Raw genomic sequence first — 45,244 nt, forward strand, 5'->3', positions numbered from 1 at the left:
GTCACAGGGGCGTGTGCGCGTCAGGCGGCCACCGGCGTCCGCTTCGACGCCGTCTCGTCCTCGCGCTCGCCGCGCGAGGCGAAGAGGCGGTCGAGACCGAGCGCGCCCGAGCCGGTGAAGACGAACAGGAGCATGGCCCAGCAGAAGATCGCGGAGGCCTCTCCGCCGTTCTGCAGCGGCCACAGGGCCTCCGGCTGGTGCACCTTGAAGTAGGCGTACGCCATCGAGCCCGACGAGATGAACGCCGCGGCGCGGGTGCCGAGGCCGAGGGCGACCAGGGCGCCGCCGACCAGCTGGATGACGGCCGCGTACCAGCCGGGCCAGGTGCCCGCGTCGATCGTGCCGCCGCCCATCGCGCCGCCGAGCACTCCGAAGAGCGATGCGGCGCCGTGGCAGGCGAAGAGCAGTCCTATGACGATGCGGAAAAGCCCGAGGGCGTAGGGCTGGGCGCTGTTGAGACGTCCAGTCATGGGGGGTCTCCTTCGGTTTTCGGGGACGGTAACCGAGCGGAGGCCCAAGGTTAGGGGTACCTAATCAATGCTTGCAAGTTCAACATCTGGCCATTCGGGCGATTCCGCTTCCCTCGCGGACGGGATCACTCCCGCCGGGGAGGGGATCTCCGCTGTCCCTGCCGCCGTCCGCAGCACGGCCCGCGCCACCGCGTCCGCGTCCGACAGAGTCACCGAGTCGACGCCCGGCCTGGCCCCCGCTGCTGTCACCCAGTGCACACCTTCCGTCGGCACTCCGAACGCGAACCTCCTTGAGTGGAAACGACCTTGACGGTCAATCAGGTGATAGGGGCGGGGCGTGACGTCGACGCCTCCGGTCTCGTAGCCGTCGACGACATGGGCGCGGCACTGGCCGGTCTCGAGGAGCCGCCCGAGCAGCTCGTCCGCGGTGCGCCGCACGTCCGGTTCGGGGAGCCGGGCCTCGATGACTGTGGTGACGGACACAGTCGACCCCGGCACGTCGGGGGAGTGCGCGAGATACGCCCCGTCCGCGGGCCGCACGTCGAGACGCGGGCCGAGCACCTCGACGACGCCCGCCTCGATCAGCGCAGTCATCTCCTCGATGCGGCGCCGGGGCGGGCCGATCGAGAGGAAGGCGTTGAGGGGCGTGTACCAGCGGTCCAGGTGCTCGCGGCGGGACGCCCCGGCCAGGCCGCCGTGGTCGAGGATGAGGCGGAGTTCGTTGCGCAGATCGCGCAGTACGTCCAGGGCGGACTTCAGCGGGCTCGCGACGTTGCCGAGCGCGGCCTGCGCCGTGTCCTCGCGCAGATACGCGAGCAGCCAGGCGCGGAAGTCGTCCGGGGAGCGGAAAATATGGCCGAAGTAGGGCTGTGCAAGCCGGTCCCAGGACCACCGTGCGGCCTCGGGTATCCCGAACTCGTCCAGCACCAGGTCCTCTTGAGGGCTGTGGTGCGGCGCCGCGAGGAAGGCGTCCCGGAAGTCCGTGGCCCGCTCGGCGGGTCGGGCGAGGGCGGTGTAGTAGACCGTCTCCACTTCCTTGGCGACGAGCGGCCATATCTCGTCCAGGAAGTCCGGGGCGTCACCGCTGTCCGCGCGCTTGCGGAAGCGGGCTATGACGTCGGAGGTCAGGACGAGCGGCTCGTGCCGTCCGTACGCGCCCTTCGCGTTGTCGCCGCGCGCCTGGTAGGGGATGCCGCGGCGCGACCCCGCGTACAGCTTCGGCTCGTGCCCCGATGGCTGATAGTGCAGACCGCCCCCCGGCGCGGGGGAGAAGCGTCCGCCGCGGCCCCGCGTCAGGAGCGCCATGTGATCGAAGAAGTTCAGGCCGAGGCCGCGCAGCAGGACGCGTTCACCGGGGGCCACGGCCGACAGGTCGATGTCGGCGGGGTTGGCCGGAGGTATGTGGCGCAGGCCGTGCCGTGCGGCGTGCGCGGCGAGGTGCTCCTGCCGCTCGTCGCTGACCGCGGGGAGGTGGCCCTGCGCGAGGACGACGGCGTTGAGCCCTGACAGTTCACGGCCGTTGTCGAGTACGAGGGTCTGGGCGCCGTCGCCCGAGCCGTCCGCGGAGTCGAGGCGTACGGCGCGTGCCGCGTGCACCTCGACCCGGACCGTTCCGGGTGCGCCACGCAGTGTCTCGGCGAAGACCCACTCCAGATAGCGGCCGTAACAGGCGCGCGTCGGATAGTCGTCAGGGCCGAGCCCCGGCGCGTGACCGGCGGCGGCCCACGCGTACAGGCTCGGACCCGGCCGGATCGGCCCGGCGCAGTCGACGCTCTCGTCGGTGAAGAGGGTCACCTGCGAGGCGACCGTGTTCATGAGCAGCTCGGCCGGCTGGGCGGTCCGCCAGACGCGTCCAGGGCCCGGGGGCGAGGGGTCGACGACGTGGACCGTCAGCCGTGCCCCCGGCGGCAGGAGTTCGGCTGCGGAGGCACAGAGGCGTTCCAGGACGCTCGTGCCACGGGGCCCCGCGCCGACGACGGCGACAGCGATGTCATGTGCCGGTGCGGCCGCTGCGGATGGTGCGGACAAGGGCGTGACTCCCGGGCGTACGAGGGGGTGGTGGGGGGCGTGGGGGTAATGGGACTGATGGGGCTGATGTGAGTGTGGGGTGTTGGGGAAAGGCGTGGGGCGATGGAAGCGGACGGTCCGCCTCATCATGCCGCCGGAAGTCCCGAAGTCGAACCCCGAAGCGGAGGATCGTCAGACGGGTGTGGCCCGTGTCACGTGACTCTTGCGGGGGCCCGGTCGCCTTTGCGTGGCTATGTGAACCAGCGGGGCTATGGGGACTAAAGGGAGTACAGGCTCACGAAAGCCGGGATTCCTGCGTCGTCGCGAGCCGTACGCCCGCGCCCTTCACCGCCTGCGCCTGATCGAGCCGCACCTCCGCCGAACGGCCCCGCAGCGTCAGTGTCATGAGCTGGTTGCCGAACCAAGGTCCGCCCGTCTTGCGCCACTTGATGGCGGCACGGGCTATTCGTCCGTGCCGTACGAAGCGGCGGCCCAGGGCGCGGCCCACCCTGCTCCAGCCGAAGTGGAAGCCCAGCTTTATCGACGCGGGGATGGAGTTGTGGACGGGGGAGCACGTCAGCTGCAGGACACGGGCGTCGGGACCGCCGCCGTCCGGCCAGGTCGGTTCCGCGATGTACGCGTGGTGGACGTCGCCGGAGAGCACGCACACCGTCGCCGGGGCGCCCGGCCCCGTGCCCGCCTCGGCGATCAGGTCCGTCAGCGCGTCGAAGGACGAGGGGAACGCCGCCCAGTGCTCCAGGTCCGAACGCCTGCGCAGGTTCTCGCCGAAGCGGGCCCAGCGCGCGCCCCGTTCGCCACGGCACAGCGCGGCGTTCCAGCCCTCGGCGTCATGGATGAGATGCGGAAGGAGCCAGGGCAGCGACGTACCGATCAGGAGGTGGTCGTAGCCACGGGTTCCATCTGAGCTGCCACCCGCGCCACCCGTGCCGTCGAGGACCTGTTCGCGCAGCCAGCGGGCCTCGTCCGGATCGATCATCGCGCGGTTCTGCTCGTCCAGGACGCGCGCCGCCCGTGTGTCGACCATGAGCAGGCGTACGCGGCCGAAGTCCCTGCGGTAGCTCCACCGGGTCGCCGCGGCGTCGGCGTCGGAGGCGGAGGCGAAGGCCCGCAGCGCGTCCGTGCCGTCCGGCGCCGTGCGCAACTCGGCATACAGCTCGTCCCGCTCGAGCTCGGCGGGCGGCAGATTGCCGAGGTGCTGGTAGACCCAGTACGACATCAGGCCGCTCAGCACACGCTCGCGCCACCAGGGCGTCGCACGCATCTCGGCGAGCCAGGCCGCACTGGTGTTCCAGTCGTCGATGACGTCGTGGTCGTCGAAGATCATGCAGCTGGGCACGGTGGAGAGCAGCCACCGGACCTCGGGGTCGAGCCACGATTCGTAGTAGAGGTGGGTGTACTCCTCATAGTCCGCGACCTGGTCGCCCGGCGGGTCGTTCAGGTTCCGCCGTGCCGCGAGCCAGCGGCGGGTCGCCTCAGACGTGTTGTCCGCGTACACCTGGTCACCCAGGAGCAGCAGGACGTCCGGTCGGTCGGCGTCCGTGCCGTTGGCGATACGGGCGGCCAGGGTGTCCAAGGCGTCGGGTCCGACGGGGTCGTGCTCCCCGCTCGGCGGGGCCGCCCAGCGGCAGGAGCCGAAGGTGACACGGAGCGCCTCGTCGTCGCCCTCGCCCGGCGTGCGGATGGTGCTCGGCGGAAAGGGAGAGTTCGGCAGTGGCCACACGGGGGCGTCGCTGTCGCCGAGCCGCACCTCGTACGCGGTCTCCGCGCCCGGGCGCAGCCCCGTGACCGGGATGAGCGCGTAGTGGTGGCCCGCGATCTGGAACGTGTTCGCCGTGCCCTTGGCGCCGTCCTCGCACCGCACCTCGGCGGTGCAGGGACGGTCGGTCTCGACCCAGACCGTCGCCGTCGAACCGTCGACGTACCTCAGCAGCGGACCCAGGCGCAGCCGTGCCACGATGATCACTCTCCTCCGTCGCCCCGTAGGGTACGGAACGACGGAGGCCGGTGGCGAGGTTCCGGGGATTCCCGCTGGTTACAGGCCCGTGACGTGACTGCCTGCGGGCCGGTGACCTCAGCAGCCGTTGAGGATCGAGGACAGCTTGCTCTTCTCCTCCGCGTTCACCGTGAGGCTGTAGTGGTGCTTCACGTCCACCCACATCCGCGCGTAGTAGCAGTGGTACGACGTGGTGGGCGGCAGCCACTCGGCCGGGTCCTTGTCGCCCTTGGCCTGGTTGACGTTGTCGGTGACGGCGATCAGCTGCGGGCGGGTGAGGTCGTTGGCGAAACCTTCCCTCTGGGTGTTGGTCCAGCTGCTCGCGCCGGACTTCCAGGCCTCGGAGAGCGGGACGACGTGGTCGATGTCGACGTCGCCCGCCGCGGTCCAGGTACCGCCGTCGTAGGGGGACTTCCAGGTACCCGATGTGGCCGCGCAGCTGGAGTCCTGCTGGACGTTCGTGCCGTCGCGCTTGAGGACGACCTCGCGGGTGTTGCAGGCGCCGGACTGGGTGCTCCAGTGCGGGAACTTCTCGCGGCTGTAGCCGTCGGAGGAGCCCTCGGCCTTCTCCGTCAGCTGGCCCAGGTAGGTGCGGGCGGTGGCGGCGGAGACAGGTGCCGGGGGAGCGGCCTGGGCGGGCGCGCCGGTGAGCAGGGCCGCGCCGGAGGCGAGCGCGGTCAGGGCGGTGAGGGTGGCGAGGCGTCGACGCGCGTAGACAGCGGACATACGAACTCCCTGGATGTGGGGGGATGTTGGCCGTTGGGGTGGCCATGCTGACGCGGTGGGGTTTCCGGTGGATGTGCGTCAAGTGACAGGGTCGCGTCAATCGGGTGGTCAGTTCAAGAGTTCTGGCGCCGTGTCATGTCCATTCATCTGTACGGGAGTTGACGAACGGGTGTCCGAGAGCCCGGAAAATGTGGCCCGGGTCACTTCTCCGGGGGTCGAAAGGCCCTGGTCCGGGGTGCGCGGACGTCCCGTACGATGGATGGCGCAGAAGGGGAGTAGCTCTTCGCCGGACCGTCGACATACTGCTCAGCTCGTCTGAGCCGGCGCCCGGAGGCAGACCCCGTCATCGACGTGGTCGGCCAGCGAGACCTTCGGCAAGCAGTGCCCGACGTACATGACCGTGTACGTCCGTGTGTGCTGCCGTGCCGAGGTGTCGTACGTGATGTACAGATTGCTCTCGGTGGGGCAGCCCCGACCGATTGAGGAACCTTGATCAGCATCAGCGTGATGGCGCTCGTCTTCGGCGTCGTCTTCCTTGCCGAACTCCCGGACAAGACAGCGCTGGCCGGGCTCGTCCTCGGGACGCGCTACCGCGCCTCGTACGTCTTCGTCGGGGTCGCGGCCGCCTTCGTCGTCCATGTCGTGCTCGCCGTGGCGGCGGGCAGTGTCCTTACGCTCCTGCCGCAGCAACTCCTTCACGCGCTCACCGGCGTCCTCTTCCTCGGCGGGGCGGCGATGCTGCTCCTGAAGGGCGGCGAGGACGAGGAGGAGGTCCGCGAGCCCAAGGACCAGAGCTTCTGGAAGGTCTCCGGGGCGGGCTTCATGCTCATCCTGGTCGCGGAGTTCGGTGATCTGACGCAGATCATGACCGCGAACCTCGCCGCCCGGTACGACGACCCGCTCTCCGTGGGCCTGGGTGCGGTGCTCGCGCTGTGGGCGGTCGCCGGACTCGGGATCGTCGGCGGAAAGGCCCTGATGAAGCGCGTGCCGCTCTCGCTCATCACCAAGATCGCCGCGCTCCTTATGCTGGGGCTCGGGCTGTGGAGCCTGTACGAGGCGATTGCCTGAGGCGCCTGATCGGCGCCTGTAAGGGGTGTGACCTGCGGTGCTGGCGTCCGGAGGCCCCTTTTTGTATCCTGGCGGAACAAAGTGGCTCCGCCCGTGTTCCCTGACCGGCGGGCGGGGCTGCCTTGATTCTTTCGCGACCCTTCCGCGATCTTTCCTCCGCGGAAGCTCTCTCTGTGCTCTGGAGTGCGCCGATGACGGCTGAGACCGCCCCTGTTCTGACCACCCGGGCCCTCCTCCTGGACATGGACGGAACCCTCGTCAACTCCGACGCGGTGGTCGAGCGCTGCTGGCGGCGCTGGGCCGAGCGGTACGGACTCGACTTCGACGAGGTCATCAAGGTCGTCCACGGGCGCCAGGGGTACGCCTCGATGGCGGTGCTGCTTCCGGAGCGGCCCATGGAGGAGAACTACGCGGAGAACCGCGAGATGCTGGCCGCCGAGACCGCGGACATGGAGGGTGTCGTTCCGGTCCCGGGCGCCGCAGCCTTCCTGGCGTCGCTCGACGGGCTGCCGCACGCGCTCGTGACGTCCGCCGATGTGCCGCTGTCCACCGGGCGGATGGCCGCGGCCGGTCTTTCGCTTCCCGCTGTGCGCGTTACCGCGGAGAGCGTGGGAGCGAGCAAGCCCGACCCTGAGGGGTTCCTCAAGGGGGCCGCCGAGCTGGGGTTCGACCCTGCTGACTGCGTCGTCTTCGAGGACTCCGGGGCGGGGATCGCCGCGGGGCTCGCGGCAGGTATGCGGGTCGTGGGGATCGGTCCGCGGGCCGGGGAGTTCGGGCCCACCGTGCATGTTGACGACTTGACCCAGGTCCGGGTCACCGCTGCTGAGGGCGGGGCGCTTCAGCTGACGTTCGGCTGAGGCTCGACGCAGGCTCGGCCGACGTCCGGATCAGGCTTCTTGGCGCCTGGCACCTACGCGGTGCCGGGCGCCTTGCTGTTCGGCGCCCGGCACCGGAGGTGGGTCCGTGGGGCGGCTACCGCGGCTCCCGATGCTGTCGCGGTTCCGACGTCTCCGCCTCGAGTGCCGCCCGCGTCTCCTCCCCGTAGACCCCCTTCTCGTCCTTCTGCGTTCCCCGGGCGAACTGGAAGCGGGCCACCGCGTCCGTGACCGGGGCGTTGTAGGTGCCGTCGGCCTCGCCCATGTACAGGTACAGCTGTTGCAGGCGGAGCTGGAGTTCCTCGACCTCCGGGCCTTTGTCGCCCTGGCTCAGGACTGTGCCGCCCGACGGCGCGTCCGACTTCACCGAATCCGTTGCCCGCTCTGTCGAGCGGCTCGGCGGCCGGGTGGGCCTCGCCTTGTCCGAGGCGGTGTGCGACGGGGACAGGGACGGGCTCGCCTTGGGCGACGTGGACGGGGACGTGGCCGAGGGCGAGGACGCACGCGCTGAGGACTGCGCGGAATCCGTCGTCGGCGTCGACTCACCGGCGGAATCGGACGGAGCGTTCACCGCACGTGTCGCCACGTCCGGCAGCGCCTGATCGTCCCGCTGCGGCTTGTCGGGCGGGAGCAGCACCGCCGCGAGCACCGCGACGGTCACCACGGCCACCGCGCCCACACCCGCGTACAGGCCGATACGGACGCGCCGCGGCTCCGGTTCCTCGTCGTACGGCAGAGGTGGCGAGGGCGGTGACGAGGACGGGGACAGGTGCGGGCCGTCCTCCGCCGCGCCGCCCTCCGACTCGCTACCCGCCGACTCACCACCCGCCACGAACAGCCCCACATCCGCCGACTGCGGTGAAGCCACCGTCTCCGGCGGCAGAGGGAGCGAGGGGGCAGGTTCAGGTTCAGTCCCGTCCGCCGGGCCGGGCTCCGACAGCGTCACATAGGGACGTATCCGCAGCGGATCGAAGTCCTCCGCCGCGGCGGCGTCCGCGGACCTCGCGTCCCGCGCCGCGTCGGCGGCCCGCTCCGTACAGCCGCAGGCAGGCGCGCCGCCCTGCTCCCGCGACGTACCGCATTCGGGGCATAACCGGCCGCCCCGTTCGTCATCGGCGCCGTTCGGACGCCTTTCCGCGCTGCTCACCTTGCGCACCCCACCCCTAGAGAACACCAGCGATTATGCAGATCCCCGCCTCAACAGGCCATAAGGGGTCCAACGGACGAGGATGGAGGAGGATGGGGAGGGAGAGGTCCCCGCGGGCACGCAGGAGGCACGCAGGAGCTCTCAGGACACGCAGGAGCCCTCAGGAGGTGTGTGTCCATGACGCAGGACGCCAGCGCCCGCCCCGAGGAGCCGGAGCCGGATCCCGAGCCGGAACCGAAGCCGGAGGCGGAGCCGGATACCGTCCCCGCCCCGTCGGACGGGCACGCGCACGGCGGCGTACTGGTCTCCATCGGCGCGCTGCTGCTCGGCATGCTGCTCGCCGCCCTCGACCAGACCATCGTCTCGACCGCGCTTCCCACCATCGTCAGCGAGCTCGGCGGCATGGAGCACCTGTCCTGGGTCGTCACCGCGTACCTGCTCGCCGCGACGGCGGCGACGCCGCTCTGGGGCAAACTCGGCGACCAGTACGGCCGCAAGAAGCTGTTCCAGCTGGCCATCGTGATCTTCCTGATCAGCTCGGCCCTCTGCGGCATGGCGCAGAACATGCCGCAGCTCATCGGCTTCCGCGCGCTGCAAGGCATCGGCGGCGGCGGTCTGATGGTCCTGTCGATGGCGATCGTCGGCGACATCGTCCCGCCGCGCGAACGAGGCAAGTACCAGGGTCTGTTCGGCGCCGTCTTCGGCGCCACGAGCGTCCTCGGTCCGCTGCTCGGCGGCCTCTTCACTGAGCACCTCAGCTGGCGCTGGGTCTTCTACGTCAACCTGCCCATCGGCGTCGTCGCGCTCGTCGTCATCGCCGCCGCCCTGCACATCCCGGTGCGCTCGACGAAGCACACCATCGACTACCTCGGCACCTTCCTGATCGCGGCCGTCGCCACCTGCCTCGTCCTGGTCGCCTCGCTCGGCGGCACCACCTGGGGCTGGGGTTCGCCGCAGATCATCGGCCTCGCGGTGCTCGGCGTCGTGCTCGCCGTGGCCTTCGTGTCCATCGAGCGCAGGGCCGCCGAACCGGTCATTCCGCTGAAGCTGTTCCGGGTCAGGACGTTCACGCTCTCCGCGATCATCAGCTTCGTGGTCGGCTTCGCGATGTTCGGCGCGATGACCTACCTGCCGACGTTCCTCCAGGTCGTCCAGGGCGTCTCGCCGACGATGTCGGGCGTGCACATGCTGCCGATGGTGCTCGGCATGCTGATCTCGTCGACCGCGTCCGGCCAGATCGTCAGCCGCACGGGCCGCTGGAAGGTGTTCCCGGTCGCGGGCACCGGCATCACGGCGATCGGCCTGCTCCTCCTCCACCAGCTCAGCGAGAACAGCGGCACGGGCGAGATGAGCGCCTACTTCTTCGTCTTCGGCTTCGGGCTCGGCCTGGTCATGCAGGTCCTGGTGCTCATCGTGCAGAACGCGGTCCCGTACGGGGATCTGGGCGTCGCCACCTCAGGCGCGACGTTCTTCCGCTCCATCGGAGCCTCGTTCGGTGTCGCCATCTTCGGCACGATCTTCGCCAACCGGCTCGTCACCAAACTCTCCGACGCCGTCGCGGGACAGCAGTTGCCGCCCGGCGTCAGCGCCGACTCCCTGAAGGCCGACCCGCGCGGCATCGCCGATCTCCCGGCGACGCTGCGCCCCGGCATCCTGCACGCGTACGCGTCGTCCATCACGGACGTCTTCCTGTACGCGGCGCCGGTGGCCCTGGTCGCCTTCGTCCTCGCCTGGTTCCTGCGCGAGGACAAGCTGCGCGGCTCGGTCACGGCGCCCGATCCGACGCAGACGCTCGCCAGCAACCCCGTCGAGCGTTCCTCGTACGACGAGGTGGCGCGGGCGCTCTCGGTCCTCGGCACGCGGGAGGGCCGCCGCGAGATCTACGTGCGCATCACCGAGCGCGCGGGCTACGACCTGCTGCCCGCCGCCAGCTGGCTCCTGCTGAGGATCAGCCGCCACGGCCACGTCGAACCGGCGGCGCTCGCCGATCGCAGCACCGTGCCGCTTTCCGTGATCACGGCGGCATCCCGCCAGGTCGAGGAACGCCGCCTCGCCCGGCGCGAGGGAATGGGCCTGACCTTGACCGACGAGGGGCGGACAGCGGTAGCTGCCCTGGCCAAGGCCCGTGAGGAGTCCCTCGCCGAGCTGCTCGGCGACTGGTGGGGCCCCGACCGGCCCACCGACCTGGTCAAGCTCGTCGAGGAGCTCGGCGCCGAGATGTGCGGCTCGGACGCCGAACGGCCCTATGAGAGCGGGTCGCCGGAGCGCGGCCTCGCGGCCTGAGCGGCGCCCCTCCCGGCTTCTGCTGCTCTCAACCGGCTTTCGGGGCCAGCTTCTTGGCGTACCAGCACTCGGCGTACATCCGCTCGGTGAGCGGCTCGCTCTCCTCGTAACCGTGCCGCGCGTAGAGCGCCCTGGCCTCGACCAGATCGAGGCGCGTGTCGAGGATGACGCGCTCTGCCCCGAGCGCGCGGGCCGCGTCCTCCGCGGCGGCGAGGAGAAGCGCGGCGCCGCCCTTGCCGCGCATGTCCTCGCGGAGGAAGACGCGCTTGAGCTCGGCGGTACTGACCCCCTTCATGTCGCCCATGAGCCGCACTCCGGCCGTCCCTGCGGGCTCGCCCTCGTAACGGGCGACAAGGAGTAGGCCGGTAGGCGGACGGAGATCGTCGCCGGTCTCCGCCGCGACCTCGCGCTCCAGCTCTTCGGGCGCCGTCTTTCGCCCCTCGTGGAGGAGGTAGTACCGGTCGCTGACCTCCGTGTAGTACGAGCGCCAGAGCGCCGCGGCGACAGGGGAGCCGACGGCTTCGGGGGCGACGGTCCAGGAGGTGGGGGCTGCTCTGGTGCTGGGATCGATATGGCTCATGGGGGCCATTCTCAGGAGGCGACTGCCGTACTCCGCAAACGAATTACGGCGCCCAATACTTACTGATGCCTTCTTGGGGTGTGCGAGGCGTCAGATGTGCGAGGCGTCAGTCCTTGCGCCCCGTCGCGGCGACGCTCACGCCGAGCCCGATCATGGTGAGCCCGCCGACCCCGCCGATCATCGAGAGCCGCCGCGGCGAGTGCGCGAACCAGCCGCGCGCGGTGGCGGCGGCCAGGCCCCACACACTGTCGGACGCCACGGCGATGGCATTGAAGACGAGGCCGAGCACCAGCATCTGCAGCATGACGTGCCCCTGCCCGCGGTCGACGAACTGCGGAAGCACGGCGGCGAAGAAGACGATGGTCTTGGGGTTGGCCACACCGACCGCGAACCCTTCCCACAACGTACGCAGACCGCTGTGCGCGGGTCCTTCACCGGTGAACGCGGCGTGCAGCGAGGCACGTTGACGCACCGCCTTGACCCCCAGATACACCAGGTAGGCGGCGCCGAGCAGCTTGAGCGCCGTGAACACGACGACTGAGCGCTCCACGACGGACCCGACCCCGAGCGCGACGGCCACGACGAGTACGTACGCGCCGATCGTGTTCCCCACCACTGTGGTCAGCGCGGCACGGCGCCCCTGCGCCAGCGCCCGCCCGATCACGAACAGGACGCTGGGCCCGGGAATCACGATCAGCAGGAACGACATGGCGGCGAAGGCGAGTATCCGGTCGGTGGACATCATGGGTCCCATCGCACCATGGGGGCGGTGCGCGCCGGTATCGCTTTTCCCGCTCCTGGCCGCCTGGCCGCTCCCGCTCGTTCCTGGAGGCCTTCCCGCCCGCTTCTAGCTCTTGGGCGCGGCCTGCTGCACGACCTCGAACGACCACACGGCGGAACTGGTCGAGGCAGGCTTGGGCCGCTCCCCGCCGGCTGCGCCGCCGCCCTGGTGGGCCGACTTCATGGGGCCTTCCATCCACGCCTTGAACGACTCCTCGTCACGCCACCGCGTGTACACCAGGTAGTCGTCGGTGCCCTCGATGGGGCGCAGCAGCTCGAACCACTCGAAGCCGTCGGAGTTCTCCACGGCGCTGGCGCGGGACGCGAAGCGCTGCTCGAGGGTCTCCCGCTGTTCCGCGGGAACGGTCAGCACGTTGATCTTTACGATGCTCATGCGCCCATCCTCGCGCATGCCCCCGACGCGCTCGGTCCGGGTGGCCTGCGTTCGGTCATAGGTTCATTGCCCCGAGGGCCCGTGCTTTCGCGCGGGAGGCGACTTAGGATGCGGCGGCGCGGTGCGGAGCGCCTTGAGGTGCGCTCCGGGGGTGCGCGTCCGGTTCGGCGAGAGTGGGGGAGCGTACGTGCTGGAGTTGACCATGGCCTCATTGGCCGGGGCGGACGAGGGGGCGACCGCGGGCATGCTCATGGCGGACGCGCCGAGCGCACCAGGTGCCGTGTTGCGGGTGGGGCGCGACGGCGGTGTGTGCCGTCTAGTGCCACCCGATGACTGGCTGTTCGTGTCGCGTACGCATCTGGAGTTCCGCTGCGGGCCCGACGGGTCCTGGACCGTCACCTGGCTGCGCGGATCACATCCCGAGCCCGCGTCGGAGGTACGGCTCACGGTGGGCGGGGTCCCGTCGCCTCTTGAGTACGGAGGGACGGCGCCGCTGCCCCGGGGCGGGGTCGGCGATGTCGTCATCCGCGATCGTGCCGGGCCGCGCAGCGTGAACGTCGGCTTTTATCACGAGGGTTGAGGGCGGTGGGTTGAGGGCGGTGGGGGAGGAGTGAAGGGGGCTGAGGGGTTGTCGGGCTCGGAGGGTCAGTCCAGTACGCGGGCCAGGGCCAGGCCGTCGTAGCCCTTCGTGCCCACCGTCTGCAGTGCCGTGCCGCTCAGCCTGGGGTGTCGGGCGATGAGTTCGAGCGCCTTGCGCGTGCCCTGCACGCTGGGGTCGGTGCTGTCGGCGTCGGCCACCTCGCCGCCACGTACGACGTTGTCGACGATGATCAGGCTGCCGGGGCGGGTCAGCTTGAGCGACCACTCCACGTAGTGTGGGTTGTTCGCCTTGTCCGCGTCGATGAAGACCAGGTCGAAGGGTGCCGTGTCCTCGGCCACCAGCGCGGCGAGCGAGTCGACGGCCGGGCCCACCCGGACCTCGGTGAGCTTGTCGAGGCCGGCGCGGGCGAGGTTGCCGCGGGCCACGTCGGCGTGGACCGGGGAGTACTCCAGGGTGATCAGGCGGCCGTCCGCGGGCAGGGCGCGGGCCAGCCAGATCGTGCTGTAGCCGCCGAGCGTGCCGATCTCGAGGATGCGGTGCGCGCCCTGGATCTGGGCGAGGAGCTGGAGCAGCTTGCCCTGGTTCGGGGCGACGCTGATCTGCGGGAGACCGGCGGCGTCGCTGTCGTGCAGGGCCGCGGTCAGTGCCTCGTCGGCGGGGGTGAGCAGGCCGGTGAAGTAGGTGTCCACCGCGGTCCATTGCTGCTGGGTCATGAGGGCCTTTCCGGGTGTTCGTTAGGTTCGCTAACGATGTTAGTGGGGTGAGGGTCGATTGTCAGTGGCGACTCGCATACTGGGGTCGTCGGGCCGGGCCGGCCGGACATGGGCCTTGGGAAGCGGGGGGCTGGCATGACGTACGGAACCGGGCAGGTGTTGCCCGCGGTGGCGATCAGGGGGCTTGCCGATCGATGGCTGCCGCTGTTGGCTTCGCCGGGCAAGGAACAGGGGAGCGACGCGGGTGCGGGGGACTTCGTGTGCTCGCCCGCCGGGCTGTGGCTCGCGCTTGCCGCCGTCGCGGTGGGGGCGCGGGAGGAGACCGCCGGGGAGCTGCGGGAGTTGCTCGGCGTCGCGGGTGAGGAGGCCGCCGGTGTGGTCTCGGGAGCCGCGCGGGTGCTGGCCGGCACGGACGCGATGGCCGTCGCCACCCGGGTGTGGAGCAGGGTTCCGGTGTACCGCGCCTATCGGGAAGCGCTGCCGGACGTGGGATTCGGGCCGATGGATCCGGACGGCATCGACGCGTGGGTGCGGGAGGCGACGGACGGTCTGATCGAGCGGCTGCCGGTGGTGATCACTCCGGATGTGCTGCTTGTTCTCGTCAACGCGCTTGCGCTCAAGGCGCGTTGGGAGATCCCCTTCGAAGGGGCGGGCACACGCGATCAGGACTTCACGGACGCGCTCGGCCTGCGGCACCGGGTGCCCACCATGCATCGGCCCGTTCCGCTGAACTGCGCCTGGACGGTGGGCGGCGCGAGCGTCGTCGAGCTGAAGTGCCGCGCGCAGGGCGGCCGGGAGCCCGCTCGGGTGCGTTTCGTGCTCGGTGAGCCGGGTGCCGGGGCCGCCGAGGTGCTGCCGCTCGCGTGGGCGCCGGAGGGGCGGTGGACCGGGATCGACGCCGAGCAGATCAACATGGCGTTGCCGCGGCTTTCCTTGCGGACGCGGATCGATGCGACGGAGCAGTTGGCCGAGCTCGGCGTGCGGTGGGCCATGAGCGAGGGGGCCGACTTCTCCGGGATGTCGCCGGAGCGGCTCGCGATATCGCAGGTGGTGCAGGAGGCGGTGGTGAAGGTTGCGGAGGAGGGGGTTGAGGCTGCGGCGGTTACGGCTGTGCCTATGGCGCCGGGCGGGGCGTATGTCCCTCGACGGATCGAGTGGATCGCCTTTAACCGGCCCTTTGGGGTTGTGGTGCTTGACGGGGCGGGGGAGGTGCCTTTGTTTGCGGCTTGGCAGGCCGGGGTGCCGGGGTGAGGGCGGGCCCTGCGGGGCTTTCCCCAACCCCGCCCCATCCCGGCTGTGACATTTGCGGCTCCGCCGCGGGCCGCTGCGCGGGGGCCTTGGTTGCCGTCATCACCGGCTTCGCCGAGTTCGTCCTCAAACGCCGGACGGGCTACTTCTCCACCGCCGGTGGCGAGCCTGGCAGCGGCCTGCCCGCGCTCTCCGTCATGAACCACACCGCGATGCCGCCCACCACGGCCGCGGCCATCATGTAGTACGCGGGCATCATCATGTTCCCCGTCGCCCCGATCAGCGCCGTCACGACCAGCGGTGTCGTGCCTCCGAAGATCGACACGGAGATGTTGAAGCCGATGGAGAGCGAGCCGTAGCGGACCTTGGTCGGGAAGAGGGCGGGGAGTGTCGACGGCATCGAGGCCGTGAAGCAGACCAGGAGCAGGCCCAGCGCCGCCATGCCGAGGGCGATCGCCCAGAGCGAGCCCTGGCGGATCAGGAGCAGGGCGGGGACGGAGAGGAGCAGGAAGCCCACGCAGCCCGCCGCGATCACCGGGCGGCGGCCGACGCGGTCGGTCAGCGCGCCCGCGAACGGCTGGACGCACATCATCAGCGCCATCACGGCGAGCACGACCAGGAGCCCGTGCGTCTCGTCGTACTTCAGCTCGCTCGTCAGATAGCTCGGCATGTATGACAGCAGCATGTAGTCCGTGACGTTGAAGACCAGGACCAGGCCCATGCACAGGAGCAGCGCCTTCCACTGGCCCGTGACCATGTCACGCAGGCGCACCTTCGGGCGGGACTGCTCGTCCTTGTGCGACTTGGCGAGCTCCGACGCGAACGCGGGGGTCTCCTCGAGGCGCATCCGCAGGTACAGGCCGATCAGGCCCATCGGGCCCGCGATCAGGAACGGGATGCGCCAGCCCCAGGTGAGGAGGTCCTCGGTGGACAGGAGCGCCGTCATCAGGGTCACAAGACCCGCTCCGCCGATGTAACCGGCGAGGGTGCCGAACTCCAGCCAGCTGCCGAAGAAGCCCCGCTTCTTGTCGGGGGCGTACTCGGCGATGAAGGTGGACGCGCCCGCGTACTCGCCGCCGGTCGAGAAGCCCTGCACCAGGCGGGCGATCAGCAGGAGGATCGGGGCTCCCACGCCGATGGACGCGTAGGAGGGGATCAGGCCGATCGCGAAGGTTCCCGCGGCCATCATGATCATGGTGAGGGCGAGGATCTTCTGGCGGCCGATGCGGTCGCCGAGCGGCCCGAAGACCATGCCGCCGAGCGGGCGGATCAGGAACGCCGCCGCGAAGGCGCCGAAGGTGGAGAGCAGCTGGGCCGTGGGGTTGCCCGACGGGAAGAAGACCTTGCCGAGCGTCACGGCGATGTAGCTGTAGACGCCGAAGTCGAACCACTCCATCGCGTTGCCGAGAGCGGCCGCCTTCACCGCCCGCTTGACCAGTGCCGGGTCGACGACCGTGACCTCCGCCGACGAAGGCGTGGACGGCGCGGACGGCGGGGCCTGTGTCTGCGGAGCTACGGGCGCGACGGGTGTGGCTGCCGGCAAGGGTTCGCTCGCCTGCCTCTCGGTTGACGACAAGGACAGAGCCGCCCAGCTGGGGGCGGCTCGAAAACGACCATAGGTGTAGACAGCATCATTACGTTGGGTACCCGGTCGGACGCGCACTGTCCGGAAAGTGCTGCTATCCAGGGCGAATGGTTCCGCTTGTGGAGGCGGCGAGAAGGCGTCCTTGTGATCTATGTCGCGGCTTGTACGGGGAACCGCGCCCCTGGGGCCCGGCAGTCATCTCATGTGCAGGGGGTGGACGGTTCATGGAGATCCGGCGGCAGTCGGGCGAAACCGGCCAGTTAGGAAGTCCGTACGAAAGCCGGTAGAAAGCGGTGTGGCCGCCAGGTGAAATGAGGGTTGCGCGCGTCTCTCCTGAGGGCGCGAGCCTTACGAAGCCGGCTGCACACCCTGCAGTCGACCGGCACATCTCGGGGCCGACGGAGAACTCCCGGAGCCGACCGGACGTTGGGACCGAGCAGAGGATCACGAGCGGGGCGGGAGGGCAGACGACGCGTGGCGAATGTTGAGCACGGAGGACCGGGAAATGCCTTTGGGGCCGGAGGGCCCGGTACGCCAAGGGCACGGATCGGGGTGGTCCGTGTCGCCCTCTGGCTGATGGCCGCCGTACTGGCGCTGCGGCAGCTGATCGTCGTGCTGCGTACGCCGGAAGGGGAGCGGCTCACCGATCTGGAGACCTGGATCGGCCCGGAGGGCGTCCTCCATGTGAACGGCTCCTTCTACGACACGGACAAGTTCACCGGCACCCCCTTCGCAGGCCTCGTGCTCAAGCCGTTCTCCCGCGCGGCCGAGCAGGCGCTCGGCTGGGGCTGGACGTTCGGCACGCTGGCCCTGGTCGTGGTCCTCGGCATGGTCGCGGCGCGCGCCCTTCCACAGCCCGTGGCCCGGCGCACCTCGCTGCTCGCCGCGCCCGTCGCGATCTGCCTCCTGATGCTGTCGCTCCCGGTGCGCAACACCCTGTACCTGGGCCAGACCAGCATCATCCCCGTACTCCTCGTCCTGCTCGGGTGCTTCGCGGTCCGCGGGGAACGGGCCAGCGGCATCCTCATCGGCATAGCGGCCGCGCTCCAGCCCACCGTGCTGCTCTTCGCCGCCCTGTTCTGGTTCACAGGACGCAGGCGCGCATCGCTCTCCACCGGCGCCACCTTCCTCGCCTGCACGGCGCTCGCCTGGGCCGCGATGCCGCACGACTCCTGGACGTACTGGGTGCACCACCTGGCGGGAGCGGGCCTGGGCGCGAGCCCCGGCAGTCTCGCCAACCAGTCGCTGCACGGCGCGCTGCTCCGGTTCGGCCTCGAAGGGCCGCTGGAGATCGGCCTCTTCGTCGCCCTGGGCGTGGCCGTCATCGGGTTGGGCCTGCGCCGCGCCGTCCGTTACGCCAAGGACGGACAGCTCCTCCTTGCCGTCGCGATCACCGGCTGCGTCGCGGTCGCGGTCTCGCCCACGACCTGGCAGCACCAGCTCCTCTGGGTGCTGCTCGCGGTGGTCGGCAGGGTCGGCAAGAAGCAGTCCGACCGGTACATGTGGCCCGTGGCCGTCGTCCTCGTCTCGACGCTGCCCGCGAAGATGATGCTGCCGAACATGCCGGTCGTGGAGCCCATCCGCGACAACATCGTGCTGATCGCCGCGCTCGCCGCGGCCACCGTCGTGCCGTTCCTGTCCCGTACGGCCCCGCAGTACCAGGCGCCCATCCCCACCGACTACGCCAAGCCCGCCCCCGCGCGCTGGAGTTGGGTGCCGCTGCTCCCGTTCTGGCGCCGGGTCACCACCCGGCCGAACCTGCTGCTCGAACTGCTCCTGATCCGCGTCGGCTACTCCGCCTACCAGCAGGCGCGGCTCGCCGCGACGGGCGGCACCAACTCCGGCGGGCGGGCCACCGCCGAGCAGCACGGCGCTCAGATCCACTCGATCGAGCAGTTCCTGCGGATCGACATCGAGCACTGGGTCAACCACGCGGTGACGAAGGTCAGTTGGCTCGAGGAGTTCTTTAACTTCTACTACACGTCGTTCCACTTCGTGGTGCCGCTGACCGTCCTCGGCGTGCTCTACGCCCGGCGCCCCGCCGACTACCGCTGGGCACGCTCCGCCCTCGGCTTCGCGACGGTCCTCGCGCTCGTCGGGTTCTGGCTCTACCCGCTGGCCCCGCCGCGCCTGATGCCCGGCCTCGGCTTCATCGACACGGTCCACGGCGTGCAGGACTTCAGCAAGCCGGAGTACGGCACGCTGACCGCGCTCACCAACCAGTACGCGGCGATGCCCTCGCTGCACTTCGGCTGGTCGCTGTGGTGCGGTGTGGTGATCGTGGCCCTCGCACCGAAGTGGTGGATGAAGGCCCTCGGCCTGCTGCACCCGCTGTTCACGGTCTCCGCGATCGTCGCCACCGGAAACCACTGGGTCCTCGACGCCGTGGGCGGCGCGACCGTCGTGGGCGCCGGCTTCGGCCTCGGCTATCTCCTCGCCGGGCCCCGGGTGGGCAGGAGCAGGACCCTGAAGGTGGCGACGGGAGCGGAGCCGGTCACGGGCGCGAGGCCCGTCATCGACATGTCGAAGGACTCGGCGAAGGACCGTACCCCGAGCTGATCTTGTACGTCCCCGGCGTGGACACCGTGAGCCGGGTGAAGTCGCCGTGCCGCTTCAGGCAGGCTCCCTCTGCCCGAAGCCACGGCGAGTACACCAGGCGCAGCGTCACGGGCTCGCGGGTGGGAACGCGGACCACCATGGCCGAGCCGGTCGACTGCACGACGGACGCGGGCTTCGACACCATCGGAACCGGGTCCTTCACCCGGAACACCCGCCAGTGCGCGTCCCGCCACACCGGCTCCAGCCACTTGGGGCCACTGGCGACAAGGGCGGCCTCGTCCTCGGCGAACCCGTCCGGCTTGCCCGACGGCAGCACCACGTAGCCGACCGCCCACTTGTCCAGCCACGCCCGATAGGTCGTGGCCGAGAAGGACCCGTCGTAGAAGAGGCGGCCACGCTCGATGTCGAGCTGCCGGTTCCAGCCGCGCGCCATGTTCACGTACGGGGCCAGGGCCGTGGCCTCGCGGTGATTGCGGGCCGGGACCACCTCCACGCGCCCCCGGTCGGCGCCGAGGCGCTCCAGTTCCTCCACCACGCCCTTGGTGTCGGCGGCCCACTCGGGCACGGTCGTCGACACCGTCAGATCGTCCGCCGTCTTCTGTCCCACCCAGGCCGTGGACAGGGCGAGCGCGATGATGAGCACGGCCCGGCGTACGCGGGACAGCGAGGGCATCAGGAGCGCGGCAAGCAGCACGGCGGGCGCGAGCAGTTCGGCGAGGCGCTCCACGTTCGTGCCGATCGGGGACGGGATGAGATACGTCAGGACCGTCCCGGCCGCGTACACCGCGGCTCCCCACCGCAGCACCCGCCACTCGCGCGGCGCCGCCACGATGAGCGCGAGGCTGAACGCCACGGGCGGGAAGATCCGGTCGAACGGCATCAACTGCTCGCCGTTGAAGGGGAAGAGGACGGTCGTCGCCCCCACGACCACCACCGGCGGCACGATGAGCGCCGCGGCCCGCCCCCAGTCACGTACGAGGAAGTAGGCGGCGCCCGCCACCACGAGGAAGAGGCCCGCCACCGGGCTGGACATGGTGGCGAGGGCCGCGCACACCACGGCGGCTCCCACGCGCCGCTCCCGCACGAGCACCAGACACGCGGCGAACCCGAAAGCGATACCGAGCGCGAACGTGGTGCGCCCCGACGCGACGTTGCACCACACCGCGAGCGAGGCGAGCACCGCGGGCCACAGCGGGCGCCGTATCCCGGTGCGTTCGATCAGCGCGGCGACCAGCCAGGCCCCGGCGACGCCCGACACCACCGTCACCGTCTTCACGCCCAGGGCGGCCATCAAGTAGGGGGAGATCAGGCTGTAGTTGGCGGTGTGCATGCCGCCGTACCAGAACAGGCCGTACGCGGACGCCCCGTGCTCGGAGGCGAAACGCGCCCAGGCCTCCTGCGCCGCGAGGTCGCCGCCGCCGGTGGCGAGGAACGCCGCCCACACCGCGTACAGCGGAAGCGTGGGCAGGGTGGCGAGGAGCGGTATCCGGTAGCGGCGGCGGAATTCGCGGAGGGAGGTCTTCCGCTCCTTGGGCGCGCTGCCCGACGGCGCGAGAGAGAGATCGGCGGAGACCACGGCGACCGTTTCCGTTCGAAGTCTTGGAGAGACAAAAGGAGGCAAGAAGAGGCAAGGTTTGCTTCTCAAGACGCGTAACGCAACGGAAACGTTGGCTGCGGGCGGCACCTGGCCGGATATGCCCCTGGCTGTGGCCGACGGCCGGGGGCGGCAGGGGAGAGCGGGTGGTGGCCAGGGGGAGGCAGGGGCGGGGGCGTAGGGAAGAGTCGCTCCTGCCTCCCTGGCGGCAGGTCAGCCGGTGTTGACCTGCAGTTCCTTGACGCCGTTCAGCCAGGCCGAGCGGAGTCTGCGGGGGTCGGAGACCAGACGGAGATTGGGCAGGGCGTCCGCGATCGCGTTGAAGATGAGGTTGATCTCCAGGACCGCGAGTGACTTGCCGAGGCAGAAGTGCGGGCCACCGCCGCCGAACCCCAGGTGCGGGTTCGGGTCACGGGAGATGTCGAACTTCTCCGGCTCGTCGAACACTTCGGGGTCGTTGTTGGCCGAGGAGTAGAAGATGCCGACGCGGTCGCCCTTCTTGATCGTCACGTCGCCGAGCTCGGTGTCCTGGGTCGCGGTGCGCTGGAAGGAGACGACGGGGGTCGCCCAGCGCACGATCTCCTCGGCGGTGGTCTCCGGGCGCTCGCGCTTGAAGAGTTCCCACTGCTCGGGGTGCGTGAGGAAGGCGTGCATGCCGTGGGTGATGGCGTTACGGGTCGTCTCGTTTCCGGCCACCGCGAGCAGGATGACGAAGAAGCCGAACTCGTCCGATGAGAGGTTGCCTTCGTCCTCGGCCGCCACCAGCTGGCTGACGATGTCCTTGGCGGGGCACTCCTTGCGGGCGGCGGCGAGGTTCATCGCGTACGAGACGATCTCCATGGCCGCCTCGGCGCCGACCTCCTCGGTGATCGCGTACTCCGGATCGTCGTAGGCCGCCATCTTGTTGGACCAGTCGAAGATCTTCGTCCGGTCGTCCTGGGGTACGCCGATGAGCTCGGCGATGGCCTGGAGGGGGAGTTCGACGGCGACGTTCGTGACGAAGTCGAAGGAGCCGTCGGACTTGGCGTTGGCCAGGGCCGCCTCGACGATGGAGCCCGCGCGGTTGCGCAGGGCGTCTTCGAGCGAGCGTATGGCGCGGGGCGTGAAGCCGCGCTGCACGATCTGGCGGACCCGCGTGTGCTCGGGCGGGTCCATGTTCAACATGATCATCTTCTGGACCTCGATCTGGTCCCGGCTGATCGTCTCGTTGAAGCGGATGACCGCGGTGTTGAGGTTGGAGGAGAACAACTCCGGGTGCGTGGAGATGTACTTGACGTCCTCGTGCCGCGTGACGGCCCAGTAGCCCGCGTCGTCGAAGCCGGAGATGCGCGGCGGCTGGGCGATCCAGCGCACCGGTTCCGTCTGCCGCAGCTGGGCGAACTCCGGCAGGGGCACGCGCTCTTGGAGCAGGTCGGGGTCGGTGAAGTCGAACCCGTCGGGCAGCGCTGGACAGGGCATCGGCAACTCCAGTAGTTCAGGTCCGGCAGCTTCGGAGTACTTCTGACGGGCTTCTGGCGGGTGTCTGACGGGTGTCTGACGGTCCATCAGGAGATGCCCGCAAGGTAGTAACGGGTTCTACAAGAGGCAAGGCCCGCGACGAGCCGTCTTTCGTGCAGGTACTGCGCAAGGTGCGTGCAAGCCCCTTGCGGTGCCGGGCTCCGGCTCAGCAGACTGCATACAGAACTAGAACGCGTACTAGTTCTCCGTGTGGGTGCCGGGACGCCCCCGCGGGATGTGGATGGAGAGGACGCCCATGGCCGCGGAACCTGTCATCGTCGAAGCCGTACGCACCCCCATAGGTAAGCGCGGCGGCGCGCTCGCCAATCTCCACCCCGCCTATCTGCTCGGCGAGACCTACCGGGAGCTCCTCGGCCGCACGGGCATCCACGCCGACTGTGTCGAGCAGATCGTGGGCGGCACCGTGACCCACGCCGGTGAGCAGTCCATGAATCCGGCGCGCACGGCCTGGCTCACGATGGGCCTTCCGTACGAGACCGCCGCGACGACGGTGGACTGTCAGTGCGGCTCGTCGCAGCAGGCGAGCCACATGGTCGCGAACATGGTCGCGGCCGGTGTCATCGACGTGGGGATCAGCTGCGGCGTCGAGGCGATGTCACGGGTGCCGCTGGGGTCGGGCTCCAAGCACGGTCCTGGCAAGCCGTTCCCCGAGGAGTGGAACGTAGACCTGCCCAATCAGTTCGAGGCGGCCGAGCGGATCGCCCGCAACCGGGGTCTCACGCGGGAGAACGTCGACTCGCTCGGCCTCATCTCGCAGGAGCGGGCCGGCACCGCATGGGCGGAGGAGCGCTTCAAACGCGAGACGTTCGCCGTCCAGGTCCCCACGACGGAGGAGGAGCAGACCGCCGGGCAGGGCATGTGGCGGCTCGTCGACCGGGACGAGGGGCTGCGGGACACGTCGATGGAGGGCCTTGAGCGGCTCAAGCCGGTGATGCCGACCGCCGTGCACACCGCGGGCAACTCCTCGCAGATCTCGGACGGCGCGGCGGCGATCATGTGGGCGTCGAAGCGGATGGCGCGTGCGCTCAAGCTGAAGCCGCGGGCGCGGATCGTGGCGCAGGCGCTCGTCGGAGCCGATCCGCACTTCCATCTGGACGGGCCGATCGACGCGACGCGGGCGGTCCTCGGCAAGGCGGGGATGTCCCTGAAGGACATCGACATCGTGGAGATCAACGAGGCGTTCGCCTCGGTGGTCCTGAGCTGGGCGCAGGTCTTCGAGCAGGACCTGGAGAAGGTGAACGTGAACGGGGGCGCGATCGCCCTCGGGCACCCGGTCGGGGCGACCGGGGCGCGCCTGATCGCCACCGCTCTGCATGAGCTGGAGCGCCGCGACAAGGAGTTCGCGCTGATCACGATGTGCGCGGGCGGGGCCGTGGCTACGGGGACGATCATTCAGCGGCTCTGAGCGGGTCGAGTCCTCGCGTACGACGAAGGCGGCCGCCCCCTCTCCGGGGGTGGCCGCCTTCGTGTGGTTCAGGGGGTCCCTGAGGCTCAGTAAGAGCCGTTGGCCTGCCAGTGGTTCCACGCGCCGACCGGGCTGCCGTAGCGGTCGTTCATGTAGTCGAGGCCCCACTTGATCTGGGTCTCGGGGTTGGTCTTCCAGTCCGAGCCCGCCGACGACATCTTCGAGGCGGGCAGGGCCTGGACCAGGCCGTAGGCGCCGGAGGAGGAGTTCGTGGCCTTGTGGTTCCAGCCGCTCTCGTGCTCCACGATCTTGCTGAACGCCTTGTACTGAGCGGGGTCCTTGATCATCTTCTTCGCGATCGCCTGCGAAGAGGAAGGCGCCGCGGCGGGGGCGGCGGCCGGAGCCGCGGCCTTCGCCTCGGTCGGGGCGGCGGCCTGGGCCGCGCCCGCGCTGAACACCATGCCGGTCGTGGCGACGGCCACGGCGGCACCGGCGAGGGCCTTCTTCGGAGTGGCGATACGGCGGAAAAGCGTGGCGGACAAAGCGTGACCTTCCGTGGGGAACATGGTGTCGCGGGCATGCCGTGGGCCACGGGGGTGTGGCTGGGGGAATGCGTCGGCGCCTGGGGCCTGAGCCGGTGGCGCTGTGCGACTCGATCCAGAGAAACAGGGCTGAGGCGTCTCCGCAATGACCCCTTTTACTAGTGGATGTCGCATGCAGGAAGAAGGTCCTTCGTGTGACGTGGCTCTCAATCCCCAGGTCAGGGCAGATATTGACGCGTCCGCGACAAGAGGGATCCGCTACGAGCCCCCTTCGTAGAGGACCAAAGACCTGTGGGCCGCCTCACCCCGAAGGGCGCTCCGTGTGACGGAGAGCGGGCGGCCGCCTACGCCTTGGGCCCCTCGAATGTGACCTGGGCCTCGAAGGCGGCCCTGCGCGTGGCCCGGCGCAGTGCCTTCAGGACCGCGGGTCCCAGGGCGAGGCTCAGCAGGACGGTGACGACGGCGCGGGGCAGGTCCCAGCCGAGGGAGGTCGCAAGGCAGTAGGCGATGAAGCGGCCGAGGTTGTCGCCGACGGGGTCGCCCGGCACGAAGGAGACGCCGGTCGCGAGGCCGCCGATGTAGGGCCAGCCCTGGAGGTTCATGACGGTGCCGTACAGGACGGACGAGACGGCTCCATAGGCGGCGAGCAGCCACAGCTCGCGCCGCCCGCGCAGACGATCGGCGCCCGGCAGCAGCCCCGCGCCCATGCAGACCCACCCCATGGACAGCATCTGGAACGGCATCCACGGCCCGACGCCCCCGGTGAGCAGCGCGGAGGCGAACATGGACACGGAGCCGAGCACGAACCCGAAACCGGGCCCGAGCACGCGCCCGCTGAGCACCATGAGGAAGAACATCGGCTCGATCCCGGCCGTCCCCGCCCCCAGCGGACGCAGCGCGGCCCCCGCGGCGGCGAGCACCCCGAGCATCGCGATGGCCTTCGCGTCGAGGCCGACATCGGCGATGGTCGCCACGACGACGGCGAGGAGAAGCGGCAGCAGGGCCGCGAACAGCCAGGGCGCGTCCTGGGCGTGCGCGCTGAGCCCTGATTCCCCGGCCGCGATGAGCGGCCACCCGAAGGCCGCGACGCCGACCGCGCTGACGAGCGCGAGGGCGCCGATGGAGCGCGGGCCGAGGCGGATGGGACGGGCCTGGCGAGTAGGGCGGGCCTGACGGGTGGGAGGAGTGGTGCTCATGTGTTCCCACCCCGCGCACGCAACGCTTCCCGTACCTCCGTGACCGTCAGCCACTTCTGCGGGGCGAGGATCTTGGTGGTCTGCGGGGCGAAGGACGGCGATGAGACCACGATCTCCGGGGTCGGGCCGTCCGCGACGATCTCGCCGTCGGCGAGGATCGCCACCCGGTGGGCGAGCTCCGCCGCAAGTTCCACGTCGTGCGTGGCCAGGACGATCGCATGCCCTTCGGCGGCCAGGCCGCGCAGGAGCGTGACCAGGCGGGCCTTGGCCGCGTAGTCGAGGCCCCGGGTCGGCTCGTCCAGGAGGAGAAGGGGAGGGCGGGCCGTCAGGACGATCGCGAGGGCCAGGCTGAGGCGCTGGCCCTCCGAGAGGTCGCGGGGGTGGGTGTCGTCCGCGATGCCGGGGAGCAGCTCCGTGACCAGGGCGCGGCAGGTGCCCGCCTCCGCCGCCGCGTCATGGTCGGCCGCCGCGCACTCTGCGGCCACCGTGTCCGCGTAGAGGAGGTCACGTGGTTCCTGCGGGACCAGGCCGACGTGGCGGATCAGCTCGCGCGGGCCCGTGCGATGCGGGACCACGCCGCCGACACGGACCGAGCCCGCCGCCGGTTCGAGCAGTCCCACAAGGGTCGAGAGGAGTGTGGACTTCCCGGCGCCGTTGCGGCCCATCAGAGCCACGGTCTCGCCCGCGCGGACGGTGAGGTCCACGCGGCGCAGGGCCTCCACCCGGCCCCGGCGGACGGCCAGGCCGGTGATGCTCGCGGCGGCTGCTTCCGTGGCATCGGTCTTCGTGCGCCTGCGCAGGATCGGGCGGCGCGGCGCGGGACGTGCGGCCGTGGCTTCCTCGCGTTCGTGCGGCCCGACTCCCACGAGAGCAAGCCGTTCCCGCAGCGCGCCCGCCCTGCGCCGTGCGTCCCGCACGGTCAGCGGCAGCGGGGACCAGCCCGCGAGCCGGCCGAGGCCCACCACCGGCGGGTAGACCGGCGAGACGGCCATCAGCTCGGCGGGGTCCCCGAGCACGGGCGCCTCGCCCGGCGCCGCGAGCAGCAGCACCTGGTCCGCGTACTGCACGACCCGCTCCAGGCGGTGCTCGGCCATCAGGATCGTCGTGCCCAGGTCGTGGACGAGGCGCTGCAGTACGGCGAGCACCTCCTCGGCGGCGGCCGGGTCGAGGGCCGACGTCGGTTCGTCGAGCACGAGGACCCGGGGGTGCGGTGTGAGCACCGAGCCGATGGCGACGCGCTGCTGCTGACCGCCGGAGAGCGTGGCGATGGGGCGCTCGCGCAGGTCGGCGAGGCCGAGCAGGTCGAGGGTCTCCTCGACCCGGCGGCGCATGACGTCGGGGGCGAGTCCGAGCGACTCCATGCCGTACGCGAGCTCGTCCTCGACCGTGTCCGTCACGAAGTGCGAGAGCGGATCCTGGCCCACCGTGCCGACGACGTCGGCGAGCTCACGCGGCTTGTGGGTACGGGTGTCGCGCCCCGCCACCGTCACACGGCCCCGCAGGGTGCCCCCGGTGAAGTGCGGCACGAGCCCGCTCACCGTGCCGAGCAGCGTCGACTTGCCGACGCCTGAAGGCCCGACGAGGAGCACCAACTCGCCCTCGGGCACGGCGAGATCGACCCCGCGCACGGTGGGCTCGGCGACCCCTTCGTACGTCACGGAGACATCCTCGAAGCGGATCATGAGGACTCCTTGGAGCGGGCGGGGGTGGAAACAGGGGCGGCGGAATCGGCGGGCACCGGTGCCACGAAGGCGGGCAGCAGACCGATGAGCGTCGCCGCCGCGGGCCACAGGGGCAGCGTCGGCGCCCTCAGGGGGACGACTCCGGGGTGCAGGGCGGCAGCGTCGTACGAGGCGGCCCAGATCATCAGGCCCGCCACCGCGATCCCCGATCCTGCGACGAGCCAGGCGCGGACACCCCAAGGGTCGGGGCGGTAGCGGGTGCGCACGGAGCGCCGGCCGCCGAGGCGCAGCCCGGCGAGGGCGGCGACGAGTCCGGCGGCCAGGACGGGCAGGCCGTAGCCCGTGCCTCCCGCGGTGAGCAGACCGTACGTTCCCGCGCAGACGCCCATCAGGCCGCCGAGCGTCAGTACCGCGGTGGCCCTGCGCACCCCGGCGGGCACCGGCGCGCTGCGGCCGAAGCCGCGCGCGTCCATCGCGGCGGCCAGGGCGACCGACCGCTCCAACGCGCCCTCAAGGACCGGGAGCCCGACCTGGAGCAGCCCCCGGATGCCCTTGTCGGCGCGCCCGCGAAGGCGCCGCGCGGCGCGAAGGCGCTGCACGTCCATGATCAGGTTCGGTGCGAACGTCATCGCGACGACGATGGCGACCCCCACCTCGTACAGCGCGCCCGGCAGCGACTTGAGCAGCCGGGCCGGGCTGGCAAGGGCGTTGGCCGCGCCGACACAGATGAGGAGTCCTGCGAGGCGCACCCCGTCGTAGAGCGCGAAGAGCAGCCCCTCGGCGGTCACCCTGCCTCCGATCCGCACGCCCTTCGCCCAGTCGGGCAGCGGCACTTCGGGGAGCGTCACGATGACGTGCGAACCGGGGATGGGGGAGCCGAGGACGACGGCGAAGACGAGCCGGATCGCGATCACGACAAGGCCCAGTTTCACGAAGGCGCCGTACGACCGTGCCCACGGGGCCGACGTTCTGCGCGCCGCGACGACGTAGCCCGCGACCCCGATGAGGAGACCGAGCAGCAGGGGATTGGTGGTGCGGGACGCCGCGACGCCGAGCCCGAGCGCCCACACCCACCAGGCGCCCGGGTGCAGCGCGTTGCTGCGGTGCGCTTCGGGGGCCAGGCGCCGCCGCAGCGCACCGGGTGCGGTGCTCGGGTGATCGTTCATGGTGCGGGTCAGCCGCGTCGGCGGCGTGCCTGCCAGAGGGCGGCCCCGCCGAGCAGGGCGATGGCGGCCACGCCCGCGATCAGGCCGACGGAGGGACCACCGGAGTCGCCCTCCTTCTTGCTCGCCTCGTTCGCGGTCGGCTTCTTCTCCGTGCCCTGCGACTCTCCGTTGCCCGCGACCTGCTCCCCGCAGCCCGACTTCGGGTAGTCGGCGATGGCGCACAGGAGCGCGTTGCTGTCGTAGCGCAGCGGTTTCGCGACCGCGGCAAGCGCGTCCGCGCTCGTCGCGTCGTCCGCGATCTGCGCGCAGGCGGTACGCGGCTTCGGCGGGGTCTCGCCCTCGGGCGCGTCACCCGGCGTACCGAAGTCGATGATGAGGGCGATCCGCTTGCGGTCGTCCTCGGCGGGGGTCTTGGCGCAGATGGCGGCGAAGTCCGCTGCGGCGCCGCGCGGCTTCGCGGAGTCCTGCGAGTCCTCGGACACGGAGAACCGGAAGCCCTGGACGGCACCGTCGTCGGGGCGTGCGGTGCTCGGCCCCTGGCTCGCGTAGGCCCACTTGGAGCCGTCCCGGTCCCAGAAGGACCAGTAGCGGTAACCGGCGGCCTGGGCGGGGGCGGCGGCGAGGAAGCCGAGCAGGGCGGCGACGAACGCCCCCACCACCAGGCGCCCCCACCGCGCGCGACCCCGCGTCACAGCTGCTGCTTCTTCTTGTTGCCGCTGTACAGGAAGCCGATGCCGGCGCCGGCGACCAGGCCGACGCCGATGATCCACCAGACGCTCACGCCGCTGCCGTCGTCGCTGTCCTTCTTCTCATCGGCGGCCTTCTCGGTCGCCTGAGGGGCGGGACCCGTCGCATTGAGCTGCTTGACCAGGTCCGCGCCGCCGAAGTCGCGGGCGTCGAGGCCCGAGGCACGGGCGGCGAAGATCAGCTGGGCGTAGGCGGCGGGGCCGGACTTCTTGGCCCACTCCGCGGAGTTCTTCGCCAGCCACTCGGCCGACTTCTCGGCCTGCTCCGGCTGACCGGCCGCGGCGAGCGCGAGCACGGAGTCCGCGGTGTTGCCCAGGTCGGGCATGTTCTTGGCGCCGGGCATGGAGGACATCAGGTGGTCGTCGCCCTTGGCGAGGGTCTTGAGGAGGTAGGCCGTGCCGTTCGACGCCGCCTGCTCGGCGGTGCCGGCCTTCGCGCACTTCGGGGCGGCGGCCTTCTTCTTCGCCTCGTCCACGACCAGGCCCTTGCCGTGGGCGCCGAGGACACCGGCCGCGGTGGCGTCCGCGTTCGGCGAGAGCTTGCCGGACTTGACGTCCGCGAGGCCGAAGGCGCCGCCGTCCTTCTCGCAGCTCATCGAGAGCGCGGGCAGCGCGTCGTACGCGGACTTGCCGTCCTGCGACTTCACCGACTGCGGCTTCTCGCCCGCGGCGGCGAGCGCGCCGATCACGATGCCGGTGGAGTTGGCGTCGGAGTCCATGCCGGGGCTGTAGCCCCAGCCGCCGTCCTGGTTCTGCACCGACTTCAGCCAGCCGACGCTCTTCTTGACCGCCTTGTCCTGACCGCCGAGCGCGGCGAGCGCCTGCACGGCGGACGCCGTCATGTTGCTGTCGACCATGGTCTTGGAGTCGCACGGCTCGCTCGCGTCGGGGCGGTACGAGGTGAAACCACCGCTCGCGCACTGCTGTCCGGTGAGCCAGTCGACGGACTTCGCGGCGGGCTTCACGCCGACCGAGTCCTGGGCGAGCAGGGCGTAGGACTGCCGGAACACCCCGTCGAACTTGGGGTCCGAGTCGCCGTACAGACCGGAGGGAAGCGCGGCGGAAGGCGACGGTGACGGGCTTTCCGCGAAGGCGGCCGGGGCGGCGGCCGAACCGAACACGGCGACGGCGGCCAGGACCGCGGCGCTGCGGCGAACGTTCATGATGCGGCGGGTGCCTCTCCCTGCGGGGAGCGGGGCAGCACGGGCACGTAGCGGGCACGGGCACCGGGCGGCTCCGGCTCCGTATACCTCGACGGTGCCACTCATCGGGGGCCCCGATGAAGTGAGCCGGTCATGCTCCGTACCGGGCATTCCGGCTGTCCGCTGACGCGGTTCACGGATTGGGGTCTCCCCTGCTCGAGCGGAGTCGAGAGCTTGGGGAAGGGTCAGCGCCGGATTCGCACCGGCTTTCCCCCGTACGGGCATGATGACGACGGGCTCACTCTACCGGCCCGTAGGGAGCGCGGCCCGGGGTGCCCGCCCCGGGGGACCCGGGGTCACACTGCCCGGTACCGCACCGGATCGTTGCCCACCGCTTCCGCGCGCCCCAGCTTCACCAGGCGCCGCACATGGGCCTCTGCCTCGGAGACCGCGATGTTCCGTGAGCCGTAGCGGATCTCGGCCCAGGGGCGGTTCCACTCCATCTGCTCGGCGAGCTGCCAGGGAGTGAGGGGCTCGGCGAGGAGGGCGAGCAGGTCCGTCAGGCGTTCCTCGTGGTGGGCCAGGATCTCCCGCACACGGGCCGGGGCGTCCGTGAACGCGTACTGGTGGGCGGGAAGCACCTCGGCGGGGCCCAGGCGGCCGATGCGCTCCAGGGAGTCGATGTAGTCGCCGAGGGGGTCGGTGACGGTGTCGTCGTCGGGGTCCTCGTAGAGGCCGATGTGCGGGGTGATGCCGGGGAGCAGATGGTCGCCGGAGAACAGGCGGCCGTGCCCGGGCAGTTGCGCCGGGTGCTCCTCCTCCAGGTGCAGGCAGACATGGCCGGGGGTGTGCCCCGGGGTCCAGATCGCGCGGAGCCTGCGCCCCGGCAGTTCGAGCAGCTCGCCCGGTGTGATGTCCCGGTCGGGGAGCGCGGCGGCCATGCCCGGGAGGCGGGGCGCGCGGCCCGCGTCACGGGCGGCGATCAGCGGTGTCAGATGCTCTGCGGGGGCGCCCGCGGCCGTCAGCTTCTCCACCATGTAGTCGAACCAGCGCGCGGGCGGCCCGGTGCGCGTGCGGCGTACGACCGACGCGTCCGCCTCGTGCATCGCGATCCACGCGCCCGATGCCTCGCGGACCTTGGCCGAGAGGCCGTGGTGGTCGGGGTGGTGGTGGGTGATGACGACACCGTGCACTGCCTCGATGGACGTGCCGCAGGCGGCGAGGCCGGTGGCGAGGGAGTCCCAGGACGTGGGGTCGTCCCAGCCCGTGTCGATGAGGACCGGGCCCGCGTCGGTGTCCAGGAGGTGGACGAGGGTGAAGCCCAGGGGGTTGTCGGGGATCGGGACCTTGATGCTCCATACGCCCCCGCCGTGCTCGGTCACCTGCGGTTCGGTCACCTGCGTCATCGGGCGCCCTCTTCTTCTCTCGTCCGTAACTAGAACTAGTTCCAATGATCGCCCAAGTCGACCGTTCACTCAGGCTACTTGAGCCTTGCCCTCCGTGGACTACTGGAACTAGAACTGGTATCAGTTCTGAAACAGTGTCAGAAAGCGTGCCGCGCAGGCGGAATCCCGCAGGAGGCAGTCAGCCATGACGGAGCTCGTGGAACACGGACAGCTGTTCATCGGCGGGGAGTTGGTGGATCCCCTCGGCAAGGACGTCATCGAGGTGATCTCGCCGCACACCGGCCGGGTCTTCGCGCGGGTGCCGCACGCCGCGCCCGCCGACGTCGACCGGGCCGTCGCCACCGCGCGCAAGGCGTTCGAGGACGGGCCCTGGCCCCGGATGACGCTCGACGAGCGGATCGAGGTCATCACCAGGATCAAGGACGCGTTCGCCGTACGGCACGAGGAGATCGCCCGCGTCATCAGCTCCGAGAACGGCACCCCGTACACATCGAGCGTCATGGTGCAGGCCCTCGCCGCGATGATGGTCTGGGACTCGGCGCTCACGGTCGCCCGGAACTTCACCTACGAGGAGGAGCGCGACGGAGCACTCGGCAAGATCCTCGTCCGGCGCGAGCCGGTCGGCGTCGTGGCGGCCGTCGTCCCGTGGAACGTCCCGCAGTTCACCGCGGCGGCCAAGCTCGCGCCCGCGCTCCTCGCCGGGTGCCCGGTGATCCTCAAGACCTCGCCCGAAGCACCGCTCGACGCCTACATACTCGCCGAGATCGCCACCGAGGCAGGGCTGCCGAAGGGCGTGCTCTCGATCATCTCCGCGGACCGCGAGGTGAGCGAGTACCTCGTCGGGCACCCCGGCATCGACAAGGTGTCCTTCACCGGTTCCGTCGGCGCGGGCAAGCGCGTCATGGAGGTCGCGGCCCGCAATCTCACGCGCGTGACCCTGGAGCTCGGCGGCAAGTCGGCCGCGGTGATCCTGCCGGACGCGGACGCGTCGGCGGCGGTCGCCGGCATCGTCCCCTTCGCCTGGATGATCAACGGCCAGGCGTGCGTGGCCCAGACCCGCATCCTCGTGCCGCACTCGCGCTACGACGAGTTCGCCGAGGCCTTCGCCGCCGCGGCCGGTGCGCTCAAGGTCGGCGATCCGCTCGACCCGGCGACCGAACTCGGCCCGCTCGTCGCCCAGCGCCAGCAGCAGCGCTCGCTCGACTACATCCGCATCGGCCAGGAGGAGGGCGCCAAGATCCTGACGGGCGGCGGGCGTCCGGCCGGTCTCGACGAGGGCTGGTACGTCGAGCCCACGCTCCTCGGTGGCGTGGACAACTCGATGCGCGTCGCCCGCGAGGAGATCTTCGGCCCGGTCATCTGCCTGCTTCCGTACGGCGACGAGAGCGAGGCCGTGAAGATCGCCAACGACTCGGACTACGGGCTCAGCGGCAGCGTATGGACGGCGGACGTGGAGCGCGGCATCGACATCGCGCGCCGGGTGCGCACCGGAACGTACTCGGTGAACACCTTCAGCCTCGACATGCTCGGACCGTTCGGCGGCTACAAGAACTCCGGTCTGGGGCGGGAGTTCGGGCCCGAGGGGTACGGCGAGTACTTCGAGCACAAGATGATCCACCTCCCGGCGGGCTATGACGGGGCGGGTGCCTGATGGGTGACCGCTGGCACGTCGAGGTGGACCGTTCCGTCTGCATCGGCTCCGGGATGTGCGTGATCACGGCGCCGGGCGGGTTCTCGCTCGACTCCGCCCGGCAGTCACACCCCGAGGACCCCGAGACCGACGCCAACGAGAAGGTGCTCGAAGCGGCCGAGGGGTGCCCGGTCGAGGCGATCACGATCACGTTGTCCGGCAGCGGGGAGGTCGTCTTCCCGCCGGAGGACTGATCGGGTTCGCGTTGGCCGGGACTTTACTTCCGCGACGCCGCCCACACCGGCTTGTATGCGTCCTGTACGTATTCTGTTCGATCGAACAGGTGAGAACAGGACTTTACCCATGCGTTCCGCATGGCTGATCGATGACATCCGTGACTGTCCGTCCCCTTTGCGGCCTGGAAATCTCTCCTCCAGACCACAAGGGGGAGGGGACGCCGTGGACAAGCGGTACGAGGTCTACTGTCTGGCCGACAGATACTTCTACGAGACTCCGGACCGTTTGTCCGTGGGCGGCAGCGCCCCCGAGTTCGAGACGGCGGGACGCCCGGTCCCGCAGGGATGGCGCTCGGCGCGCCAGGGCGACTGGCTGACCTTCGTCCCCGTCGACGAGGACGGACACGCCAGGACCGCGCCCCAGCAGGGCTGGAAGATCCACGTCTCCGCCACGCTCGAGAACGCCGACCGGATCGCCGATGCGGTCAGTGATTACTGCGTGCCGCGCTCCGTGCCCTTCAAGTTCATCGCGGGACGGCGCCTGCTCCACCTGCGCAACAGCAAGTACGCGGGGCGTGACGGCAGCGGGAAGTTCGCGACGATCTACCCCGCCGACGAGCAGCAACTTCACTCTTTCCTCGATGAGTTGGGGCGATTACTGGCAGGGCAGGAAGGCCCCTACATCCTCACCGACCTGCGCTGGCAGGAAGGCCCGCTGTACGTCAGGTACGGCGCCTTCACCCGCCGCATGTGCGCCGACGAGCGCGGCGGTCTCGTCCCCGCGATCGAGGACGACAAGGGCCGCCTCGTCCCCGACTCGCGCGACCCGGCCTTCAAGGTCCCCGCGTGGGTGACGCTGCCGCCGTTCCTCGAGTCCCAGCTGGCCGCGCGCAACAACACGACGGTCGGCGACCTGCCGTACCGCATGGAGAAGGCACTGCACTTCTCCAACGGCGGCGGGGTCTATGCGGGCACCGACACCAGGGACGGCCGCAAGGTCGTCCTGAAGGAAGGCCGGCCGCACGCGGGCCTGGCGTCCGACGGGGCCGACGCCGTGGCCCGCCTGGAGCGCGAACGGGACGCGCTGGGGAAGCTGGCGGGGCTCGGCGTCGCGCCCGAGGTGCGGGACTGGTTCGAACTGGGCGGCCACCGCTTCCTCGTCATGGACTTCCTGGAGGGCCGCACCCTCAACTCCTTCTTCGCGGACCGCCATCCGCTGCTTGTCAGCGAGCCGGACGCCGACGCGATCGCCGCGTACACGGCCTGGGCGTTGCGCATCCACCGCGCCGTCGAGGAAGCCGTCGCGGCCGTGCACGGGCGGGGCGTCGTCTTCAACGACCTCCACATGTTCAACATCATGGTCGCCCCCGACGAACAGTCCGTCTCCCTCCTCGACTTCGAGGCGGCGGGGCGTGTGGGTGAGGGCGGCAGGCAGATCGTGGCCCACCCCGGCTTCATCGCACCCGCGGACCGCGAGGGCGTGGACGTCGACCTCTATGCCCTCGCCTGTCTGCGGCTCGCCCTCTTCCTGCCGATCACCACGCTTCTCGCCGTCGACCGGGGCAAGGCCGCGCACCTCGCGACAGTCATCGCGGCCGAATTCCCCGACGTACCGGCGGAGTTCCTCGCCGAGGCGGTGGCGGAGATCGAGCGTGGCGGGCAGGGCGGGGCGGAGAGGGGGAAGGTCGCCGCCAAGACGGCTGCATCCGCACTTGCATCCGCACCGCTCGTCGACGTCGCCGACTGGCCCGGCAGCCGGGACTCGATGGTCAAGGCCATCCTCGCCTCGGCCACCCCGGAGCGCGACGACCGGCTCTTCCCCGGCGACATCGCGCAGTTCGCCGACGGCGGCGGGCTCGGCCTCGCACACGGTGCGGCCGGAGTGCTGCTCGCCCTCGCCGACGGCGGCGGCGAACGCTACGAGGAGGGCGAGCGCTGGCTCCTCAAGCACACCGAATCCGCCCCGTCCGGCACGCCCCTCGGGCTGAACGACGGCCTCGCGGGCATCGCCCACGTACTCGAACGGCTCGGCCACCGCACCCGCGCGCTCGACCTGATGGAGCTCATCCTCCAGGAGAACTGGCAGCGGCTGCCCTCCGATCTGAACGGCGGCCTCGCCGGACTCGGCCTCGCCCTCGACGCCCTCGCGCACAGCGCAGGCGAGGAGGGGCTTGCCCAACACGCTTTCCGTGCAGCCGAGTTGATCGCCGAGCGGCTCACCGCCGCCGAGAACCCGCCGAAGGGGCGGCCACGGGCCGGGCTCCTTCACGGGGCGACAGGACCCGCACTCCTCTTCCTCCGGCTCCACGAGCGGAACGGCGACCCGGAGCTCCTCGACCTGGCGGCGCGGGCCCTGCGCGCGGACCTCGGCCGGTGCGTGGCGCGGCCCGACGGCAGCCTCGGGGTGGACGAGGGGTGGCGCACGATGCCGTACCTCGGCGACGGCAGCATCGGCATCGGGATGGTCATCGACGACTACCTCGCACACCGGGACGACGCCGGGTTCGAGGCGGTGCGGCCGGGCATGCTGGCCACCGCGCGCTCACGCTTCTGCGTGCAGCCGGGCCTGTTCCAAGGGCGGGCAGGACTGCTGCTGCACATCAACCGCAGCACCGCACCCGGCATCACGCCCGAGGACGTCGCCGCGCAGATCGAGGGGCTCGGCTGGTTCGCGATGCCGTACGCGGGCCAACTCGCTTTCCCCGGGCACCAGATGCTGCGCCTCTCCATGGACCTGCACACCGGAACGGCGGGCTGTCTCCTCGCCCTCGCCGCCGCCCTGGGGGACGGCGGAGCACACGTCCCCTTCCTGCCGCCTCCCAGGCGGCCCAAGAGCCGGTCCCGCTACGCAGCGGGGTCGTGACACCACCTGATATGGACAACTGCGTCCCCAAAAGAGAGGCAACTCCCATGGCACTTCTCGACCTGCAGAGCATGGAGTCCGACGAGATGACCGGTGGCGGTCACGGCGGCGGCGGCAGCAACGTGAGCCTGCTCCTGTGCTGGAGCGACGCGAGCGTGCTGCTCTGTCTGTAACACCGGTCCGTGCCTGATCGGCACGGTTCCTGGGGGACCGGGCGGCGCCTCTCCTGAGAGGCACCGCCCGGCTCCACCGCCGCCACGGCTTTCGTGGCGGACACCTGTCACGGGGCACTCCGCCCCGTCCACTCCGTCGCGGACCGCCGGTCACGGGCAGCCGTCCCGGCCGCTTCGTCACGGATGGCCCGTCACGGATGCCCCGTCGCGGACAGCGCTCTCGGGCGCTCCGCCCCGGCCACTCCGTGACGGACAGCCGTCACGTGGCTCCGCCCCGGCCGTTCCCTCACGGCCGCACCGCCCGGCCGCACCGCCCAGGCCACTCCGCCACGGACACGAGGACTGCGAGGACCCGGACCGCATGGCGACCACGACCATCCGTCCTCACCGACCCGAACACGACGCGGGCCTGTTGCAGGCCGCCACCCGCCACAGCGCCGTACGCTGCGTGGCCCTGGTGCTGATCAGCGTCGCGGGCGCGGGTGCGAGCCTCCTGCTGCCGTTCGCCGTCGGCCGCGCCCTCGACGCCGTCCTCGCGGGTCACGCGGCAGGACACGTCGGCGCCGACGCCACCCGCTGGATCCTCGTGTGCACGGCACTCGTCGGGGCGAGCGCACTTCTCGACGCCTGCGACGGTGTCCTCACCGGAACCACCAACGCCCGCACGACGGCCTGGCTGCGCGGCCGGGTCGGCCGCCACGTCCTTGCCGTCGGGCCGCGCGCCACCGCGCGCTTCGCCCCCGGCGACCTGGTGGCCCGCCTCATCGACAACGCGGCACACGCGGGCGTCGCGCCCGCCACGCTCGCCGCGCTTCTCGCCGCCCTGGTCGCGCCCGTCGGCGCCGTGGTGGCCCTCGTCCTGATCGACGGCTGGCTCGCCGTGGTGTTCGTCGTGGGGGCGCCCGTCCTCGTCCTGCTCCTGCGGGCGTTCGTGCGGGTCTCGTCCGACTGCGTGGCGCGCTACCAGCAGGTGCAGGGCGACATCGCGGGCCGCCTCGGCGAGGCGATCGGCGGGGCCAGGACCGTCGCTGCCGCGCACACCGAGGACAAGGAGGCCGGGCGCGTCCTCGGGGCGCTGCCCGAACTCTCCCGCCAGGGGCATCGGATGTGGCGGGTCCAGGGCCGCTCGCAGGCGCAGGCCGTCGCGGTCGCGCCCCTCCTGCAGATCGCGGTCGTCGCGGTCGCGGGCCATCTGGTGGTCCAACACCGCATCAGCGTCGGCGAATTGCTCGCCGCATCCCGGTACGCGGTGCTCGCCACCGGGATCGGCATGCTCGTCGGACAGCTCGGAGCGCTGGTGCGGGCCAGGGCCGCGGCGCGGCGCCTGGGGGAGGTGCTCGCGGAGCCCGAGACCTCGTACGGAGACGCCGAACTTCCGCCGGGTAACGGCTTGTTGGAGGTGCGCGGTGTCAGAGTGACCCGCGGTGGGCGCACCGTGCTCGACGGGGTCGACCTGACGGTGCCCGCGGGCGGCACGCTCGCCGTGGTCGGGCGCTCCGGCGCGGGCAAGTCGCTTCTGGCGTCCGTCGCGGGCCGGCTCGCCGACCCCGACGAAGGGGACGTACGCCTCGACGGTGTTTCCTTGCGCTCGCTCAGCCGCGAGGAGCTGCGCCGCGAGGTCGGTTATGCCTTCGAGCGGCCCGCGCTGCTCGGCACGACCCTGGAGGACACGATCGGCTTCGGCGCCCCGCGCCCCGCGCCGTCCCGCGTCCGCGAGGCGGCCCGCGCCGCCCACGCCGACCCCTTCATCACACGCCTCCCGGACGGATACGCCACGCCGTGCGCAGAGGCGCCTCTCTCCGGCGGCGAGGCCCAACGCCTCGGCCTGGCAAGGGCGTTCGCGCGCGGCGGCCGACTCCTGATCCTGGACGACGCGATGTCGAGCCTGGACACGGTGACGGAACACCACATAGCCGAGGCCGTACTCCACCACACCCCGCACCGCAGCCGCCTGATCATCGCCCACCGCGCGGCGACGGCGGCCCGCGCGGACGCCGTGGCCTGGCTGCACGACGGCCGGATCCGAGCGGTGGGCACGCATGCGGAGCTGTGGGAGCGGCCGGAGTACCGGGAGGTGTTCGGAGCGTGAGGCGCGCGCAGCGGATAGCGGGGGCGGAGGGGGAGGAGATGGCGGAGGTGGCGGAGCGTGGGAAGCCGTCATCGGCGGCCCCGCAGGGTCCCTACCGCCGGGGTGTCCGCTTCCTGTGGCGCAGGTGGCCGGTGCTGCTGCGGCTCGCGCTCTGGTCCGTCCTCGAGACCGGGCAGACCTTCCTCACCGGATACGCCCTCGCGCGCGCCCTGGACGACGGGTTCCTCGCGGGGCGTGAGGCGGTGGGCCTCGGGTGGCTCGGCGCGGCCGGGCTCGGCGTGGTCGTGGCCGCGTACGGCACGGGGCGGGTGTACCGCGCGGTCGCCGATCTGGTGGAACCGCTGCGGGACACCTTGGTGCGCCAGGTCGTCGGCCGGGGGCTGCGGGACGCCGACGGCGCCTCCGTCTCCCGGCTCACCCAGCAGGTGGAGATCGCCAGGGACACGTTCGCCGGCCTGGTCCTCGTGTCCCGCTCCTTCGTCTTTACGGCGGCGGGCGCACTGATCGGCTTGTTCTCGCTTGCCCCACTGCTCCTTCTTGTGGTCGCGCCGCCGCTGCTCGCCGGTGTGGCCCTGTTCGTGGCGAGCCTTCGTCCACTGGCGCGGCGCCAGGAGAGGTTCCTCGTCGCGGACGAGGGCATCGCGGGCCAACTGGGTTCGATCACCCCGGGGTTGCGGGATGTCGCCGCCGCGGGCGCCGAGCAGGGAGTGGCCGAAGACCTGGACCGGGGCGTCGCCACGGAGTACGCGGCGGCCCGCGCCCTCGCCCGCTGGGGCGTCCTGCGCACGGCGGCCCTCACGACCGGCGGCCAGCTGCCGCTCGTCCTGCTCCTGGTCACGGCCCCCTGGCTCCTGAACCACGGAGTGACACCGGGCGCCCTGGTGGGGGCGATCGCCTACGTCACCCAGGCGCTGCTCCCGGCCCTGCACAACCTGATCCACGGCCTCGGTACGAGCGGCTCCCGCCTGGCGATCGTCCTGCGCCGCCTGACATGGACCCCGGGGGAGGGGACGGCGACACGCGCGCCCGGTGAGGAGAACGCAGCAGAGGCCCCCGCCCCTGAAGAGACCTCAGCCCCTGAAGAGGCCCCCGCCCTCCAGCTCTCCTCCGTCACCTTCGCCTACGGACCCCTCGCCGAGCCCGTCGTACGGAACCTGTCGCTCACCGTCCCGAGAGGCGGCCATCTGGCGGTCGTCGGCCCCAGCGGGATCGGGAAGTCGACGCTGGCAGGGCTGGTGGCCGGGCTGCTCGAGCCGGGGGGCGGTGTCGTCCGCGTGGAGGGGCGCCCCGTGCGGGGGCAAGGGGCAGGGCAAGAGGCCGTAGGGCGGCGGGTGTTGATCCCGCAGGAGGCGTACGTCTTCAGCGGAACGGTGCGGGAGAACCTGGAGTACCTGCGGGCGGACGCCGTCGGCGACGCGGAGCTTCTGAGCGCCGCGCAGGCCGTCGGGCTCGGCGGGGTGATCGAGCGGCTCGGCGGGCTCGCCGCCCCCGTCGACCCGGCCGCGCTCTCCGCAGGTGAGCGGCAGCTCATCGCGCTGACCCGCGCCTATGTCTCGTGCGCGCCCCTCGTCCTGCTCGACGAGGCCACCTGCCACCTCGACCCGGTGGCGGAGGCCCGCGCCGAGCGGGCGTTCGCGGCGCGCCCCGCCGGCACCCTCGTGGTGATCGCCCACCGCATCAGCTCGGCCCGCCGCGCCGACCGGATCCTGGTGATGGACGGGACGCACACCCTGTGCGGCAGCCACGACGAGCTGCGCGGGAGTTCCTCGCTCTACCGTGAGCTCTCGGGCAGCTGGGGCCCCGTGGGGCCGTCGAACGGGACGTCACACCCAGCCCTCCCCGCGCGAGATCCGTATGGCGTCGATCCTGTTGCGGGCCCCGGTCTTGCGGGTGATGGCGGCCATGTAGTTGCGCACCGTTCCGTTGCTCAGGTGCAGGCGGTTCGCGATCTCGGCGACGGGCGCGCCCCCGGCGGCGAGTGAGAGCACCAGTAACTCCCGGTGTGTGAGCGGCATTTGAGCCGCTTTCAGGAACCCGAATCCCAGTGATTCGTCCACGAACCGCCGGCCGGCGGCCACCTGTCTTATCCCGGCGAGCAGCCGGTCAGGAGGGCTCGCCTTGTCCACGTAGCCGAGGGCGCCCGCCTCCATGCAGCGGCGGAGCAGGCCCGGACGGTTGCCGGACACCAGGACGAGGAGGGGGCTGCCGAGGCCGCCGCTCACCGGATGGGAGTGCTCCCCGAACTCGGCGGACGCGTAAGCCGTTTCGCCGTCGGGATCGACCACGCAGACGTCGGGTCGCACTGCGCCGGTACGGTCGCGTGCATTGCGCCACGGTGCATGGAACACCTCCAAGTCCGGCTCTCGGGCGATACGTTCCGCCAGAGCCGATCGCAGTAGACAGGCATCGTGCACGAGAAGAACCCGGATCACGTTCTGATCCCCCAGCTCTCCGCTTCTGGTTCCGATGGCTTCATTCAGCACGTGGACCATTCATAGCGGTGTCAACCACTTGTACAGACACAGAGAACTGGCCAAGCGCGACCAGGCGAGGCTCAGGGGCGCAATGGCCAGGTGAGCGTGCGCCCCCTGTGCAACGATTGAGGGTTTGTGATCTCAGGGTTGGTGATCGGTCTCGGGAGACGTCAGGTCGATCAGGCGGCACACCATCTCGATGTCGATCTTGACCTGCGCGATCGATGCCCGCCCCGAGAGCCAGGTGATCAGCGCGGAGTGCCAGGTGTGCTCGATGACCCGGACCGCGGAGAGCTGCTCGGGGGTCGGCGCGTCCTTGAGGCCCATGGCGTCCAGGATGATCGCCGTGGTCAGCCGCGAGACCGTGTCGACCTCGGGGCTCACCGAGCGGTCGGCGAAGGTCAGCGCCCTGACCATGGCGTCCGCCAGATGCGGCTCGCGCTGCAGGGCGCGGAAGGCCCGCATCAGCGTCTCGGCACACCGCTCGGCGGGTGTCGCACCGGCGGGCGGGCGCTTACGGATCGTCGTGTGCATGTGCTGCAGCTGGTCCTGCATGGTGGCGACCAGGAGATGCACCTTGGAGGGGAAATAGCGGTACAGCGTGCCGAGGGCGACGCTCGACGACTCGGCGACCTCGCGCATCTGCACCGCGTCGAACCCGCCCCTGCTCGCGAGTTGGGCGCTGGCGTGCAGGATGCGGCGACGGCGCGCCTCCTGCCGTTCGGTCAGGGGCGGCGACGCCGGATCAGCTGCCGCGACTTCCGCTGCCTTGGCTTCCGATGTCATATGTCCCGTTGTTCCGTCGTCCCGTTCCGGTTACGAATGGGGCCTCCCCTGCTCGAGCGAAGTCGAGAGCTTGGGGAAGGCCAGCATGGCAGGGCACCTGCCGTGGCGCGAATCACCTGATCCGAGCCTTACAGCGCGGCTACCTGCCGGTAGATTCAAAGCTCGTTCAGCGATCAAGTCTGAAACTTGTTCTAGATTACCGTCCCGGCGTAACCTCGCGGACAACCGCAGGAAGAAGGGGGCCGAGAGTGACCGCTGAGGCCATGGAGGCGGGCCCCCGGACGGGGTCGGACGCCGATGGTGATCGTCCGTTGCGCATCGCTCTCCTCACGTACAAGGGGAACCCGTTCTGCGGGGGCCAAGGCGTCTACGTACGTCACCTCTCGCGCGAGCTGGCCCGTTTGGGTCACAGCGTCGAAGTGATCGGCGCACAGCCCTACCCCGTCCTGGACGAGGGCCTCGAAGGCCTCAGGCTCACCGAGCTGCCGAGCCTCGACCTCTACCGCTCGCCCGACCCCTTCCGCACGCCGAAGCGCGGCGAGTACCGCGACTGGGTCGACGCGCTCGAAGTGGCGACGATGTGGACCGGCGGCTTCCCCGAGCCCGCGACGTTCAGCCTGCGTGCCCGCCGCCATCTGCGCGCCAGGCGGGGCGAGTTCGACGTCGTGCACGACAACCAGACGCTCGGCTACGGCCTGCTCGGTGATCTCGGCGCCCCGCTCGTCTCGACGATCCATCACCCCATCACCGTGGACCGCGGCCTTGATCTGGACGCCGCGCCCGACTGGCGGCGCCGCATGTCCGTGCGCCGCTGGTACGCGTTCACACGCATGCAGAAGCGGGTGGCCCGCCGTCTGCCCTCAGTGCTCACCGTCTCCGGCACGTCGCGCCAGGAGATCATCGACCACCTCGGCGTACGCGACGACCGCATCGACGTCGTGCACATCGGCGCCGACACCGACCTCTTCTCGCCGGACCCGGCGGTCCCCGAGGTGCCGGGCAGGATCGTCACGACCTCCAGCGCGGACGTCCCGCTCAAGGGCCTCATCTACCTCGTCGAGGCCCTGGCCAAGGTCCGTGCCGAGAACCCCGCCGCCCACCTCGTCGTCGTCGGCAAGCGCGCCGAGGACGGCCCGGTGGCGCAGGCGATCGAGAAGTACGGCCTCAAGGACGCCATCGAGTTCGTCAAGGGCATCACGGACGAGGAGCTTGTGGACCTGGTCCGCTCGGCTCAGGTCGCCTGCGTCCCTTCGCTCTACGAGGGCTTCTCGCTCCCGGCGGCCGAGGCGATGGCGACGGGGACGCCGCTGCTCGCGACGACCGGCGGCGCGATCCCGGAGGTCGCGGGCCCCGACGGCGAGACCTGCCTGGCCGTACCGCCCGCCGACCCCGGCGCGCTCGCCGCGGGCCTTGGCCGGCTGCTCGGCGACCGCGAGCTGCGGGCCCGCCTCGGCGCGGCAGGACGCGAACGCGTTCTCGCCAAATTCACCTGGGCCCGCGCCGCCCAGGGCACCGCAGAGCTGTACCGCGCGGCGATCGCCGGAAAAAACGCGGCCCCGCAATCCGGCCGCCCCCCGGCCACCACCCCGACGTACTCCGGGAGCCATCGCTGATGCTGACCGTCGACTTCACCCGCTTCCCGCTCGCCGCGGGCGATCGCGTCCTTGACCTGGGCTGCGGCGCGGGTCGGCACGCCTTCGAGTGTTACCGGCGAGGGGCTCAGGTGGTGGCCCTCGACCAGAACGGCGAGGAGATCCGCGAGGTCGCCAAGTGGTTCGCCGCGATGAAGGAGGCGGGCGAGGCGCCGGCGGGCGCGACCGCCACGGCGATGGAGGGCGACGCGCTCAACCTCCCCTTCCCCGACGCCTCGTTCGACGTCGTGATCATCTCCGAGGTGATGGAGCACATCCCCGACGACAAGGGCGTACTCGCGGAGATGGTCCGCGTGCTCAAGCCCGGCGGCCGCATCGCGGTCACCGTCCCGCGCTACGGCCCCGAGAAGATCTGCTGGGCGCTCAGCGACGCGTATCACGAGGTCGAGGGCGGCCACATCCGCATCTACAAGGCGGACGAACTGCTCGGCAGGATGCGCGAGGCGGGCCTGAAGCCGTACGGCACGCACCACGCGCACGCCCTGCACGCGCCGTACTGGTGGCTGAAGTGCGCGTTCGGCGTGGACAACGACAAGGCGCTGCCGGTGCGGGCGTACCACAAGCTCCTGGTCTGGGACATCATGAAGAAGCCGCTGGCGACGAAGGTGGCGGAACAGCTCCTGAACCCGGTCGTGGGCAAGAGTTTCGTGGCGTACGCGACGAAGCCGCACCTGCCGAAGGCTGACGTGACGTCTGGCGCCGAGTCCGACGCGAAGACCGACGCGAAGACTGACGCGTGACGAGCCCGGAGCGGACGGAACACCTGGTCCTGCCCGGCGTCCTGACGGCCGATCAGGCCACCCGGACGGTCCGCGGGATCCTGGCCGTCCAACGCGAGGACGGCGCGATCCCCTGGTTCCGCGGCCACCATCTCGACCCCTGGGACCACACCGAGGCCGCCATGGCCCTGGACGCGGCGGGCGAGCACGCGGCGGCGGGCCGCGCCTACGACTGGCTCGCGCGGCACCAGAACCCGGACGGTTCCTGGTACGCGGCGTACGCCGACGGCGACCCGCACGACGTGACGGACCGGGGCCGCGAGACGAACTTCAGCGCGTACGTCGCCGTGGGCGTCTGGCACCACTACCTCTCGACGGGCGACGACACGTTCCTGGACCGCCTGTGGCCGACGGTGGCGGCAGCGGTGGAGTTCGTCCTCGCGCTGCAGCAGCCGGGCGGCCAGATCGGCTGGAAGCGCGAGCCGAGTGGTGAACCGGTCAACGACGCACTCCTGACGGGCAGTTCATCGATCCACCAGGCGCTGCGCTGCGCCCTGGCGATCGCCGAGCAGCGCGAGGAGCCGCAGCCGGACTGGGAACTGGCGACGGGCTCGCTGGCCCACGCCATCCGCAGCCACCCCGAGCGCTTCCTGGACAAGGACCGCTACTCGATGGACTGGTACTACCCGGTACTCGGCGGTGCGCTGAGCGGCACGGAGGCCAAGTCCCGCATGGAGGAGGGCTGGGACCGCTTCGTGGTGCCGGACCTGGGCGTGCGCTGCGTCATCCCCAACAACTGGGTGACGGGCGGCGAGAGCGCCGAACTCGCCCTGGCCCTATGGGTATTGGGCGAATCGGACCGCGCCCTGGAGATCCTCCAGTCGATCCAGCACCTGCGCGACCCGGAGACGGGCCTCTACTGGACGGGCTACGTCTTCGACGACAAGGCGATCTGGCCCGAGGAACTGACCACGTGGACGGCGGGCTCCCTGCTGCTCGCGGTAGCGGCACTGGGCGGCGACGAGGCCACCTGCGCGGTGTTCTCGGGCGAACGCCTGCCGGTGGGCCTCGCGCCGGAGTGCTGCGGGGCGGCTGCGGGGGGCCAGTAGCGGCACCCGGCTAGGACTGGGCCCCGCCCCCGGGTCGTGCGGCGAGCGTGTCGGGGGCGGGGTGGT

The 45,244-nt window shown here is 70.9% G+C and carries 36 protein-coding genes and 1 pseudogene; 16 read left to right on the forward strand and 21 right to left on the reverse strand.

All coding sequences use genetic code 11. The features are described from left to right. Positions 1-20: 20 nt before the first annotated feature. From ACFQ7F_RS18350 to ACFQ7F_RS18365, 4 genes are all read right to left on the reverse strand, one after another. Positions 21-470, reverse strand: a complete 450-nt coding sequence (locus ACFQ7F_RS18350; protein WP_383271513.1) for a DoxX family protein — start codon at positions 468-470, stop codon at positions 21-23. Positions 471-530: 60 nt separating this feature from the next. Then, a complete protein-coding gene (locus ACFQ7F_RS18355; protein WP_383271515.1) occupies positions 531-2,498 on the reverse strand; it encodes an FAD/NAD(P)-binding protein in 1,968 nt (655 codons plus the stop codon). 274 nt (positions 2,499-2,772) lie between these two features. Next, positions 2,773-4,452 carry an alkaline phosphatase D family protein gene (locus tag ACFQ7F_RS18360; protein WP_383271517.1) on the reverse strand — a complete coding sequence of 560 codons (1,680 nt, stop codon included), beginning with the start codon at positions 4,450-4,452 and terminating at the stop codon, positions 2,773-2,775. Between the two features lie 117 nt (positions 4,453-4,569). Beyond that, complete coding sequence (locus tag ACFQ7F_RS18365) at positions 4,570-5,217, reverse strand: HNH endonuclease family protein (RefSeq protein WP_383271519.1); 648 nt, start codon at positions 5,215-5,217, stop codon at positions 4,570-4,572. Between the two features lie 489 nt (positions 5,218-5,706). Between ACFQ7F_RS18365 and ACFQ7F_RS18370 the strand changes: the two genes are divergently transcribed. Beyond that, positions 5,707-6,285: a TMEM165/GDT1 family protein gene (locus ACFQ7F_RS18370; RefSeq protein WP_383271521.1), complete on the forward strand. Its 579-nt coding sequence runs from the start codon at positions 5,707-5,709 to the stop codon at positions 6,283-6,285. A 191-nt stretch (positions 6,286-6,476) separates the two neighbouring features. Continuing rightward, positions 6,477-7,142, forward strand: coding sequence for an HAD-IA family hydrolase (locus ACFQ7F_RS18375; RefSeq protein ID WP_383271523.1), 666 nt, complete (start codon positions 6,477-6,479; stop codon positions 7,140-7,142). Positions 7,143-7,257: 115 nt separating this feature from the next. On the opposite strand, the gene ACFQ7F_RS18380 is transcribed toward ACFQ7F_RS18375, so the two are convergent. Then, positions 7,258-8,307, reverse strand: coding sequence for a peptidoglycan-binding protein (locus ACFQ7F_RS18380; RefSeq protein ID WP_383271525.1), 1,050 nt, complete (start codon positions 8,305-8,307; stop codon positions 7,258-7,260). A 177-nt stretch (positions 8,308-8,484) separates the two neighbouring features. On the opposite strand from ACFQ7F_RS18380, the gene ACFQ7F_RS18385 reads away from it, so the two are divergent. After that, entirely contained in the window at positions 8,485-10,590 is a 2,106-nt protein-coding gene (locus tag ACFQ7F_RS18385) for a DHA2 family efflux MFS transporter permease subunit (RefSeq protein WP_383271527.1), read from the forward strand. A gap of 28 nt (positions 10,591-10,618) precedes the next feature. Here the strand turns inward: ACFQ7F_RS18385 and ACFQ7F_RS18390 are convergent, their stop codons facing one another. From ACFQ7F_RS18390 to ACFQ7F_RS18400, 3 genes are all read right to left on the reverse strand, one after another. Beyond that, the gene (locus ACFQ7F_RS18390) at positions 10,619-11,170 is read right to left on the reverse strand and encodes a GNAT family N-acetyltransferase (RefSeq protein ID WP_383271529.1); all 552 of its coding nucleotides are present in this window, start codon (positions 11,168-11,170) and stop codon (positions 10,619-10,621) included. A gap of 106 nt (positions 11,171-11,276) precedes the next feature. Next, a complete protein-coding gene (locus ACFQ7F_RS18395) occupies positions 11,277-11,924 on the reverse strand; it encodes a LysE family translocator (protein ID WP_383271531.1) in 648 nt (215 codons plus the stop codon). Between the two features lie 93 nt (positions 11,925-12,017). After that, positions 12,018-12,344: an antibiotic biosynthesis monooxygenase family protein gene (locus ACFQ7F_RS18400; RefSeq protein WP_383271533.1), complete on the reverse strand. Its 327-nt coding sequence runs from the start codon at positions 12,342-12,344 to the stop codon at positions 12,018-12,020. 187 nt (positions 12,345-12,531) lie between these two features. Between ACFQ7F_RS18400 and ACFQ7F_RS18405 the strand changes: the two genes are divergently transcribed. Then, positions 12,532-12,924, forward strand: a complete 393-nt coding sequence (locus ACFQ7F_RS18405) for a hypothetical protein (protein WP_383271535.1) — start codon at positions 12,532-12,534, stop codon at positions 12,922-12,924. A gap of 65 nt (positions 12,925-12,989) precedes the next feature. Here ACFQ7F_RS18405 and ACFQ7F_RS18410 read toward each other — a convergent pair whose 3' ends face one another. Next, entirely contained in the window at positions 12,990-13,658 is a 669-nt protein-coding gene (locus ACFQ7F_RS18410; protein WP_383271537.1) for an O-methyltransferase, read from the reverse strand. A 135-nt stretch (positions 13,659-13,793) separates the two neighbouring features. Here ACFQ7F_RS18410 and ACFQ7F_RS18415 point away from each other — a divergent pair, with 135 nt between their 5' ends. After that, a complete protein-coding gene (locus ACFQ7F_RS18415; protein WP_383271539.1) occupies positions 13,794-14,909 on the forward strand; it encodes a serpin family protein in 1,116 nt (371 codons plus the stop codon). Positions 14,910-15,048: 139 nt separating this feature from the next. On the opposite strand, the gene proP is transcribed toward ACFQ7F_RS18415, so the two are convergent. Continuing rightward, positions 15,049-16,449 carry a glycine betaine/L-proline transporter ProP gene (proP, locus tag ACFQ7F_RS18420; protein ID WP_383271541.1) on the reverse strand — a complete coding sequence of 467 codons (1,401 nt, stop codon included), beginning with the start codon at positions 16,447-16,449 and terminating at the stop codon, positions 15,049-15,051. Between the two features lie 516 nt (positions 16,450-16,965). Here proP and ACFQ7F_RS18425 point away from each other — a divergent pair. Beyond that, on the forward strand, positions 16,966-19,050 hold the full coding sequence (locus ACFQ7F_RS18425; protein WP_383271543.1) for a bifunctional glycosyltransferase 87/phosphatase PAP2 family protein: 2,085 nt from the start codon (positions 16,966-16,968) through the stop codon (positions 19,048-19,050). Here the strand turns inward: ACFQ7F_RS18425 and ACFQ7F_RS18430 are convergent. Both ACFQ7F_RS18430 and ACFQ7F_RS18435 read right to left on the reverse strand, forming a co-directional pair. After that, positions 19,004-20,626: a glycosyltransferase family 87 protein gene (locus ACFQ7F_RS18430; protein ID WP_383271545.1), complete on the reverse strand. Its 1,623-nt coding sequence runs from the start codon at positions 20,624-20,626 to the stop codon at positions 19,004-19,006. The two genes, ACFQ7F_RS18425 and ACFQ7F_RS18430, sit on opposite strands and share 47 nt — an antisense overlap. A 231-nt stretch (positions 20,627-20,857) precedes the next feature. Further along, positions 20,858-22,102, reverse strand: a complete 1,245-nt coding sequence (locus tag ACFQ7F_RS18435) for a cytochrome P450 (protein WP_383271547.1) — start codon at positions 22,100-22,102, stop codon at positions 20,858-20,860. A gap of 295 nt (positions 22,103-22,397) precedes the next feature. Between ACFQ7F_RS18435 and ACFQ7F_RS18440 the strand changes: the two genes are divergently transcribed. Continuing rightward, positions 22,398-23,567 (forward strand): steroid 3-ketoacyl-CoA thiolase, encoded by a 1,170-nt coding sequence (locus tag ACFQ7F_RS18440; protein ID WP_383271549.1) that lies wholly within the window; start codon positions 22,398-22,400, stop codon positions 23,565-23,567. Positions 23,568-23,653: 86 nt separating this feature from the next. Here ACFQ7F_RS18440 and ACFQ7F_RS18445 read toward each other — a convergent pair whose 3' ends face one another. From ACFQ7F_RS18445 to ACFQ7F_RS18475, 7 genes are all read right to left on the reverse strand, one after another. Continuing rightward, positions 23,654-24,109: a transglycosylase SLT domain-containing protein gene (locus ACFQ7F_RS18445; protein ID WP_383271551.1), complete on the reverse strand. Its 456-nt coding sequence runs from the start codon at positions 24,107-24,109 to the stop codon at positions 23,654-23,656. 344 nt (positions 24,110-24,453) lie between these two features. Continuing rightward, entirely contained in the window at positions 24,454-25,305 is an 852-nt protein-coding gene (locus ACFQ7F_RS18450; RefSeq protein WP_383271553.1) for an ECF transporter S component, read from the reverse strand. Further along, positions 25,302-26,987 (reverse strand): ABC transporter ATP-binding protein, encoded by a 1,686-nt coding sequence (locus ACFQ7F_RS18455; protein WP_383271556.1) that lies wholly within the window; start codon positions 26,985-26,987, stop codon positions 25,302-25,304. The genes ACFQ7F_RS18450 and ACFQ7F_RS18455 overlap by 4 nt, the downstream gene beginning before the upstream one ends. Further along, complete coding sequence (locus ACFQ7F_RS18460; protein WP_383271558.1) at positions 26,984-28,153, reverse strand: energy-coupling factor transporter transmembrane component T; 1,170 nt, start codon at positions 28,151-28,153, stop codon at positions 26,984-26,986. Before ACFQ7F_RS18460 ends, ACFQ7F_RS18455 begins: the two co-directional genes overlap by 4 nt. An 8-nt stretch (positions 28,154-28,161) precedes the next feature. After that, positions 28,162-28,815 (reverse strand): SCO2322 family protein, encoded by a 654-nt coding sequence (locus tag ACFQ7F_RS18465; RefSeq protein WP_383271624.1) that lies wholly within the window; start codon positions 28,813-28,815, stop codon positions 28,162-28,164. A gap of 26 nt (positions 28,816-28,841) precedes the next feature. After that, positions 28,842-30,062 (reverse strand): prenyltransferase/squalene oxidase repeat-containing protein, encoded by a 1,221-nt coding sequence (locus tag ACFQ7F_RS18470; RefSeq protein WP_383271560.1) that lies wholly within the window; start codon positions 30,060-30,062, stop codon positions 28,842-28,844. A gap of 335 nt (positions 30,063-30,397) precedes the next feature. Then, positions 30,398-31,447 (reverse strand): MBL fold metallo-hydrolase, encoded by a 1,050-nt coding sequence (locus tag ACFQ7F_RS18475; protein WP_383271562.1) that lies wholly within the window; start codon positions 31,445-31,447, stop codon positions 30,398-30,400. A gap of 184 nt (positions 31,448-31,631) precedes the next feature. Between ACFQ7F_RS18475 and ACFQ7F_RS18480 the strand changes: the two genes are divergently transcribed. The 6 genes and pseudogenes from ACFQ7F_RS18480 to ACFQ7F_RS18505 all read left to right on the forward strand — a co-directional run. Then, positions 31,632-33,098 (forward strand): aldehyde dehydrogenase, encoded by a 1,467-nt coding sequence (locus ACFQ7F_RS18480; RefSeq protein ID WP_383271564.1) that lies wholly within the window; start codon positions 31,632-31,634, stop codon positions 33,096-33,098. Next, positions 33,098-33,331, forward strand: coding sequence for a ferredoxin (locus ACFQ7F_RS18485; protein WP_383271566.1), 234 nt, complete (start codon positions 33,098-33,100; stop codon positions 33,329-33,331). The genes ACFQ7F_RS18480 and ACFQ7F_RS18485 overlap by 1 nt, the downstream gene beginning before the upstream one ends. 205 nt (positions 33,332-33,536) lie before the next feature. Further along, positions 33,537-36,176 carry a class III lanthionine synthetase LanKC gene (gene lanKC / locus ACFQ7F_RS18490; RefSeq protein ID WP_383271568.1) on the forward strand — a complete coding sequence of 880 codons (2,640 nt, stop codon included), beginning with the start codon at positions 33,537-33,539 and terminating at the stop codon, positions 36,174-36,176. Positions 36,177-36,223: 47 nt separating this feature from the next. Next, a complete protein-coding gene (locus ACFQ7F_RS18495) occupies positions 36,224-36,349 on the forward strand; it encodes a SapB/AmfS family lanthipeptide (protein WP_383271570.1) in 126 nt (41 codons plus the stop codon). Between the two features lie 361 nt (positions 36,350-36,710). Further along, the gene (locus tag ACFQ7F_RS18500) at positions 36,711-38,438 is read left to right on the forward strand and encodes an ABC transporter ATP-binding protein (protein ID WP_383271572.1); all 1,728 of its coding nucleotides are present in this window, start codon (positions 36,711-36,713) and stop codon (positions 38,436-38,438) included. A gap of 38 nt (positions 38,439-38,476) precedes the next feature. Beyond that, a pseudogene (locus ACFQ7F_RS18505) lies at positions 38,477-40,015 on the forward strand (ATP-binding cassette domain-containing protein); the annotation flags it as partial. Positions 40,016-40,261: 246 nt separating this feature from the next. Here the strand turns inward: ACFQ7F_RS18505 and ACFQ7F_RS18510 are convergent. After that, complete coding sequence (locus ACFQ7F_RS18510) at positions 40,262-40,930, reverse strand: LuxR C-terminal-related transcriptional regulator (RefSeq protein WP_383271574.1); 669 nt, start codon at positions 40,928-40,930, stop codon at positions 40,262-40,264. Between the two features lie 123 nt (positions 40,931-41,053). Continuing rightward, positions 41,054-41,698 (reverse strand): TetR family transcriptional regulator, encoded by a 645-nt coding sequence (locus ACFQ7F_RS18515; protein ID WP_383271576.1) that lies wholly within the window; start codon positions 41,696-41,698, stop codon positions 41,054-41,056. A 248-nt stretch (positions 41,699-41,946) separates the two neighbouring features. Between ACFQ7F_RS18515 and ACFQ7F_RS18520 the strand changes: the two genes are divergently transcribed. Genes ACFQ7F_RS18520 through ACFQ7F_RS18530 form a run of 3 tightly spaced genes read left to right on the forward strand, consistent with a single transcriptional unit; the run spans position 41,947 to position 45,178 of the window. Continuing rightward, on the forward strand, positions 41,947-43,311 hold the full coding sequence (locus ACFQ7F_RS18520) for a glycosyltransferase family 4 protein (protein WP_383271578.1): 1,365 nt from the start codon (positions 41,947-41,949) through the stop codon (positions 43,309-43,311). Beyond that, positions 43,311-44,090, forward strand: coding sequence for a methyltransferase domain-containing protein (locus ACFQ7F_RS18525; RefSeq protein ID WP_383271580.1), 780 nt, complete (start codon positions 43,311-43,313; stop codon positions 44,088-44,090). The genes ACFQ7F_RS18520 and ACFQ7F_RS18525 overlap by 1 nt, the downstream gene beginning before the upstream one ends. Beyond that, positions 44,087-45,178, forward strand: a complete 1,092-nt coding sequence (locus tag ACFQ7F_RS18530) for a prenyltransferase (RefSeq protein WP_383271582.1) — start codon at positions 44,087-44,089, stop codon at positions 45,176-45,178. The genes ACFQ7F_RS18525 and ACFQ7F_RS18530 overlap by 4 nt, the downstream gene beginning before the upstream one ends. Positions 45,179-45,244 lie beyond the last annotated feature (66 nt).

It is taken from the genome of Streptomyces sp. NPDC056486 (genome assembly GCF_042795295.1).
Classification (GTDB): Bacteria; Actinomycetota; Actinomycetes; order Streptomycetales; family Streptomycetaceae; genus Streptomyces.

What these genes read in the sequence shown, in the direction of transcription:
- ACFQ7F_RS18350 (WP_383271513.1), bottom strand. Translation starts at nt 470, where the DNA reads ATGACTGGACGTCTCAACAGCGCCCAGCCCTACGCCCTCGGGCTTTTC.
- ACFQ7F_RS18365 (WP_383271519.1), bottom strand. Translation starts at nt 5,217, where the DNA reads ATGTCCGCTGTCTACGCGCGTCGACGCCTCGCCACCCTCACCGCCCTG.
- ACFQ7F_RS18375 (WP_383271523.1), top strand. Translation starts at nt 6,477, where the DNA reads ATGACGGCTGAGACCGCCCCTGTTCTGACCACCCGGGCCCTCCTCCTG.
- ACFQ7F_RS18385 (WP_383271527.1), top strand. Translation starts at nt 8,485, where the DNA reads ATGACGCAGGACGCCAGCGCCCGCCCCGAGGAGCCGGAGCCGGATCCC.
- ACFQ7F_RS18390 (WP_383271529.1), bottom strand. Translation starts at nt 11,170, where the DNA reads ATGAGCCATATCGATCCCAGCACCAGAGCAGCCCCCACCTCCTGGACC.
- ACFQ7F_RS18395 (WP_383271531.1), bottom strand. Translation starts at nt 11,924, where the DNA reads ATGGGACCCATGATGTCCACCGACCGGATACTCGCCTTCGCCGCCATG.
- ACFQ7F_RS18400 (WP_383271533.1), bottom strand. Translation starts at nt 12,344, where the DNA reads ATGAGCATCGTAAAGATCAACGTGCTGACCGTTCCCGCGGAACAGCGG.
- ACFQ7F_RS18410 (WP_383271537.1), bottom strand. Translation starts at nt 13,658, where the DNA reads ATGACCCAGCAGCAATGGACCGCGGTGGACACCTACTTCACCGGCCTG.
- ACFQ7F_RS18415 (WP_383271539.1), top strand. Translation starts at nt 13,794, where the DNA reads ATGACGTACGGAACCGGGCAGGTGTTGCCCGCGGTGGCGATCAGGGGG.
- ACFQ7F_RS18435 (WP_383271547.1), bottom strand. Translation starts at nt 22,102, where the DNA reads ATGCCCTGTCCAGCGCTGCCCGACGGGTTCGACTTCACCGACCCCGAC.
- ACFQ7F_RS18440 (WP_383271549.1), top strand. Translation starts at nt 22,398, where the DNA reads ATGGCCGCGGAACCTGTCATCGTCGAAGCCGTACGCACCCCCATAGGT.
- ACFQ7F_RS18450 (WP_383271553.1), bottom strand. Translation starts at nt 25,305, where the DNA reads ATGAGCACCACTCCTCCCACCCGTCAGGCCCGCCCTACTCGCCAGGCC.
- ACFQ7F_RS18455 (WP_383271556.1), bottom strand. Translation starts at nt 26,987, where the DNA reads ATGATCCGCTTCGAGGATGTCTCCGTGACGTACGAAGGGGTCGCCGAG.
- ACFQ7F_RS18460 (WP_383271558.1), bottom strand. Translation starts at nt 28,153, where the DNA reads ATGAACGATCACCCGAGCACCGCACCCGGTGCGCTGCGGCGGCGCCTG.
- ACFQ7F_RS18470 (WP_383271560.1), bottom strand. Translation starts at nt 30,062, where the DNA reads ATGAACGTTCGCCGCAGCGCCGCGGTCCTGGCCGCCGTCGCCGTGTTC.
- ACFQ7F_RS18475 (WP_383271562.1), bottom strand. Translation starts at nt 31,447, where the DNA reads ATGACGCAGGTGACCGAACCGCAGGTGACCGAGCACGGCGGGGGCGTA.
- ACFQ7F_RS18480 (WP_383271564.1), top strand. Translation starts at nt 31,632, where the DNA reads ATGACGGAGCTCGTGGAACACGGACAGCTGTTCATCGGCGGGGAGTTG.
- ACFQ7F_RS18485 (WP_383271566.1), top strand. Translation starts at nt 33,098, where the DNA reads ATGGGTGACCGCTGGCACGTCGAGGTGGACCGTTCCGTCTGCATCGGC.
- ACFQ7F_RS18495 (WP_383271570.1), top strand. Translation starts at nt 36,224, where the DNA reads ATGGCACTTCTCGACCTGCAGAGCATGGAGTCCGACGAGATGACCGGT.
- ACFQ7F_RS18500 (WP_383271572.1), top strand. Translation starts at nt 36,711, where the DNA reads ATGGCGACCACGACCATCCGTCCTCACCGACCCGAACACGACGCGGGC.
- ACFQ7F_RS18510 (WP_383271574.1), bottom strand. Translation starts at nt 40,930, where the DNA reads ATGGTCCACGTGCTGAATGAAGCCATCGGAACCAGAAGCGGAGAGCTG.
- ACFQ7F_RS18515 (WP_383271576.1), bottom strand. Translation starts at nt 41,698, where the DNA reads ATGACATCGGAAGCCAAGGCAGCGGAAGTCGCGGCAGCTGATCCGGCG.
- ACFQ7F_RS18525 (WP_383271580.1), top strand. Translation starts at nt 43,311, where the DNA reads ATGCTGACCGTCGACTTCACCCGCTTCCCGCTCGCCGCGGGCGATCGC.